Source organism: Nocardia ninae NBRC 108245 (assembly GCF_007990755.1).
GTDB classification, from domain to species: Bacteria; Actinomycetota; Actinomycetes; order Mycobacteriales; family Mycobacteriaceae; genus Nocardia; species Nocardia ninae.
In genome coordinates this window covers 1-57671 of the sequence record NZ_BJXA01000040.1, presented here as the reverse complement: position 1 = coordinate 57671, position 57671 = coordinate 1, and the positions used below count along the sequence as shown (strand labels likewise).

General features: G+C 67.2%; 49 protein-coding genes (1 of these 49 running past the window's edge). 19 read left to right on the top strand and 30 right to left on the bottom strand.

What is annotated here, in order from left to right; all coding sequences use genetic code 11:
• The 5 genes in view from NN4_RS25845 to NN4_RS25825 are tightly spaced (at most 31 nt apart) and all read right to left on the bottom strand, a layout consistent with a single transcriptional unit that may run on beyond the window.
• A protein-coding gene (locus tag NN4_RS25845; protein ID WP_147136498.1) for a thiolase family protein crosses the window boundary here: on the bottom strand, nucleotides 1-1117 show its 5' portion. It extends 65 nt beyond the left edge of the window; only the first 1117 of its 1182 coding nucleotides appear in the window; the start codon lies at nucleotides 1115-1117; its stop codon lies off the left edge, out of view.
• A gap of 31 nt (nucleotides 1118-1148) precedes the next feature.
• Nucleotides 1149-1895: a CoA-transferase subunit beta gene (locus tag NN4_RS25840; protein WP_147136495.1), complete on the bottom strand. Its 747-nt coding sequence runs from the start codon at nucleotides 1893-1895 to the stop codon at nucleotides 1149-1151.
• Nucleotides 1892-2716 (bottom strand): CoA transferase subunit A, encoded by an 825-nt coding sequence (locus tag NN4_RS25835; protein ID WP_147136492.1) that lies wholly within the window; start codon nucleotides 2714-2716, stop codon nucleotides 1892-1894. The genes NN4_RS25840 and NN4_RS25835 overlap by 4 nt, the downstream gene beginning before the upstream one ends.
• Before the next feature lie 30 nt (nucleotides 2717-2746).
• The gene (locus NN4_RS25830; protein ID WP_147136489.1) at nucleotides 2747-3922 is read right to left on the bottom strand and encodes a 4-hydroxybenzoate 3-monooxygenase; all 1176 of its coding nucleotides are present in this window, start codon (nucleotides 3920-3922) and stop codon (nucleotides 2747-2749) included.
• Nucleotides 3919-5148, bottom strand: coding sequence for an MFS transporter (locus tag NN4_RS25825; protein WP_147136486.1), 1230 nt, complete (start codon nucleotides 5146-5148; stop codon nucleotides 3919-3921). The genes NN4_RS25830 and NN4_RS25825 overlap by 4 nt, the downstream gene beginning before the upstream one ends.
• A gap of 102 nt (nucleotides 5149-5250) precedes the next feature.
• Here NN4_RS25825 and NN4_RS25820 point away from each other — a divergent pair, with 102 nt between their 5' ends.
• The 4 genes from NN4_RS25820 to NN4_RS25805 all read left to right on the top strand — a co-directional run bounded on the left by NN4_RS25820 (nucleotide 5251) and on the right by NN4_RS25805 (nucleotide 10020).
• On the top strand, nucleotides 5251-6153 hold the full coding sequence (locus NN4_RS25820) for a LysR family transcriptional regulator (RefSeq protein WP_147136483.1): 903 nt from the start codon (nucleotides 5251-5253) through the stop codon (nucleotides 6151-6153).
• A 159-nt stretch (nucleotides 6154-6312) separates the two neighbouring features.
• Nucleotides 6313-7713 (top strand): cytochrome P450, encoded by a 1401-nt coding sequence (locus NN4_RS25815; RefSeq protein ID WP_147136480.1) that lies wholly within the window; start codon nucleotides 6313-6315, stop codon nucleotides 7711-7713.
• Nucleotides 7710-8951: a sensor histidine kinase gene (locus NN4_RS25810; RefSeq protein WP_147136477.1), complete on the top strand. Its 1242-nt coding sequence runs from the start codon at nucleotides 7710-7712 to the stop codon at nucleotides 8949-8951. The genes NN4_RS25815 and NN4_RS25810 overlap by 4 nt, the downstream gene beginning before the upstream one ends.
• Entirely contained in the window at nucleotides 8941-10020 is a 1080-nt protein-coding gene (locus NN4_RS25805) for a DUF8320 family protein (protein WP_147136474.1), read from the top strand. Before NN4_RS25810 ends, NN4_RS25805 begins: the two co-directional genes overlap by 11 nt.
• A 70-nt stretch (nucleotides 10021-10090) precedes the next feature.
• On the opposite strand, the gene NN4_RS25800 is transcribed toward NN4_RS25805, so the two are convergent.
• From NN4_RS25800 to NN4_RS25765, 8 genes are all read right to left on the bottom strand, one after another.
• The gene (locus NN4_RS25800; RefSeq protein ID WP_147136471.1) at nucleotides 10091-10984 is read right to left on the bottom strand and encodes an alpha/beta hydrolase; all 894 of its coding nucleotides are present in this window, start codon (nucleotides 10982-10984) and stop codon (nucleotides 10091-10093) included.
• 14 nt (nucleotides 10985-10998) lie between these two features.
• Nucleotides 10999-12561 (bottom strand): hypothetical protein, encoded by a 1563-nt coding sequence (locus NN4_RS25795; RefSeq protein WP_147136468.1) that lies wholly within the window; start codon nucleotides 12559-12561, stop codon nucleotides 10999-11001.
• A 196-nt stretch (nucleotides 12562-12757) separates the two neighbouring features.
• Entirely contained in the window at nucleotides 12758-13159 is a 402-nt protein-coding gene (locus NN4_RS25790; protein WP_147136465.1) for a VOC family protein, read from the bottom strand.
• Nucleotides 13160-13229: 70 nt separating this feature from the next.
• Nucleotides 13230-13991: a type 1 glutamine amidotransferase domain-containing protein gene (locus NN4_RS25785; RefSeq protein ID WP_147136462.1), complete on the bottom strand. Its 762-nt coding sequence runs from the start codon at nucleotides 13989-13991 to the stop codon at nucleotides 13230-13232.
• A 28-nt stretch (nucleotides 13992-14019) separates the two neighbouring features.
• On the bottom strand, nucleotides 14020-14565 hold the full coding sequence (locus NN4_RS25780) for a hypothetical protein (RefSeq protein ID WP_147136459.1): 546 nt from the start codon (nucleotides 14563-14565) through the stop codon (nucleotides 14020-14022).
• Nucleotides 14562-15710 carry a hypothetical protein gene (locus tag NN4_RS25775; RefSeq protein WP_186818637.1) on the bottom strand — a complete coding sequence of 383 codons (1149 nt, stop codon included), beginning with the start codon at nucleotides 15708-15710 and terminating at the stop codon, nucleotides 14562-14564. The genes NN4_RS25780 and NN4_RS25775 overlap by 4 nt, the downstream gene beginning before the upstream one ends.
• A gap of 58 nt (nucleotides 15711-15768) precedes the next feature.
• Entirely contained in the window at nucleotides 15769-16197 is a 429-nt protein-coding gene (locus NN4_RS25770; RefSeq protein ID WP_147136456.1) for a FixH family protein, read from the bottom strand.
• Complete coding sequence (locus NN4_RS25765; RefSeq protein WP_246181080.1) at nucleotides 16194-17804, bottom strand: DUF8832 domain-containing protein; 1611 nt, start codon at nucleotides 17802-17804, stop codon at nucleotides 16194-16196. The genes NN4_RS25770 and NN4_RS25765 overlap by 4 nt, the downstream gene beginning before the upstream one ends.
• A gap of 175 nt (nucleotides 17805-17979) precedes the next feature.
• Here NN4_RS25765 and NN4_RS25760 point away from each other — a divergent pair, with 175 nt between their 5' ends.
• Nucleotides 17980-18651 (top strand): GntR family transcriptional regulator, encoded by a 672-nt coding sequence (locus NN4_RS25760; protein WP_147136450.1) that lies wholly within the window; start codon nucleotides 17980-17982, stop codon nucleotides 18649-18651.
• A gap of 31 nt (nucleotides 18652-18682) precedes the next feature.
• A complete protein-coding gene (locus NN4_RS25755) occupies nucleotides 18683-19687 on the top strand; it encodes a 1-aminocyclopropane-1-carboxylate deaminase (protein ID WP_147136448.1) in 1005 nt (334 codons plus the stop codon).
• On the opposite strand, the gene NN4_RS25750 is transcribed toward NN4_RS25755, so the two are convergent.
• From NN4_RS25750 to NN4_RS25740, 3 genes are all read right to left on the bottom strand, one after another.
• Nucleotides 19669-20226, bottom strand: a complete 558-nt coding sequence (locus NN4_RS25750) for a DUF779 domain-containing protein (RefSeq protein ID WP_147136445.1) — start codon at nucleotides 20224-20226, stop codon at nucleotides 19669-19671. The genes NN4_RS25755 and NN4_RS25750 overlap by 19 nt on opposite strands.
• Before the next feature lie 37 nt (nucleotides 20227-20263).
• Nucleotides 20264-21787, bottom strand: coding sequence for an aldehyde dehydrogenase (gene adh, locus NN4_RS25745; protein WP_147136442.1), 1524 nt, complete (start codon nucleotides 21785-21787; stop codon nucleotides 20264-20266).
• A 64-nt stretch (nucleotides 21788-21851) separates the two neighbouring features.
• Entirely contained in the window at nucleotides 21852-23135 is a 1284-nt protein-coding gene (locus NN4_RS25740) for a sigma-54-dependent transcriptional regulator family protein (RefSeq protein WP_246181079.1), read from the bottom strand.
• 108 nt (nucleotides 23136-23243) lie between these two features.
• Here NN4_RS25740 and NN4_RS25735 point away from each other — a divergent pair, with 108 nt between their 5' ends.
• Complete coding sequence (locus NN4_RS25735; RefSeq protein WP_147136437.1) at nucleotides 23244-23996, top strand: SDR family NAD(P)-dependent oxidoreductase; 753 nt, start codon at nucleotides 23244-23246, stop codon at nucleotides 23994-23996.
• A gap of 34 nt (nucleotides 23997-24030) precedes the next feature.
• Here NN4_RS25735 and NN4_RS25730 read toward each other — a convergent pair whose 3' ends face one another.
• The gene (locus NN4_RS25730; protein WP_147136434.1) at nucleotides 24031-25140 is read right to left on the bottom strand and encodes a TerD family protein; all 1110 of its coding nucleotides are present in this window, start codon (nucleotides 25138-25140) and stop codon (nucleotides 24031-24033) included.
• Nucleotides 25141-25330: 190 nt separating this feature from the next.
• Between NN4_RS25730 and NN4_RS25725 the strand changes: the two genes are divergently transcribed.
• From NN4_RS25725 to NN4_RS25705, 5 genes are all read left to right on the top strand, one after another.
• Complete coding sequence (locus NN4_RS25725; protein WP_147136431.1) at nucleotides 25331-25780, top strand: nitroreductase family deazaflavin-dependent oxidoreductase; 450 nt, start codon at nucleotides 25331-25333, stop codon at nucleotides 25778-25780.
• 114 nt (nucleotides 25781-25894) lie between these two features.
• Nucleotides 25895-26749 carry a tryptophan 2,3-dioxygenase gene (locus tag NN4_RS25720; protein ID WP_147136428.1) on the top strand — a complete coding sequence of 285 codons (855 nt, stop codon included), beginning with the start codon at nucleotides 25895-25897 and terminating at the stop codon, nucleotides 26747-26749.
• 4 nt (nucleotides 26750-26753) lie between these two features.
• Nucleotides 26754-27989, top strand: a complete 1236-nt coding sequence (locus tag NN4_RS25715; protein WP_147136425.1) for a kynureninase — start codon at nucleotides 26754-26756, stop codon at nucleotides 27987-27989.
• Nucleotides 27970-28851 carry a PaaX family transcriptional regulator gene (locus tag NN4_RS25710; protein WP_147136422.1) on the top strand — a complete coding sequence of 294 codons (882 nt, stop codon included), beginning with the start codon at nucleotides 27970-27972 and terminating at the stop codon, nucleotides 28849-28851. The genes NN4_RS25715 and NN4_RS25710 overlap by 20 nt, the downstream gene beginning before the upstream one ends.
• Before the next feature lie 162 nt (nucleotides 28852-29013).
• Nucleotides 29014-35301, top strand: coding sequence for a non-ribosomal peptide synthetase (locus NN4_RS25705; protein ID WP_186818636.1), 6288 nt, complete (start codon nucleotides 29014-29016; stop codon nucleotides 35299-35301).
• Here NN4_RS25705 and NN4_RS25700 read toward each other — a convergent pair.
• The 4 genes from NN4_RS25700 to NN4_RS25685 all read right to left on the bottom strand — a co-directional run bounded on the left by NN4_RS25700 (nucleotide 35232) and on the right by NN4_RS25685 (nucleotide 39570).
• The gene (locus tag NN4_RS25700) at nucleotides 35232-36482 is read right to left on the bottom strand and encodes a lipase family protein (RefSeq protein ID WP_246181078.1); all 1251 of its coding nucleotides are present in this window, start codon (nucleotides 36480-36482) and stop codon (nucleotides 35232-35234) included. The genes NN4_RS25705 and NN4_RS25700 overlap by 70 nt on opposite strands.
• Before the next feature lie 268 nt (nucleotides 36483-36750).
• Complete coding sequence (locus NN4_RS25695; protein WP_147136416.1) at nucleotides 36751-37626, bottom strand: 5-oxoprolinase subunit C family protein; 876 nt, start codon at nucleotides 37624-37626, stop codon at nucleotides 36751-36753.
• Nucleotides 37623-38282 (bottom strand): 5-oxoprolinase subunit B family protein, encoded by a 660-nt coding sequence (locus NN4_RS25690; RefSeq protein WP_147136413.1) that lies wholly within the window; start codon nucleotides 38280-38282, stop codon nucleotides 37623-37625. Before NN4_RS25690 ends, NN4_RS25695 begins: the two co-directional genes overlap by 4 nt.
• A gap of 10 nt (nucleotides 38283-38292) precedes the next feature.
• Nucleotides 38293-39570: an MFS transporter gene (locus NN4_RS25685; RefSeq protein ID WP_147136410.1), complete on the bottom strand. Its 1278-nt coding sequence runs from the start codon at nucleotides 39568-39570 to the stop codon at nucleotides 38293-38295.
• Between the two features lie 157 nt (nucleotides 39571-39727).
• Between NN4_RS25685 and NN4_RS25680 the strand changes: the two genes are divergently transcribed.
• The 3 genes from NN4_RS25680 to NN4_RS25670 all read left to right on the top strand — a co-directional run bounded on the left by NN4_RS25680 (nucleotide 39728) and on the right by NN4_RS25670 (nucleotide 41889).
• Nucleotides 39728-40435 carry a GntR family transcriptional regulator gene (locus tag NN4_RS25680; protein ID WP_147136407.1) on the top strand — a complete coding sequence of 236 codons (708 nt, stop codon included), beginning with the start codon at nucleotides 39728-39730 and terminating at the stop codon, nucleotides 40433-40435.
• Nucleotides 40436-40576: 141 nt separating this feature from the next.
• Nucleotides 40577-41050 (top strand): GAF domain-containing protein, encoded by a 474-nt coding sequence (locus NN4_RS25675; protein WP_147136404.1) that lies wholly within the window; start codon nucleotides 40577-40579, stop codon nucleotides 41048-41050.
• A 467-nt stretch (nucleotides 41051-41517) separates the two neighbouring features.
• On the top strand, nucleotides 41518-41889 hold the full coding sequence (locus NN4_RS25670; protein WP_147136401.1) for a helix-turn-helix domain-containing protein: 372 nt from the start codon (nucleotides 41518-41520) through the stop codon (nucleotides 41887-41889).
• 64 nt (nucleotides 41890-41953) lie between these two features.
• Here the strand turns inward: NN4_RS25670 and NN4_RS25665 are convergent, their stop codons facing one another.
• A complete protein-coding gene (locus NN4_RS25665) occupies nucleotides 41954-42607 on the bottom strand; it encodes a maleylpyruvate isomerase family mycothiol-dependent enzyme (protein ID WP_147136398.1) in 654 nt (217 codons plus the stop codon).
• 68 nt (nucleotides 42608-42675) lie between these two features.
• Between NN4_RS25665 and NN4_RS25660 the strand changes: the two genes are divergently transcribed.
• Nucleotides 42676-43590: a MerR family transcriptional regulator gene (locus NN4_RS25660; RefSeq protein ID WP_222595163.1), complete on the top strand. Its 915-nt coding sequence runs from the start codon at nucleotides 42676-42678 to the stop codon at nucleotides 43588-43590.
• A 24-nt stretch (nucleotides 43591-43614) separates the two neighbouring features.
• Here the strand turns inward: NN4_RS25660 and NN4_RS25655 are convergent, their stop codons facing one another.
• The 8 genes from NN4_RS25655 to NN4_RS25620 form a co-directional block, all read right to left on the bottom strand.
• On the bottom strand, nucleotides 43615-45294 hold the full coding sequence (locus NN4_RS25655; protein WP_147136395.1) for a hypothetical protein: 1680 nt from the start codon (nucleotides 45292-45294) through the stop codon (nucleotides 43615-43617).
• A 285-nt stretch (nucleotides 45295-45579) separates the two neighbouring features.
• Nucleotides 45580-46818, bottom strand: a complete 1239-nt coding sequence (locus NN4_RS25650) for an acetyl-CoA acetyltransferase (RefSeq protein WP_147136392.1) — start codon at nucleotides 46816-46818, stop codon at nucleotides 45580-45582.
• Nucleotides 46819-46864: 46 nt separating this feature from the next.
• On the bottom strand, nucleotides 46865-48700 hold the full coding sequence (locus NN4_RS25645) for a class I adenylate-forming enzyme family protein (RefSeq protein ID WP_147136389.1): 1836 nt from the start codon (nucleotides 48698-48700) through the stop codon (nucleotides 46865-46867).
• 11 nt (nucleotides 48701-48711) lie between these two features.
• A complete protein-coding gene (locus tag NN4_RS25640) occupies nucleotides 48712-49896 on the bottom strand; it encodes a thiolase family protein (protein ID WP_147136387.1) in 1185 nt (394 codons plus the stop codon).
• A complete protein-coding gene (locus tag NN4_RS25635; RefSeq protein ID WP_222595162.1) occupies nucleotides 49889-50878 on the bottom strand; it encodes an LLM class F420-dependent oxidoreductase in 990 nt (329 codons plus the stop codon). The genes NN4_RS25640 and NN4_RS25635 overlap by 8 nt, the downstream gene beginning before the upstream one ends.
• Nucleotides 50875-52335, bottom strand: coding sequence for a carotenoid oxygenase family protein (locus tag NN4_RS25630; protein ID WP_147136384.1), 1461 nt, complete (start codon nucleotides 52333-52335; stop codon nucleotides 50875-50877). Before NN4_RS25630 ends, NN4_RS25635 begins: the two co-directional genes overlap by 4 nt.
• 77 nt (nucleotides 52336-52412) lie before the next feature.
• The gene (locus NN4_RS25625) at nucleotides 52413-53399 is read right to left on the bottom strand and encodes a winged helix-turn-helix transcriptional regulator (RefSeq protein ID WP_246181077.1); all 987 of its coding nucleotides are present in this window, start codon (nucleotides 53397-53399) and stop codon (nucleotides 52413-52415) included.
• 144 nt (nucleotides 53400-53543) lie between these two features.
• Nucleotides 53544-53918, bottom strand: a complete 375-nt coding sequence (locus NN4_RS25620) for a DUF4186 domain-containing protein (RefSeq protein WP_147136381.1) — start codon at nucleotides 53916-53918, stop codon at nucleotides 53544-53546.
• A 250-nt stretch (nucleotides 53919-54168) separates the two neighbouring features.
• Here NN4_RS25620 and NN4_RS25615 point away from each other — a divergent pair, with 250 nt between their 5' ends.
• The 3 genes from NN4_RS25615 to NN4_RS25605 all read left to right on the top strand — a co-directional run bounded on the left by NN4_RS25615 (nucleotide 54169) and on the right by NN4_RS25605 (nucleotide 57599).
• Nucleotides 54169-54699 (top strand): YybH family protein, encoded by a 531-nt coding sequence (locus tag NN4_RS25615; protein ID WP_147136378.1) that lies wholly within the window; start codon nucleotides 54169-54171, stop codon nucleotides 54697-54699.
• A gap of 299 nt (nucleotides 54700-54998) precedes the next feature.
• Entirely contained in the window at nucleotides 54999-56252 is a 1254-nt protein-coding gene (gene thrS / locus NN4_RS25610; protein ID WP_147136375.1) for a threonine--tRNA ligase, read from the top strand.
• A 171-nt stretch (nucleotides 56253-56423) separates the two neighbouring features.
• Complete coding sequence (locus NN4_RS25605; RefSeq protein ID WP_147136372.1) at nucleotides 56424-57599, top strand: alpha/beta hydrolase family protein; 1176 nt, start codon at nucleotides 56424-56426, stop codon at nucleotides 57597-57599.
• The last annotated feature ends 72 nt before the right edge of the window (nucleotides 57600-57671 follow it).

Below are 57671 nucleotides of genomic sequence, written 5' to 3'. Positions count from 1 at the left end.
CCCACCGGCTGCCGCGGCGGCGCATCTCGCGGGCAAGCTGGTTGACGATCCTGGCGCCGGATGCACCGAGCGGGTGCCCGAGCGCGATCGCGCCGCCGTTCACATTGACGATCGCCGGATCCAGCTCCGGCCACCCGGCGAGACAGGCGAGGGACTGCGCGGCGAACGCCTCGTTCAGTTCCACCACTGCCACGTCGCCCCAGCCGATTCCCGCTCGCCGCAATGCGATTCGCGCGGCCTCTACCGGACCGATGCCGAACGCATCCGGGTCGACGCCTGCCGCGCCGCGACCGGCGATGCGGGCGAGTGGCGCGCAACCGATCCGATCGGCGAGTGCCTCGTCACCGAGCAGCAGGGCGCACGCGCCGTCGCTCAGCGGCGAGGCATTGCCCGCGGTCACCGTCCCGTTCGTGCGGAACGATGGCCGCAGGCGCGCCAAAGTGTCCACCGTGGTGTCCGGGCGCACCGGTTCGTCCCGGCTGAGCTCGATGTCCGGCACGGCCGCGACGTGGTCGTCGTAGAATCCGTTTTTCCAGGCCTGCGCGGCGAGTTGGTGGCTGCGCGTGGCGAATTCGTCCTGTGCCGCGCGATCGATGCCGAAGAGATCGGCGAGCAGTTCGGTGCCCTCACCCAGCGATATTGTCCACCGAGCGGGCATTTCCGGATTGACCAGGCGCCAGCCCAGCGTGGTCGAATGCAGCGTGGCATCGCCTGCGGGAAATCCTTTGGGCGGCTTGGTCATCACCCACGGTGCGCGGCTCATCGACTCGACGCCGCCGACCACGAGGACGGCTGCGTCCCCGGTCTCGATCATGCGGGAGGCGTGCAGTACCGCGTCCAAACTCGAGCCGCACAAACGGTTCACGGTGGCGCCGGGCACCGAGGTCGGCCAGCCCGCGAGCAGCGCCGCCATCCGCGCGACGTTGCGGTTGTCCTCACCCGCCTGGTTGGCGGCGCCGAACAGCACGTCGTCCACCGTCGCCGGGTCCAGTCGCGTGCGCTCGGCCAGTACGCGCAGGACGTGCGCGGCGAGGTCGTCGGGGCGGATGCCGGCGAGCGCACCGCCGTAGCGGCCGAAGGGGGTTCGCACGCCGTCGTAGAGAAATGCCGCGTTCATGACTGTGCCTCGCGAACAGGTGCCATCTCGCTCATGACGCCGCCTGCAAGGCGTGCAGAGCCGCGAGTTCGGCGGCGGTCGGCGGCTCGGTGACCGCCAGGTCGGCGGCGACCTTCAGTTCCCAACCCGTGGCCGCACGGACCTGTTCGACGGTCACCCCGGGGTGCACGGCGGTCAGCACCAGCTCGCCGTTCTCGTCGGGCCGCATGATGCCCAGATCCGTGATCACCCGGGTCGGTCCGGCCCCGCGCAGCCCGAGCCGCGCGCGCTCGGCACCGCCACGCCCGTGCCCGAACGAGGTGACGAAATCGACTCGCTCGACAAAGGATTGGCGCGATTGCCGCACCACGACGAACACCTCACCGCACGACGCGGCGATCTCCGGCGCGCCACCCGCTCCGGGCAACCGCACCTTCGGCTTCCGGTACTCGCCGATGACGGTGGTGTTGATATTGCCGAAGCGATCCAGCTGCGCCGCGCCGAGGAACCCGATATCGATGCGTCCCGGCTGCAACCAGTAGTTGAACACCTCCGGCACGCTGATCACCGCGTCGGCGGTTTCGGCGAGGATGCCGTCACCGATCGAGGCGGGCAGTCGGCCCGGCTTGGATCCCAGCGTGCCGGACTCGTAGATGAGCACCAGGTCCGGCGCGTGGGTGGTACGCGCCAGATTCGCGGCGGTGGACGGCAGGCCGATGCCGACGAAACACCGCTTGCCACCGCTCAGGGCCCGCGCGGCCACGACGGTCATCGTCTCGTCGGAGGTCGAGCTTCTCATGCCACGCTCCCTGCGATGTCGGCGAATACGTGCTGCTCCAGCCAGTCGGTGAATCGTTGTCGGTCACGGCTGATCGCGTCCCACGCGGCGTAATAGGCGTTGTCCCGTTCGGAATACCCGTGCGCGTAGGAAGGATTCGCGCCGCCGGGGACCTCGGCCACCATGGTCACCGCCCAGGCGGGCAGCACTATCGCACCGGGCACCGGGGTGAGCTCGTCGACGATCTCTTCGACGGTGACCAGGCTGCGGCGCGCGGCGAGCACGGCCTCCTTCTGCACCCCGAGCAGACCCCACAGCTGCACGTTTCCGGCCCGGTCCGCACGCTGGGCGTGAATCACGGTGACGTCCGGATTGAGCGCGGGCACTGCGGTCAGCCGCGCACCGGTGAACGGGCAGGTGATCGGCTTGATGGTCTCGGTCACCGTCGGCAGATCCGTGCCGACGTAACCACGCAGCACCGCGAAGGGCAGTCCAGAAGCGCCCGCGACATAGCGGTTGGCCATGCCCGCGTGACTGTGCTCCTCGATCGCCAGCGCGCGCGGCCAGGCATGCTCGACCGCGTCCCGAAACCGGTGCAGCGAACCGACTCCGGGGTTGCCGCCCCAGGAGAACACCAGCTTGGCCGCGCACCCGGCGCCGATCAGCTGGTCGTACACGATGTCCGGGGTCATCCGCACCAGGGTCAGCTCGCGTCTGCGCTGCCGGATGATCTCCTGCCCGGCTGCGACCGGGATCAGGTGCGTAAAGCCTTCCAGGGCAACGGTGTCGCCGTCGTGGACGAGTTCGGCTACCGCGTCCGCCAAGGACGAAATCCGGGCCACAATCACTCCTTACGTTCGTCGGGTCTGTTTCTACTGCTGCCAGCCGGTGTAGGACTCGGCGAAATACGCTGCGCCATAACGTGACTCGGCGATCAGCGACAGCTCACCGCGCTGTCGCTCGATATCGAAGGGGGACGCGCCGCCGACCGCGTGCAGCATCGTGGTCGCCCAGTACGAGAAGTGCTGCGCCCGCCATACCCGCCGCACGGCGCGTTCGGTATACCGGTCGAGTACGTCGGCGTCACCGGTGCCGTAGAAGTCGCCGATCACCTCGGCCAGCACGGCCACGTCGGCGAGCGCCAGGTTCAGCCCTTTCGCGCCGGTCGGCGGCACGGTGTGCGCGGCGTCGCCGGCCAGCAGCAGCCGGTCGTGGCGCAGCGGCGCGGTGACGAAGGAGCGGAACGGCAGAACCATCTTCGCACTGATCGGGCCTTCCCGAAGCGCGAAACCATTGCCGTTGACGCGGCGGCGCATCTCGGTCCAGATCCGGTCGTCGTCCCAGTCCTGCGGGCGCTCGTCGGGCGCGCACTGGAAGTACATGCGCTGCATCGTCGGTGTGCGCTGGCTGATCAGCGCGAAGCCGAACTCCGAACGGGTGTAGACCAATTCGTCGTGCGAGGGCGGCGCCTCGGTCAGGAAGCCGAACCAGGCGAACGGATATTCACGGAACCACTCACCGCGTGCGCCGGGCGGGAAGGCGTGGCGGCACATCGATCGGGAGCCGTCCGCACCGACGAGCAGGTCGGCCTCGATGCGCACGCGGCCACCGTCCGGTTCGGTGCACGTCACCGTCGGGCGTTCGCCGGTGATGTCGACGGCGGTATCTGCCACGCCGTAGCGCACATCTCCCCCGTCGACCGCACGCCGCCTGGCCAGATCCAGGAACACCTCGGTTTGCGGGTACAGCCAGACTGATTCACCGATCAGCTCCTGGAAGTCGATGCGGTGGTTCTCCCCGTCGAAACGCAACACCACACCGTCGTGCCGGTGGCCCTCGGTGACCACGCGGTCGGACACTCCCGAATCCACCAGCAGCCGAACAGAACCCGCCTCGAGAATGCCCGCCCGGATCGTGCCCGCGATCTGCTCGTACGTGCGGATATCGACGACGACGGACTCGATCCCCGCGCGGTGCAGCAGATGCGAGAGCAGCAGGCCTGCCGGACCGGCGCCGACGATCGCTACCTGGGTGCGGGTGGTCCTCATGCCGGACGTGCTCCTTCGTCGAGCAACGGGGCCGGCTCCGGCACGAGTCCATCGACGGTGGTGCGCGGCACAGCGGCCATGGCGAGCAGGCCGATCCCCGCGACCGCCGCGAAAAGGTAGAAGCCCCAGGGGTTTGCGGAACCGAGGACGATGAGCCAGCCGGTGACGGTTGGTCCGAAGATCGCGCCGAGGCGGCCGACGCCCGCGGCGAAACCCATTGCCGTGGCTCTGATCTCGGCGGGGTACGCCTGAGCCACATAGGCGTAGATGAGCACCTGCGCGGAGAAGACGAAGACTCCGGTGACCAGCACCAGCGCGTTGAGCAGCACCGTGCTGGAAATCTTGATGCTGAGCAGCGCGAGGAAAACGGCCGCCGCACCGAACCACACCAACACCGTTGGTTTGATGCCACGCCGGTCAGCGAGCGTTCCTGCGGTGAGCAGGCCGATCACCGCGCCGATGTTCAACATCAACAGCACCGTCAACGAGGTCGACATGTTGTACCCGGCATCACGCATCAACTTCGGCAGCCAAGTGTTCAACCCGTAGACAAGCAGCAGCCCCATGAACGATCCGACCCAAACCCCCAGCGTCGCACGCAGATACAACGGCTTCAGCAACACCGCGGGCCGTACCCGGGTGGGCGCGTCCTTGGCCGCGAGGAACGCCGCGGACTCCGGCAATTTCGCCCAGATCACCGGCAGCAGCACGAAACCGGCCAGGCCACCGCCGTAGAACAGTGGCTGCCAATGCGGGATGACCCGCAGCGCGAGCAGTGCGGTGAGCACCGCCCCGGTGTGGTAGCCGGTCATGGTGATCGTGCTGGCGAAGGCCCGGCGCGCAGGCGGCATGTGTTCGGCCATGAAGGTCAGTGCGGTCGGCAGGCACGCGCCGAGCCCCACCCCGGCGATCAGCCGGAACGCGGCGAAGACACTGACCGATCCGGCCAGCGGAACAACGGCGGTGAACAGGGAGAACACCGCGATCGAGCTGATCAGCATGCGGCGGCGGCCGTAGCGATCGGCGATCGGTCCGGAGGCCGTCGCGCCGATGGCCACGCCGACCAGCGAAATGGTCGCGGCGAAAGTCGCACTGGCCGCGGTGAATCCGACGTGGTGCTGGTCGATAAGGGTGGGAATGACGGCGCCGAGCACGACTAGGTCGTAGCCCTCCAGCAGCACGATCAGCCAGCAGAGCACCGCCGGCCAGGAGAACAACTTCTTCATGGTGACTTCGTTTCTGGTGTGCAGTTGTGACTGCCATCACGCTACGATCGGCCGCATCAGAAATCCAATAGATGTTTTTTCACATCTGTATAGAGGAGATCTATGGCGGCCGAGTTCGATCTGAACCTCATCCGGACCTTCGTGCTGCTCTACGAGACGCGAAGCGTGACGGCGGCGGCGGACGTCCTCGGCGTCACCCAGCCCACCGTCAGCTACGGGTTGGGCAAGCTGCGCAGGCGACTCGGCGACGAGTTGTTCGTGCGCGGTCCCGGCGGTCTGGTGCCGAGTTCGGAGGCCGAGCGGCTCTATCCGCCGCTGCGCACCGCCATCGAGCAGCTCGATGTGACCATCGGCGCCGCAACACAATTCGATGCGTCGGGACCGGTCAGTTTCTCCCTCGGCCTCTCCGATCTCGGCGAGGTGAACACACTGCCGCTGGTGCTCGCGGAACTCGCGGACCGCGCACCCGCCGCGACCTTGCAGGTGCACGCGTTCGACATCGACACCGCCACAGACGAACTCACCCGCGGCCGGGTCGACGCGATCGTGGCCAGCCCGGTGCTGGATTCGGTTCGGCTGCACCGGCTTCCGCTGTTCACCGAGGGGTATGCGGGCATGGTCGCGGTCGATCATCCACGCCTGCGCGGTGATTCGGCGACCGAGGACGAGCTGCGCGGCGAACGGCACATCGTCGTCGACGGAACCACGGGTCATCCCGCACCCCGGCAAGCGTTGCGTACCTATGGACTGGAGAGCCAAATCGCCGTCCGCGTCACCCGTTTCGCTACTTTGCCGTATGCCGTGCAGGACACCGACCTGGTCGCCATCGTGCCGCAACGCGTCGCTCGCGCCTTGGCCCGAACCCATCGCGTGCGGACTTTCGCGTTGCCGTGGGCCATCGAACCCGCCGAGATCGCCGCCTACACCCGCCGGACGCCCGGCCGCAGCCCCGCCCAGGCGTGGTTCCTCGAGGTGATCCGAGCAGCGCTGCAAGATCTGCCGTGAACCGCGGACCCTAGTTCTGCGGGCATGACTACGCATCGCGCGGCACATTACGATCCCCGGACAGGCAGACTGCTCGTCAGACGTCCCATAATTGAATACGGGGGCGGCGGGGCTGACGAATCGCTCTGACTTCGATGACGACCATGGGAGGAATCGTCAGTGAACGATGATCGGGCGGGAAAATTCGAGCAATTGGATCATGGGCGCAGCGGGGTGCTCGGGTTGGGGACGACCCTGCGCTGGTTCCGGGATCCGCTGGCCGTGATGGGTCGGCTCGCCGACCGGCAGGGACCGGTAGCCGGGTTTCGGATCGGGATGTTTCCAGCGGTACTGGTGACCGGTCCCGAGGAGATCCACGAGGTCCTGGTGTCGCGGGCCCAGGAATTCCGGCGGGCCAGGGCGGTGACCGGCACACTATGGCCCGCGCTGCGCGAGGGGTTGATCATCTCCGAGGGCGAGGTGCACCGCACGCAGCGGGCAATGGTCGCGCCGTTGTTCACCGCGCGGCGGGTGCCGAAATACGTCGACGTGATGGCGACCCGCATGCAGGCGCATCTGCGGCGGTGGCAGGCGGCGGGCGAAGTCGAACTGCTCGCCGGGGTGCAGGCGATGATGCACGATGTCGTCGCCGGGCTGCTGATCGATGAGCCACTCGACGAGCACGTGGACGTGGTCGACGCGGCGACCAGGATCTTCGACTGGGAGATGCGGGCGATGTCGCGGCCGATCGTCGCGCCGTTGAACATTCCGACGAAGCGCAATCGCGACTTCATCTCCGATCTCGCCCTGGTGCGCGACTGGGCCGCCCGAATGATCGACGCGCGCCGCAGGCATCCCGAACGGCACGACGACATCGTGACCGCGCTGCTCGCCCAGCGGGACCGCGACGGCGCGCCGATGAGCGAGGATCGGCTCGTCGACGAGGTGATCAACCTGTGGGCGGCGGCGCACGAGACCAGCGCCGACGCGATGTTCTGGACCGCGTACGCGCTGTCTCGGCATCCCGGCATCGCCCGGCGGGCCACGGACGAGGCCGACCGGGTACTCGACGGGGCGACGCCCACCGCTGAGGATCTGCAACAGCTCCCTTACTGTCTGCAGGTGTTCAAGGAATCGATGCGGCTGTATCCGCCGTCGCCCGCGTTCCTGCGCGAGGCCGCGCAGGAGACGCGGATCAGTGACTACGCGATCGCCGAGGGCACGATCGTGTTCGTCGCCCCCTACGTGATGCACCGTTCGGCGCGGCAGTACCCCGATCCCTTGACCTTCGACCCCGATCGGTTCGCCCAGGAATCGGCGCGACCGTGGGAACGACTGTCCTACTTGCCTTTCGGGGCCGGCGAACACGTCTGCATCGGTTCGGCCCTCGCGTTGCTCGAGGGGCAGATCTTCACCGCGCTGCTGCTCAGCGGCGGCACGCTGCAACGGATCGACGGCGACGTCGGGATGAAGCTGACGATCAACCTGCGCCCGAAGCGCGAGGCCCGCGCGGTCTACACGCCGAGACGCCGAGTATCGACCCGCCAGCTGTCCGGGATCGAGGTCGGCGAATCTCGATGACTTCGCCGTCATTGTCCGACCGCGTCGCGGGGGCGGTGTCGCGCCGATTCTGTCGGCGGTCCTCGTCCACCCGGGCCGCGACCGAGCAGATCGAACGCATTCTCGCCTTCGCGCTCGGCGTCGGTGTCTGGATCTTCGGTGTCGGTGACGCCGCCGAGATCGCCAGGCAGTCGCGGCACTTCCCGACCTGGTGGACCGTGCTGGCCATGTGTGGTGTGTACGGCACTGCGCTGCTGATGGCGGGGCTCGCGTTGCGCGCCCCGCTCACTGCCGTGCGAGCCCTCGCGGCAACGCACGCAACGGTTTTCGCCGTGGCCGTCGCGTTGTCCGGATTCGCCGTGGCGCCGGGGCAGATCACCGACGACGTGGCCTGGATCTATCGACTGGTCCCGCTCGGCGGGGTCGCCGCCACGCTGGCCTGGCGGGTGCCGGTGGTCTCGATCTACGTCGTCGGCGTCGGCACGCTCGCCGCGTCGTCCACCGGACAGGCCACCGGCGATCTCAGCTGGACCGAGTTCGGGCTCACCTCGATGCGGATCCTCGGCATCACCGTCACCTTCGTCTACATCACGGAGATGGCGCGCCGGGCGGCCCGGCTGCTCGATCAGGAGCGGGCGCGCGCCCACCAGCAGGCCTCGCGCGCGGCAGCGGACGAGGCACGCGCCAGCGAGCGGGCCCGCTTCGCCGGCGTGATCCACGACAAGGTGCTCGCCACGCTGCTCGACACCTCCCGCGGTGGTTGCCCCAGCATGCTTGCGCGGCAAGCCAATCAAGCCCTCGGCCAATTCGCCGCCATCGGGCGGGTCAGCGACCTGTGCACCGATCTCGAGGCGATCGACACGATCACGCGCGAAGCGGTCGGGGCCACCGATGCCGAACTGCGCGTGCAGGTTCGGCACGACTGCAACTCGGCCGATCTGCGCATCGACTCCGCCACCGTCACCGCGCTCGCCCAGGCCGCCGCCGAAGCTGTTCGTAACAGCGTGCGGCATGCCGACGTGCCCGGGCGTACTGTCGCAAGACAATTGCGGATCGAGGCGCGCGCGTCCGGACTCACCGTCGTCGTCGGCGACGACGGTGCCGGATTCGACCCGGCGCTCGTCGCGGCCAATCGGCTCGGGCTCACCGTGAGCATCGTGCAGCGGATGCGCGAAGCCGGTGGTCGCGCCATCATCGAGTCGCAGCCCGGTGCAGGCACGCGGATCATCCTGGAGTGGAATGACCCCGATGACACCTGACAGCAGCGGCGACCTGAGCAGACTGCTCAGCGCGCACCGCTCCACCATGGTGACCATCATCGCCGTGGTGCTGGCCACCGACGCCGCCGTGATGATCCGCTCGGTCCGCCGAGCCGAGCTGCCCATCTCGGTGACCCTGGTCGCCGCCGCGATCGTCATCGTCGCCGCCACCGTCGTCGTCGTGCTGGACACCGGTAAACCGATCCACACCTACGCGGCCGTCTTCGTGGCCTCCGCCGGCGCCGTCGCCACCCTGATCGCCAGCGACCAGGTGACCGCCGAACTCAACGCGAACACCAGCGTCTGGACCGCTTACACCGGCGGCAGCGCGCTCGCCATGCTCGTCCTGCGCGGCCGAAACATCCTGGCCTGGACGGGAACCGCGGCCACCTGGCTCGCCGTCGTGCTCGCTTCGGACGGCAACCCGACCGTCTACGTGCAGGCGATCGTGCCCCTCGTCAACGTCGCCATCGCCGCCGCGTTCGCCGCCATCATGCGCCCCACCCTGCGTTCCCTGCACGAACTCGAAATCGAGTCCACCGCCCGCGCCGCCAAACAAGCCAGGCTCGACGCCCAGAACGCCGAACGCAAACGCCAACTCGACCGCCTGGACCGCCGCGCCCGCCCCATGCTCGAACGCATCGCCGCCGCCGTCCCCTTCCAGCCCGACGAGCGCGAAGAATGCCGCCTGCTCGAGGCCGAACTCCGCGACGAACTCCGCGCCCCCACGCTCTCCACCCCCGAACTCCTCGCCGCCGCCCGCGCCGCCCGCGCCCGCGGTGTCGAAGTCATGCTCCTCGACGACGGCGGACTCGAATCCACCCCCGCCGCCCTCAGCACCCGAGTCCGCGAAGTAGCCACCCGCGAACTCGACAACACCACCCACGGACAAGTAACCGTCCGCGTACTTCCCCCAGGTCGCCACAACCTGGCCACCGTCCTGGTGGACGAGAAATGCGGCAACCGCCGCACCGAAATCGACAGCGCCGGAACAGTAACCGTCACCCTCGACCGAGCAGTCCGCTCGGACGAAGCCAATGACCAACCCCCAGTCCGCAAGTCATCCTGACCTGCAATACCGACACCTGGGAAATGCTGCGCCAGGCCGGATCCCGCCATCGACCTGGATCGAGACACCGCTAAGGTGCGACCTGGCTCGACAACCAATCGAATATCGCCGCACACAGGCGCTGGAACTGCGGATCGTGGTCCTGCATCCACTCGGTATGTCCCGCATTAGGCATCCAATAGGTCGTCGCCGGACCGCCGTACGCCGCCACTACCGCTTCGGCTTGCTCCTTCGGATGCAGACCATTGCTCGTGCCATGGGCGATGAACAACGGAAGGGTGGCCGACGCGACGATCGGCATGACGGACCATCTGATGAGCGACTCGGCGAACTCGAAAGAAGTCACCGAGGTGTCGTAACCGGGTATCCCTTCCAGGGATTCGGTCACATACTCCTGGGTCTGCTCGTCCAACGGATAGATCTCGAACGGCGCGACCAGCTCGGCCTGTCCGCTGCGCGCGCGACGCAGACGCTCATTATTGATCCACTGCCGGAAGTTGTGCAGCCCCTGCTGTCCGCGATGCGAGGTATGGAAATCGAGCCCGTCGTACAGGCCGTTGACACAGATGATCCCCTTGACACCGGGCAACTCGCGCACCGCATCCAGCACGAGTCCGGCGCCCATGGCCCAGCCGAGCAGAAACACATTGTCGCGGTCCACATGCCAGGATGCGGAGGACGCGGTCACGGCGCAACGGATATCACGGACCAATTCCTCCAGGAGGACGCGGTTTCGAGTACCACCGCTCTCACCGTGCCCTCGGTAGTCGAAGCCGTAACACGCGAACCCGCGCGTGGTGAGGTATCGGGCGAATCTCTCGGGGTGGATTCGATACAAGCCGAGAAATCCCGAACACGCAATGACCAGAGGAAGGCCGCCCTGACCCGTACGCCCCTGCGGCAGATACAACCGTCCGTCCAATTGCGCTCCGTCGCTGTAGAAACGCAATTCCAGGCTTTCCATACATCTCCTCGGAACTAGAGTCTCGGCCAGTTGGGTGCGCCGAGAAGAATTGCCAACGTGATGCTCAGGTATGCCGCCATGGCGCAGAAGTAGCCGTAGATGGCCTCGCCCGCCTCTGCCGGAGATCCGACGATCGTCCCGCTCTTTTCGCGCTGCTCTGCGCGGCCGCCGAAGCTCGTCCACAGCAGAATAACGGCGAACAAGACCGAGGAGACGATAAGAAACGCGATGACATCCGATGCTCTACCGCTCGGTCGGGCGTAAGTGACGATCACGCACGAGCCGAGCCCGAGTGCGGTGACCGCCAACGATTCTGAGATCGGAAACAGTCGCAGCCGCAAGTGCGCCGACCCGTCACGGTCCGCGCGAAGCGACGCGAGCTCCGCCATGGATATCTGCGAGCTCGCCACCGAACTCTGCATCGAGCTCAGTTCGGCGAATTTACTCCAGCGCAGCCGCATGAGCTCGGCTGCGGTTCGATGACCGTCCAGCCTCGTCGCCAAGAAGCCGTACGTGACGGCGAAGAAGGCGGCCAACGCCTGCACGATCGAGTAATAATCGGCGATCCCACGACCACGTATCGTCAGCACGGCACAGGCGGAGAAGACGATCGTGATCATCAGAATCGCCACATTCCTGGATGGTTCGATCATGAGCATCAGCATTGCGTTGGCGGACAACACGATAGCGCCCCCGATGAAGATGTCCGGCGTGATAGGCGCCCCCTGCGCCATCGCGGCCAACAGGGCGGACAGCAGGGGCGCGAGCATCCAGGGGATCGTGATGAACGGATTCTCCGACCGCATCACACCCATATGGAAGAAGATCCCCGACACCGCCCACAGCGCACCGGCGAGGGTGAGACTCGCCATCGCTTCGGCAGGCAGTTGCAGGTGTGGGGGCGCCACCAGCAACGCAGGCACGAGTAACACGAGCGACGCTATCGTGGCGATGCCGCCGCGCAACGCCTGCCACAGCGGCTGCTGTTCCCATTCGGCGCCGATCGCCTGCAGGAACCGCTGGTGTGTGACGACAACCGCGCCTTGCGCAATTGCTGCGCCACCCGCGTATGCCAGCGAAAGCGCCGAATCCCCGTGTGTATGTGCCGCAAGCACGATCACCATCACGCCCAGCAGCGCCAGCGTCGCCTGCGACAACTGCAAGCCACCGACGACCCGCAGCCTCGGCATGAATCGGACCAGCAGTGTCGTGGCCACGACGGGCCAACTATTCATGATCAGAGTCGCGGCCGCCGGGTTCCCTTGCGACAGCGCGAGCAGGAACAGCAGATTGCTGGCTCCGATGAGAAGACCGTCGAGAACGACCATGCGCCGCAGTCGACGGTCTCGCATCACCACTCGCACCAGGCGCACAGCTTCCCGTATCCGCGGGGACCGAAACGAGAGCACGATCGCGGCAGCGACAAGGCACTTCGCAAGATTCAGAATTGTGTTGGCAGCGATCTGCGACGCCAGATCAGTATCCTTCAATTGGGTCAGCAGCGTCGGTATGAACGCCCACGCGAGCGCCGCTGCCGTGACCAGCCCCAAGCCGGACAGACCCGGGCTGTAGCGCACCCGATATCTGGACAGTGCCCGACCGATCGCGGTTTCGGGGTGCTCGCCACCGCCCATACTCGCCCCCTGCCGTCCCACCACTGGCCTTCGACAACTATGCCATCGTGCGCACTGCCGGGCCGGGAAACGATTGGGTTCAGTGCCGCCGAACAGGCTGCGCACCCAAGACGTCGCGCGTCATTCGGCCGGCTACCGATTACTCAGTGCCGCGGGGGCGGTGGGCTCGGATATCGACGGGTCGTCCGTCGGGATCGCGGGCCGTCATGGTCCATTGGGTGGGTAGGGTCTCGATCTCTCCGACGGACCAACCGGCGGTCAGGATTCGTTCGCGGACTTCGCACAGCAGGTCGTGGGTTCCTACGCGCAGTCCCCATCCTGCTCGGCCCAGGGGGTCGACATCTGGGGTTGCGGGGGTGGGGGTTTCGACGAGCATCAGGTGGTCCGCTCCGCCGACATCGATGACCGCGATGCGTGGATCGTCGGGGGTGGCGGGGCGTTCGAAGGCGAGTCTGGCTCCGAGCATCTCGTAGTAGCTCACGAGCTGGTCGAGGTTGGAGGTGGCGAGGGTCAGGTGGTTGATTCCGAGCAGTTCTTGCATGACGAACCGAGCGTAGTGCGACTGTTGGGCGGGATCTAGCCCTCGCTATTCAGGGCCGCCGCACGAGCACTCAGGGGGTGGCGTTTCGGTTCTCCAGCACCAGTTCTCGGTACTCGGCGGCGAAACGGTGGCAGTCGCCGGGCCAGCGGGCGGAGATGTAGTTGCGGTCGCGAACGGTGAAGCCGCGGTTGGGGTGGGATGCGGTGTCGCGGCGCGGGAGCAGCGGACCGGGTTCGAATTGGCGCGGATCGCGTAGGGCAGCAGTGACTTCCGCTTGGACGGTTCGGGGATAGGTGCGGTAGTAGGTGCCGAGGCGCAGGCGGGTCAGGTTCCAAGCGGAGAGTTCTAAAGTTGCTGTGACAGCGGTGGTTCGGCGGTCGTAGAGCACGGAGCGGCCGGTTTCGGGGTCGGTGGCGCGGGCGGCCAGCAATACGCCGTGGCAGACGGCGGCTACGGGTTTGTCGGCGAGTAGCGCGCGGCCGAAAATACCTTGGGCGGTGGAGGATTCGAGCATCGATTTCATGCCAGGTGCGTGGCCGCCGGGGACGACGACGCCGGAGATTTCGTCATCGATTACGTCGGAGTAAGCGAGGGGTGATTGGAAGTCGGGATCCTCGCGCATCCGGTCGTAGTCGTGTAGCGCGTCCGGCCGGGTCATCAGGAGTGGAGACAGGATCGAGAAGCCCTGTTCGACGAGGCGATCGTCGGCGAGGGCGACTCGACCTTCGGGAGTGGCGAAGCGGACGGGCACGCCTGCGTCTCGCAGGGCCGCCCACGGCACCGCGGATTCGGTGGGGTCGTAGTCGCGGGCGGGCAGGAGAAACAGGATCATCTACGAATGGTAGCGGTGCATTTGCCGGTTAGAGGTTCAATGGCTGACGGCCCGGTCGGGTGCGGCGCCAGGCGACCGCGAGGAAGGCGATGAGGCCGAGCAGAGGCAGGGTGGCGATGGTCCAGCTGAGCGGCAGGGGCGGGCCGGGCTGGTCGAGGACGTGGATGCCGTCGAGGGTCCCTTCACCGTGGCCGAGCGGTCCGTCGAGCAGGAAGGTGATGCGGTAGTCGCCAGGGTCATCGATGGCCATGATGTCCAAGCCCCAGGAATCGCGTTTGCGCGGGTGGCGGACGAATGGGGCGTTGCGTTTCCACGACTGGAACGCGGGGCCTGCCATCCGGAACGCGCCGGTCTTGTCGGCGATACCGCCTTCGGGCATGAAGGTGAAGTCGAGCGACTTCATCGCGCGGATGGGCCAGGTGGAGAAGCCGACGGTCATGGCGTAGGGGCCGACCTGGACTCGCTCGGTGTGCACGATGTCGACGGGGGCGTATGCGGAGGCGGGGGCGATCGCGACCAACGACAGGGTGATCGCGGCGAGCACGGTGAGGGCTAGTTTGCGCAGCGCGATCATCGGGCGACCTCCGTGGCGGGCGCGGGCAGCATGCGGACGAAACGGCCGGCGAGGAAACCGGCGAGCAGGCCGAGCGGTATCGCGACGACCGTGGACAGCACGACGTCGTTGAGGGCGAGGCGGGCGAAGAAATGCGTGAACTGCAACTGCAGCGGGAAGGTCACGCCGACCACGAGCCCGGTCACCAGACCGGCCGCCAGCACGATCTTGTTCGGGTCGAGACCACGGGTGCGGGCCAGCCAGAACAGGCCCTCCACGGCGACGGCCGCGACGATCAGGAACATCGGCATGATGGCGGGCAGGGACGGCGGCCGGGAACCGAGGCCGTCGCGCAGTGGCAGCCCGATCGACGAGGCATAGACCTCCGCGGCCCACGGCGAGAACCACCACAGGGCCGCCTGGATCGCGCCGAGGGCGAGCGCGATGGCGATGGCGGCACCGGGCCGGGCCAGCGCCGCCGCGCCGAGGACGAGCAGCATCGGCCCGAACAACAGGACACCGAGAATGGTCGAGTCGACGGGCAGTTCCAGATTGTCCAGCGCCTGGGTGAGGATGGGCGCGAAGGTGATCATGATCGGGATTGCCAGCACGATGCCGACCTGACCCCAGCGGTGGTCGCGGTGCGACGCGAAGACCATGATGCTGCCGATCATGGTGAGCGTGATCGACAAGAACAGCGCCACGTGCGACGGCGTGTTCAGCACCGCGTCGAAGCCGTAGATCGCATGCCACTGCATGTCGAGCAAACCGTAGAGCAGGAACAACGCGGCGCCCGCCCCGGCAACCATGTACCCCAGCGGGGCCGTGAGGTTACTGCCGAACACTCGGATGGGCGTGCCACCCAGCGCGGGCACCGGCCGTCCGGCCCGTTGGGCGGACGTGGCGATGAAAACCATGGCGAGGCTGGCGAATCCGGAGATCGCGCTGCCGGAATAGAGGAACAGGTGCGGCAGCGTGAAGAAGGTGTCGGGCCCGACGTCGTTGTGCCACTGGATATCCCAGCTCAGGCCGATCAAGGTGACGGCGGTGCCGAGCAGCACGCCCCATGAGCCGACGCGAGCCGCGGTGCTGTTGTCGGACGTGGCGGTGTGCGCCGTGGGCGTGCTCCCGTCTTCGATCGTGTCGGACGGTGCTGAGATATCCATGACGAGCGGTCCCTCCTCGGTGCTCTTGCGATTCGTGCTGATGCGTGCGTCTTTCGGCTCAGCCGCCGACCCACAGGGGCAAGGTGACTTGGTCTATCCCGTGGTGCGCGTCGATGAACAAGCGCAGCTCCCATGGGCCGGTCATCATCAGCGACACCGATGCGGCACGGAAATGCCCGGACCCGGTGGCGGCGGCCGCAACCGGCGCTCCGGCGTGGCCCATCAGCGGCTGGATCGCTTGCACCTGGACCGCCGCATGGTCTATCACCGCCCCGGTGCGATCGGTGACGGTGACGTCCACGGCGGTGTCGCCGAGACGGAGGCTGTCGATGGTGACGGTGACGAGGTGTTGCGGCGTACCGGCTTTCAGCACGACCGGATCGGACGAGCTCGGCCACGCCAGCCATCCGATGGTGGCGATGACGACCACGGCGGCTACTGCCGCGACGATACGAAGCGAACGAGAACCCGTGGACGACGCGCTCATCGACGCGCCCCCGCCGCGACATCGAGCACCACAGGAACGGTGAGCACCGTGTAGTTCCGTTCGACCTGGATCCAGAGCCGGTACCGGCCCGCGACCGGGAATGTGAAGGTGAACGGCACGTCGGGCCCGAACGCGGCGACCGTTTCGTCGGGCGGACTCTCGCCGTTGGCGGGCGGCATGAGCATCACTCCGCGGCCCGCGCCGGGCATTCCCGACATGTCGTGCGCACCGTTCATCCCTGGCATGTCGTGCCCACCACTCATCCCCGGCATATCTTGCATCGACGTCGGCCCCATCGAGTGGGCATGCCCCCAGACGGGCGAGTTCTGCACGGCCGCAGCGATATCCAAGCTGCCCTCCGGCACCGGACCCGCCATGACCAGGTGTCCGACCATGCCGAGCCATGGTTGCAGATCGGAAGTATCACCGACTTCGGCGGTGATGGTCGTGGGTTTCCCGGCCACCGCCTCGGTTGTCCGGACGTTGATGGCACTGCCATCGAGAACCATCGACGCGGACTTGTCCGACCCGCCGAGATGCAACGGAGCGCTGGGCGGCCGGGACGCAACGTCACTCGGCACGACCTCGACTCCAGTTGCCGCACGGGCCATTTGGACGCCCCCACCACGACGAGCCAACTCCGCCGACAATGCATAACGGCCAGGCTCCGACGCGTTCAGATGAACCTGATAGCGACCGGGGCCGGTCCGGATCGGATGTAAGTGCGAGAGTCCACCATTCGGGCCGACCACCAGCAGATGCACGAACGCGCTGTCGTGCACGACGATGTCGTCCGCCAACGCTCCGGTGGCCGCATCGATCAGCACCAGATCGAAGTCGCTCCCTCGCCCGGCTACCGCCGAACCCGCCACCGTGAGCACCACCGGCGGCCGGGAGAAGTCCGAGATCATCGGCTGACCAACCGAATACGGATCGGTGACATTGTCCACGGTGGGGTCGAGCTGACTGCCCGGTTGCGGCGGCAACGGCAACGACACCGACAGCAGGGCGGCCGTCACCGACACGGCAACCCCGGCCACCATCCCACCGGCAGGCAGCAACGCCCACGCAGTGCGCCGCGCCCGCATCGCGACCAACACCGAGACCGGAAGCAGCACACCGGCTACCAGAAACCCTCCGTACACCAGCCGCTCCGGCGGCGAAGTGGCCTGCGCGGGCACGACGAACGGAATCCGCGCCACCCGCACGCCGTCACCGATCGCGAGTTCCCAAGGGCCGGGCCGATCCATGTCCAGGGTCGCCGAATACATGCCCGGCGTGCCGCCGAGTTCGACAACCGCCTCCGCAGTGGGGGCGCCAGGAGCAGGCAGGTCCGGCACGGCGCCCATCGGCGTCGCCGCGAGTGTGAGCTGCCCTGCGGCCGTGCCCGCATGCGTGACGACATCCACCCGCAGCGGCCCCGGCACGCTCGTCACCCGGCGCAGCACGACCGTGAGCTCCCGGTCGCCGAGCGACTGCGCGACCGAGATATCCCCACCTCCGGACGCGGAATCAGCGGATGCGGGCGCCATTCCAGCCGACACGAGCAGAGCCAGCAACCCCGCGACGAGCAAGGCGCGACAGCGAACGGCACGGGCGACAGTCACTCGCGCCATGCTATGGCCGCGAACCGGCGAGATCATCACCTCCTGAGGGGATCCCGCCTCCCCCATCGGGTTGATGCCGTCATGGGGGATGTCCCGGAGAATGCCCCGCGCTACCCGCCGCGCAATCCGACTGGCGCTCTTGACAACCCGACCTCCGTAGAATGCAATATATTGCATGCCGGTTCCGCACAGCGAAGGTCTCGTCGCCAGGTCATTGCTTCGCGAGAACGCCTACCGCGCGATCCGGGACGCGATCGTCGACGGCACCCTCGCGCCCGGCGAGCGCCTCAACGACAACGACCTGGTGAAATGGCTCGGCGTCAGCCGCACACCGGTGCGGGAGGCGCTGATGCGCCTGGAGCAGGCAGGATTGGTGCAGACCAAGCCCGGCCGCTACACCATCGTCAGCCCGCTCGACGTCCGCGCGGTCCGCGCCGCCCAGTCCGTCACCACCGCCATGCACGAACTCGCCGTCCGCGAGGCCCTGCCCAACCTGTCCACCGACGAACTGGGGGCCATGCGCGAGGCCAACGCGCGCTTCGCGGAAGCCCTGCGCCGCAACGACGTCGACGCCGCGATCAGCGCCGACGACGACTTCCATCGCATCCCGGTCACCGCGAGCGCCAACGACGCCATCCGCAGCGTCCTCGAACAGTTCACCCCGGTACTGCGCCGGGTGGAGCGCCTGCGATTCTCCTCACTGAGCGGCCGCAGTTCGGTAGCCCAGCACGACCGCATCATCGCGCTGTGCGAGGCAGGCGATGTCGAAGGCGCGGTGGCAGGCACCCGGGCGAACTGGCAGACGCTGGTACCACTGCTCGAAAACCTCACTGCCGGAACGCAATAAGCAGACCGGCTGCACCCCCTAGGAATCATCGATGTCTCTCGACACCTTCGAGCGCTATCCCCTGCTGTTCGGACCGAGCCCGATCCACCCGCTGGACCGGCTCAGCGATCATCTCGGCGGCGCGCGGATCTGGGCCAAACGCGAGGACTGCAACAGCGGTCTTGCCTTCGGCGGCAACAAGACTCGCAAGCTGGAGTATCTGGTGCACGACGCGCTGAGCAAAGGCGCCGACACCCTGGTCAGCATCGGCGGCGTGCAGTCCAATCACACGCGGCAGGTGGCCGCGGTCGCCGCCAAAGCCGGCTTGAAGGCAGTCCTGGTGCAGGAGAGCTGGGTCGACTGGCCCGACGCGGTCAACGACAAGGTCGGCAATATCCTGCTGTCCCGCATCATGGGTGCCGACGTGCGGCTGGTCCGGGCGGGTTTCGGAATCGGTTTCAAGGACAGCTGGCACCAGGCCCTCGACGACGTCCGGGCCGCGGGCGGCACCCCGTACGCGATTCCGGCGGGCGCGTCCGACCATCCGCTGGGCGGCCTGGGCTTCGCCGAGTGGGCCTACGAGGTGCAGCGGCAAGAGCGTGAACTGGGCGTCTTCTTCGACACGATCGTGGTGTGCAGCGTTACCGGCAGCACCCAGGCGGGCATGATCGCGGGCTTCGCCGGTCAGGACCGGCCCCGGCGCGTGCTCGGCATCGACGCCTCGGCAAAGCTCGCGGAGACGCACGCGCAGGTGGCCAAGATCGCCCGCAGCACAGCCGAACTCATCGGCCTCTGCCGCGAGCTACGCGACGACGAGATCACCGTCCTGGACGGCTGGGCCGGTGACCGCTACGGCATCCCGGTGCAATCCACCCTGGACGCCATCCGGCTCACCGGCAGCCTCGAAGGCATGATCATCGACCCGGTCTACGAGGGCAAGTCGATGGCCGGTCTCCTCGACCTCGTGCAAAACGGTGAAATCCCCAGGGATTCCACCGTCTTGTACGCCCACCTCGGCGGCCAGCCCGCTCTCAACGCCTACAGCGGCGTCTTCTGACCGGACGGGGTCGGTGGCGCGGGCACCGGGCATGCGTCCGCTGCTTCGGCCACCACCTGCGCGGCGTCCGGAACCGGCGGACGGGCCCCGGCGGCATACTCGGCACCCACGAGGGGTGGCGCCGAGTCGAGAGCTTCGTTCTCCGCCGCCGTGAAAGCCCGTGCCCTGCTGAGGAATCGCCAGCCTTCCGGCGCCTCCAGGCTGAAGCCACCGCCCCGTCCGGGCACCACGTCGATGACAAGTTGAGTGTGCTTCCACGTTTCGAACTGCGAGCCGGAGATCCACACCGGCACCGCGTCGAGGTCGGCGGCGGGCAGGCTCGCAGGCACCTCCCCCACCGCCAGCCGCAGATCGAGGAGGCCGACCAGTACGTCGCGATCGCCGACGATGAACTCCCCCAACGGATAACACATCGGCGACGAGCCGTCGCAGCAGCCGCCGGACTGGTGCATCATCAGCGCGCCGTGCACATCGCGGAGGCGGCGCAACAGCGCCGCCGCCCCCACCGTCGCGACCAAACGGGGCGGGGCGGCACTCACCGCGGCGCCCTTTCCCGCGCTGCCCGCTCGCTCGACATCAGAAGAATCCCATGGCTTTCGGCGCGTAGCTGACCAGCAAGTTCTTGGTCTGCTGGTAGTGGTCGAGCATCATCTTGTGGTTCTCCCGGCCGATACCGGACTGCTTGTACCCGCCGAACGCCGCGTGCGCCGGGTACTGGTGGTAGGTGTTGGTCCACACCCGCCCGGCCTGGATGTCGCGGCCCGCCCGGTAGGCGGTGCCACCGTCCCGCGACCACACGCCGACGCCGAGGCCGTACAGGGTGTCGTTGGCGATCGAGATGGCGTCGTCGTAGTCGGTGAACGAGGTCACCGACACCACCGGGCCGAAGATCTCCTCCTGGAAGATCCGCATCGCGTTGCGGCCGGTGAAGATCGTCGGCTGCACGTAGTAGCCGCCGTTCAGGTCGCCGCCGAGCATCGCGCGTTCACCGCCGGTAATCAGCTGTGCGCCTTCACCTTTGCCGATCTCGATGTAGGACAGCACCTTCTCGAGCTGATCGTTGGACGCCTGCGCGCCGATCATCGTCTCGGTATCGAGCGGATCACCTTGGCGCACTGCCTTTGTCCGCAGCGCGGCGAGGTCGAGGAAGCGATCGAAGATGTCGGCCTGGATCAGCGAGCGCGACGGGCACGTACACACCTCGCCCTGGTTGAGCGCGAACATCGTGAAGCCTTCCAGGGCCTTGTCCAGGAAGTCGTCGTCGGCGCTCAGCACGTCGGAGAAGAAGATGTTCGGACTCTTGCCGCCCAGTTCGAGGGTCACCGGGATCAGGTTCTGCGACGCGTACTGCATGATCAGCCTGCCGGTGGTCGTCTCACCGGTGAACGCGATCTTCGCGATCCGGTTGCTCGAGGCGAGCGGCTTGCCCGCTTCGAAGCCGAAGCCGTTCACGATATTGACCACGCCGGGCGGCAGCAGATCGCCGATGATGTCCCACAGGAACAGGATCGAGGCCGGGGTCTGCTCGGCGGGCTTGAGCACCACGGCGTTGCCCGCGGCCAGCGCGGGCGCCAGCTTCCAGGTCGCCATGAGGATCGGGAAGTTCCACGGAATGATCTGCCCGACCACGCCGAGCGGCTCGTGGAAGTGGTAGGCGACGGTCTCGCTGTCGATCTCCGACAGCGAACCTTCTTGGGCGCGAATGGCTCCGGCGAAGTAGCGGAAGTGGTCGACGGCGAGCGGGATGTCGGCGGCCAGCGCCTCCCTGATCGGCTTGCCGTTGTCCCAGGTCTCCGCGATGGCGATCGCGTCGAGGTGCTCCTCGATCCGATCCGCGATCTTGTTCAGGATCACCGCGCGTTCGGCAGGCGAGGTCTTGCCCCAGGCCGGGGCGGCGGCATGCGCGGCGTCGAGCGCGAGCTCGATGTCCTCCGCAGTGGAACGTGCTACCTCGCAGAAGGTTTCACCGGTGATCGGGGTGGGGTTCTCGAAGTACTGTCCCTTGACCGGCGCAACCCACTGGCCGCCGATCCAGTTGTCGTAGCGAGGCTGGAAGCTCACCGGGGACTCCGGCGAACCAGGACGGGCGTATACGGTCATCGAAAACTCCTAGCGTTCACGGCGGTCCCCCTGTGATCCACGACACTAGAGTTCCAACGTTGCATCATCGTTGGGAACGGCCGAGCTCGCGATCCAGCATGGCGAGCTGCGCCGCGACTTGGGCATACAGCGAGGAATCCGGTTCGAGCGAGGCGAGATAGGCCGACCACGCGCCGCGGTCCTCGCGACCGTCGACCGACGAGATCCACCAGCCGAGAATCGCCGGGTCCCTGGAGGTCAGCACGGCGGCCCGCATCCGCGCCCGCAGTGATTCGCGCACCCGGCCGACACCGGGCGCGCGCGAGGCGGGCAGCAGCTGGCCGCGGTAGCGCGCCACGGCCGCGCCGATGTCGCCACGGCGCAGGCTGCGCCGCAGTTCGCCCACGTCCGAATCGAGCTCGGTGAGTAGCCGGTACGGGCGCGAGCCCAGTGCGGTGCCGCCGAGAATCCGGCGCAGGCGCGAGATCTCGGCGCGCACGGTGACCGCGTCGAGATCCCGCTCGTCGAGCAGCACCGCGATGTGCTCGGTGCCGAGGCCCTCCGGATGTTCCATCAGCAGGAGCAAAATCTCCGAATGCCTGCGCGACAACGGGATTCGCTCGTTGCCGAACAGCAGCGCCGGGTTGCTGCCCAGCAGTTCGACCCGCGGTGTCGTGCGGATCGTGATCGGGTGGGCCCGCAGTTCCGATTCCGCGACGGCCACGGTCGCCCTGATCAGCGAAAGCACTTCCGGCGCAGCGACACGCGGGCCGCCGGTGATGTCGATCGCGCCGAGGATCCGGCCGGTCGCCGGGTCATGGACCGGCCCGGCCGCGCAACTCCACGGATGCACCATTCTGCTGTAGTGCTCGGCACCGAAGATCTGCACGCAATGATCAAGAGCCAGAGCCGTTCCCGGAGCATTGGTGCCGACAGCGGCTTCGCTCCAGTCCGCGCCGTCAACGAAGTTCATGTCCGCGGCCCGGTCTCTGGCCGCCGAATCGCCCTCCACCCACAGCAATCGGCCGTGCGCGTCGCTCAGCGCGATCAGCAGCCCGGTATCCCTGGCGTCCTCGACCAGCAAGGTCTGCACGACCGGGCGCACCGACGACATGGGATGGCTGCGCCGGTAGCGCTCCAATTCGGTTCCGGTCAGCGAGGTCCGGCCGATCTGGCGGTCCGGGTCGATGCCGTTGCCGCGGCTGCGCACCCAGGAAGCCTCGACCACCTGCCGCACCGACCCGGGCGCCTCACCCCGCTCGACGAACGACTCGTGCGCCGCCGACACATCCGTGCTCACCTGCTCCGCGTCCTCGTCCGGACGCAACGCCACCCACGGATTCACCCGAATATCCGCACCGCCGGCCACGTACTCCATCCTCCTCGGCAAATCCACCCCGATCAATGCGCCGCCGGGCCCAGCTCGACGCTACCGACCGTGCGATGACTTTCGCAGCGTCGCACCGTCTGTATTCGCATGCGACTCGATAAGAAGAATGCAGTGGTGTACGGAGCGGCGGGCAAGATGGGCGCGGCGGTGGCGCGAGCGTTCGCCCGAGAAGGGGCCCACGTGTTCTTGGCCGGGCGGACGCAGCAGACGCTCGACGCGGTGGCCGAGGAAATTATCGAGCAGGGTGGGCGGGCGACCGTCACTCCGGTTGACGTATTCGATCGAGCTGCGGTCGAGGCGCATGCCGATCGCGTCGTCGAGGAGGGTGGGACGCTCGATATCTCTTTCAATGCGGTGGGGATGGACGCGGTTCAGGACGTCGCGCTTGTCGACCTGGAGCCGGCGGATTTCCTGGCCCCGATCATGGCGTCGGCCCAATCGCATTTCATCACCACGACGGCGGCCGCGCGGCGGATGACGGCGCAGGGCTCGGGCGTCATCGTGCTGCTGTCCGCCACGGCGGCCGGTGAATCCCGGCACCGGATGGGCGGATTCAATATCGCCTGCGCGGGCATCGAAGCACTGAATCGCAGCCTGGCGGGCGAGGTCGGGCCTTACGGAGTACGCGTGGTGTGCATCCGTTCCAACTTCGCACCGGAGACCGTGCCGGGGCTGTCCGACTCCGATGAGGCGATTCAACCCTTGATCCGCGATACCCGGCTCGGTCGGCTGCCCCGGCTGACCGAGGTCGCCGAGACTGCGGTGTATGCCGCCTCCGACGGCGCGGGTGCGATGACCGGCGCGGTGCTCAACCTTTCGTGCGGCGCGCTCGTCGACTGAGCTGCCCGACCGGCTCCGTGACTCGTGCGTCGGCTCAGAGGAACGGGGCCACTTGCTCGGCCGCCTCGACCGGGTGACCTGCTTGGATGGGGGCGCCGAGCGCTCGGAATTTCCAGACGTCGGCTTCTCGCTGGACTTTCGCGACCACCATGCCGGTGTGCTTGCCGCCGACGCGCAGGCTGCCGCCGGTGAGTTCGATGTCGGTGGTGCCGTCGACCAAGCGCCAGAAGGCATTGCGCACTCGCTCGAATGTGTGTCCGGCGTAGGAGGTTACGACGAAAACGACGGTCGAGGCCTCGGGGGAGAGCCGGGTGAGGTCGACGTCGATCATTTCGTTGTCGCCTCTACCGGCGCCGGTGAGATTGTCGCCCTGGTGTCGGACCGATCCGTCCTTCGAGGACAGGTGGCCGTAAAAGGCGGCGTCCAGGAGTTCGCGGCCGGAAAAGACCAATGCCGAGGCGTCGAGATCGATATCGACTTCCCGCAATCCGAATCGTCCCGGCTCACGTACCGGGTCCCAGCCCAATGCCATCTTCACATGGGACAATTCGGCGCCGCCCGGATTGCGTAGCGCCAATTCCTGTGCGGTGGCGAGCGCACTTGCCATTTCCGGATCGGGCAGTGGCCGCATCGGCTTCGGCGTGCGGCCCACCGCGACACCGTGCGCGGACACCAGAGCTGCGAAACCGCTGCGGTAACCGTGCCCGAGGGGACGCAGCCGCCAGGGGTTACCCCGGTCCAAGTCGAAGGCGACAACGGTGGATTCCGCACCCAGTCCATCGATGACGTATTCGCACAGCCGATTGCCCGCGGTGTCATCGATCCGCAGTTCAGGCGCCGGATAAGTGCCCAGGCTGTCCTGCTGATCATCGAGCGCGACGACAACGCGGACATTCTCGATCCCCGGGGGCACCGCGCGCAGATCTAGCGCCAACGCGCCTGGTTGGCCGCCTTCCCCGGGCACCAGCCGCACACCCTCCCCCAGCGGCTGGTTGTAGAAGACGAGATCCGCGTCCGTCCGAACCATGCCGTTCGCGGTGAGCAGCAATGCCGACAGATCGACCGCCGCGCCGTGTCGCACCGAAACAACAATGTGCTCGGCTTCGAGCACATTTACCTGCCCCCGAGCCAGTTGCACGGTCATTCACCACACCCTACAAAAACAATCGTGGAATGCCGGGAACGGCGCGCGCCGATTATGGCGCTCGAGAAAGTCCGCGAAAATGCCCATAACTTTTACCTGCCGCGCAGCACGCGCCAGTATTGTCATGACATCGAATCTCCATGAACCGAAATCCACCGCTCGCGGACCTGGCCGCACCTAGGCTGGTTCCATGTCGATAACACATCAGGTGGAACGAATCTTCGCGGGCCTCAACGCATCTCTGTATCGAGTCAGTGGCGGCAAGCTCGGCGGCCGGCTGGGCAAGGCGCCGATCCTGCTGCTCACCACCGTCGGACGCAAGTCCGGCCAGCGCCGCACCTCACCGCTGCTCTACCGGCAAGAAGGCGACCGCTACCTCATCGCCGGATCCCATCGCGGCACTCCGACCCATCCCGACTGGGTGCTGAACCTGCGCGCGAACCCCGACGCGGAGGTCCAGATCAACAGCAAGACCATCCCCGTCACTGCGACCGAGCTCTCGCCCGCCGAGCGCGACGCCGCATGGCCGGGCCTCGACGCCATGTACCCCAGTTTCGCGGACTACCGCAGCAAAACCGACCGCACCATCCCGATCTTCGCGCTCGTACCGCGTTCGGACGGCAGCGCCGGACCGCGTTAGCCCTCGGCGCACCCCAGCTGCCGAGCCGCTCCCCAGTTGTGACACATAACTAGCGAACGTCACGATCGTGTCATAGTGTGGAGGAAGGCTACACCCGACCGATGGGGATTTCGCATGACCGTCGAGCACAACACCCGCGCACTCGAACACGACATCGTGACCGACTTCAGCTCGCGCCTGAGCTACGGCGGCTACCTCGACCTGAACACCTTGCTCAGCGCCCAGCATCCGGTCAGCAAGCCCGAGCACCACGACGAGTTGCTGTTCATCATCCAGCACCAGACCACCGAGCTGTGGCTCAAACTGGTGCTGCACGAAACCCGCGCCGCGCGTGCGGCTTTCGATGCCGACGACATCGGCGTCGCGCTGAAATGCATTGCGCGCGTGAAACATATACAGAAGACGCTCACCGAGCAATGGTCGGTGCTCGCGACTCTGACGCCCACCGAGTACGCCCAGTTCCGCGACTTTCTCGGCAATTCGTCGGGCTTTCAGTCGTATCAGTACCGGGCCGTGGAGTTCATTCTGGGCAACAAGAACGCCTCGATGCTGAAGGTCTTCGAAGCAGATCCGGTCGCGCACAAGGAGTTACAGACACTGCTGTACGAACCGAGCCTCTACGACGCGTTCTGGCGCCACGCCGCGCGCAGCGGACTCGACGTGCCGCACTCCACGCTGGACCGGGACGTGACGAAGGCCTACGTGCTCGACCCCGAGCTGCTCCCTCTGGTGAAGTCCATTTACGAAGCGCCGGAACAACATTGGTCGGTCTATGAGACCTTCGAGGAGCTGGTCGACCTCGAGGAGAACTTCCAGCTGTGGCGGTTCCGGCACCTGCGCACGGTGCTGCGCACCATCGGCATGAAGCGCGGCACAGGCGGATCCAGCGGGGTCGGCTTCTTGCAGCGCGCGCTCGACCTCACCTTCTTCCCCGAACTGTTCGCTGTACGCACGGAGATCGGACGCTGACCGCATGACCTCGCCCGCACAAGATTTCGCCATGCGCGCGAAAGCTCTCGACGACGCCGATCCGCTGCGCGACTACCCGAGCCGATTCCTCGGCAGCGACAACCCGGAGATCATCGCCTACCTCGACGGCAACTCCCTCGGCCGTCCGCTCCGGGCGACCGCCGACCGCCTCACCTCCTTCGTCACCGACGCGTGGGGCGGACGCCTGATCCGCGGCTGGGACGAACAATGGTTCGACCTGCCACTCACCATCGGCGACCGGATCGGTGCGGCGGTGCTCGGCGCCGCCGCGGGCCAGACCACGATCGGCGACTCGACCACGGTGCTGCTGTACAAGATCGCTCGCGGCGCGCTCGCGTGTCGAGGACAGCGCACCGAGATCGTGCTAGACCGCGACAACTTCCCCACCGACCGCTACCTGCTGGAGGCGATCGCCACCGAGCTCGGCCTGACGCTGCGCTGGATCGAGCCGGAGTTCACCGGCGGCGTCACCGCCCAGCAGGTGGCCGACGCCGTCTCCGACCGCACCGCGCTCGTCGTGCTCAGCCACGTCGCCTACCGGTCCGGCTATCTGCTCGACGCGCCCGCCATCAGTACCGTCGTGCACGACGCCGGCGCCGTGCTGCTGCTCGACCTGTGTCATTCGGCGGGCGCGGTCGAGCTCGAACTCGATTCCTGGGCCGTCGATTACGCGGTCGGCTGCACCTACAAGTATCTGAACGGTGGACCAGGCGCGCCCGCCTTCGGCTACGTCAACGCCGCGCACCTCGACGATTTCACGCAGCCGATCTGGGGCTGGATGGGTCGCGAGAGTCCGTTCGAGATGGCGCAGGGTTACGTTCCCGCGCAGGGCATCCGGCGGGTCATCAGCGGGACCCCCGCGATCGTCGGCATGCTGCCGATCCAGGACACCCTGGACCTGATCGAGGAGGTGGGGATGGCGGCCGTGCGGTCGAAGTCGATTGCCCTCACCGAATTCGCGCTCGAACTGGTGCGGGCCTGGTTGCTACCGCTGGGCGTTGCGGTATCGTCGCCCACCGACCCCGCCCGTCGTGGTGGCCACGTGACGATCGACCACCCACAGTTCAAGGAGCTCACCGCGCGACTCTGGCAACGCGGCGTCATCCCCGATTTCCGTCCGCCGCAGGGCATTCGGATCGGCCTGAGCCCGCTCAGCACCACCTACACCGAGGTTCTCGCCGGGATCTCGGCGATCCGCGATGAACTCACCGCGCGCTGACCTCGCGGGCGCGGTCCTCGACGATATCGATTCGAGGCCGGGCAGCGCGACCTCGCTCGCCCGGACCGTGCTCGGCGCGTACGTCCGCGACCTCGGCGGCTGGCTCGCCATCGCCGACTTCAGCGCGCTGCTGGCCGGACTCGGTGTGCCCGAGCAGAGCACCCGGACCGCCGTCACCCGACTCAAGAGCAAGGGCGTGCTCGACGCCGAGTCACGCGACGGCCGCAGCGGATACCGCATCACCGCCGCGGCCGAGGCGATGTACTCGCGCGGCGATCCGCGCATCTTCGGCTTCCGGCAGATGGCCGACGGCGACGCCTGGCACCTGATCTCGTTCGGCATCCCGGAATCCCAGCGCGCCGCACGACATCAGCTGCGCCGCAGGTTGTCCTCGATCGGCTGCGGCACCGTGTCGGCCGGCCTGTGGATCTGCCCGGAGTATCTGGCGGCCGAGGCGGCCACGATCGTCACGGCATTGGCGCTCGACGACTACGTGACCTCGTTTCGCGCCACCGACCTGACGGTGCCCGGCACGCTGCGCGCCGCGGCCGCGCAATGGTGGGATCTGCCCGCCCTCGCCGAGCGGCACCGCGCGTTCCTCGACCACCACGGCGATATTCTCGCTCTCGACAATCTGACCGACCGTCAAGCCTTCGAATACTTCGTCCCGCTGCTCGACGAATGGCGCATCATCCCCTACCTCGATCCGGGCCTCCCGGCGGCGATGTTGCCCGCCGACTGGCCAGGACCGGCCAGTGTGCGGCTGTTCGCCGAGGCGCAACAGCGCTGCCTTGCACCGAGCCGACGCTGGGTACGGTCGAGCATCGAGGCCAGAAACAAACCCGGAATATTGATCCATTGATTTCCGAAATCACTTGGCACCCAATGCCGTAAAGTGTGGCTCCGCGCCGGGCAAATCGGGCTGAGCACGCGCGCGAACAGGTGTTATTCCATTCGGTGGTGGACCGCAGTGCGGCGTTATACCATCAGGCCCCTTTGTCACTTCGTATGGCGGGACCAGAGCTTGACCAGTGGTATTCAGCGGACCCCCTCGTCCGCTCGTCGTGAACGTTCCCGCCGGAGCTCCTCGACACACTCCCCCACCCTCGCCGCACTGCTCGCCTCGGCCGTGGAACGCAATCCCGACGGTGTCGCGGCGGTGTGCGGCGACAGCTCGATCACCTACCGTCAACTCGACGCCCGCTCCTCGCAGCTGGCGCGGACGCTGCTCGCGCTGGGCGTCGGGCCGGAAACCATGGTGGCGGTGGCGCTGCCCCGATCGATCAACTCGGTCCTCGCGGTGTGGGCGGTCGCGAAGACCGGCGCCGCGTTCGTGCCGATCGATCCAGGCTTGCCGGGCAAGCGCATCCAGTTCCAAGTGGGCGACTGCGGCGCCGACATCGGGCTGACGAACTGCGAAAACGCGCCCGCACTGCCCGCAGGCGTGCGCTGGCTCGCGATCGATGACCCGGAGCTGGTCACGCGGACCGCCGCGGCATCGGCGAATCCTATTTCTTACCTCGATCGCCCTACGCTGCTTCGGGTTTCGAACGTGGCGTACCTGATCTATACCTCCGGCTCGACGGGCCGGCCGAAGGGCGTCGCGGTCACCCACGCCGGTCTCGCGGCGTTCTGCGCCGAGCAGATCACCAGGTACACACTCACTTCGGCCGCGCGCACACTGCATTTCGCGTCACCGAGCTTCGACGCCTCGGTGCTCGAGCTGCTGCTCGCCATCGGCGCCGCCGCCACCATGGTGATCGCGCCGCCGACGGTCTACGGCGGCGCCGAGCTGGCCAGTCTCATCGCGCGCCACGAGGTCAGCCATGCCTTTCTGACCCCGTCGGCGCTGGCCTCGCTCGAACCGACCGGGCTCGACACGCTGCGGGTGGTGATCGTCGGCGGCGAAACCTGCCCCGCACCACTGGTGTACCGCTGGTCGGCGCCCGGACGCCGATTCTTCAACGGCTACGGTCCGACCGAAACCACCATCATGGTGTCGATCAGTGCGGCGCTGGCCCCGGACCTGCCGGTCACCATCGGCTCGGGACTGCCGGGGATCAGCTGCCGGGTGCTCGACAAGCGACTACGCCCGGTCGGTGTCGGTACCGCGGGCGAACTGTATGTCTCCGGGCCCGGCCTGGCCCGCGGGTACCACGATCGATCCGGCCTGACGGCACAGCGTTTCGTGGCCGACCCGCACGGGCTACCCGGCACTCGGATGTACCGCACCGGTGACATCGTCCGCCGCGGCACCGGCGGCGACCTCGAATATCTGGGCCGCAGCGACGATCAGGTCAAGGTCCGCGGCTTCCGCATCGAGCTCGGCGAGATCGAATCGGTACTGGCGAGCAGGCCCGGGGTGCGCGCGGCGGTGACCGTCGATCGCAAGACCGCGGCGGGTGAGACGACGCTGGCGGCCTACGTGCAAGCGGAACCCGGCCATGCGCTCGATGACGCCGAACTGGCGAGCGCATTGGCTCGGCAGTTGCCGCACTACATGCTGCCCACCACGATTGCCGTCGTCGACCGAATTCCCTTGACACCCACCGGAAAAGCGGACCGGGTGGCGTTGCGTGCCCGCGCTGTCGATCAGCTCGCATGCCGCGCACTGTCGGGCCCCGGTGAGGAACTGGTCGCCGAGGTCTTCGCTCGGGTACTGGGCCACGATCAGCTGGGCGCGGACTCGGATTTCTTTGCCTCGGGCGGCAATTCGCTGCTCGCCACCCAGGTCGCCGCACGGCTGAGCGAGATGTGGCAGGCGCGGATCCCGACCCGACTGTTGTTCGACCATCCGACCGTGGCGGCGCTGGCGAAAGCCATTCAGGCGCAGCGGTTCGACGAGAGCCGACCGGCGCTGCTGGCCCGGCCGCGGCCCGAACGGGTGCCGCTGTCCCCGTCGCAGCTGCGGTTCTGGCTGCGTAACCGGTTCGATCCGGAATCGGCCGTGGACAATATCGGCTTCGCCTTCAGCATGTCCGGCGACCTAGATGTCGCGGCCTTGCGCGCCGCGTTCATCGATACTGTTGCGCGCCACGAGATCCTGCGCACGAGGTATCCGGCCGACAGCACCGGGCCGCGTCAGCACGCGCTCGAAGCGGGCAGTGGTGTCGCCGATTTCGCCGTCGAGGAGCTGGCGACGGCGACACCCGACGAGCTGGCCGAACGGGTGCACGCCATTCTGTGGCGCGGCTTCGACGTGTCGATCGAAGTGCCGCTGCGGGTTCGACTGCTCCGGACCGCCGACGAACACGTGCTGGTGTGCGCGGTGCACCATATCTGCGCCGACGGCTCCTCGCTGGCCCCGCTGGCTCGCGATATCGCCGTCGCCTACACCGCGCGCGCCGCGGGCACCGCGCCGGCGTGGCGTCCGCTCGATATCCAATACGCCGACTACGCACTGTGGCAGCAGGAGTTGCTCGGCTCCCGCGACGACCCGGATTCGCTGCTGTCCCGGCAACTTTCCTACTGGACGACCGAACTGGCCGGGCTCCCGGACGAACTCGATCTGCCGAGCGACCGGCCGCGACCGAGCACCGCGTCGTTGCGCGGCGCGGCCACCCAGCGGCCGGTGCCCGCCACCCTGCACAGTGCGTTGCTCGCCGTGGCCCGCGAGCACAAGGCGACTTTGTTCATGGTGATGCGGACGGCCTTGGCCGTGCTGCTGTCGCGGCTGTCCGGCAGCACCGACATCGCCATCGGGGTGCCGATGACCAACCGGGCCGAGGCCGCCCTGGACGATCTCGTCGGCATGTTCGTCAATACGACGGTGTCGCGGACCAGGATCGATCCCGGCGAGAGCTTCGCCGCGCTGCTCGACCGGACCAGGGATCGGGACTTGGCGAACTTCGCCCATTCCGAGGTGCCGTTCGAGCACGTCGTCGACGCGGTCAACCCGGTGCGGTCGCCGGGGCGGCATCCGCTGTATCAGGTCGGTTTCGCGTTCCAGAACTTCGGGAAGGCCAGCCTCGAACTGCCCGGCCTGACCTTCGCCGGGCTCGATGTCGACACGCGCACGGCGAAGACCGATCTGCATATCGCGGTGGTCGACGATCATGGTGCCGACCGCACGCCGGGGCAGATCATCATCCGGTTCGGTTATGCCACCGATCTTTTCGACGAACCGACGGTGCTGCGGTTCCTCGACGCCTATATCCGGGTGCTGCATCAAGTGGCCGCCGATCCGATCGCCGCGGTCGGTGACATCGATATGGTGCATCCGGACGAGCGGCGGCGGATCGAATCGTGGTCGGCCGGTGGTGCTCACGCGGTCGCGCCCGAGACCCTCGGCGCGGCACTGCAACGCAGGGCCGCGGCCACGCCGGATGCCGTCGCCGTGGTGTGCGGTTCGGCGACGCTGACCTATGGGCAATTGCAAACCCGAAGTAATCGGTTGGCGCGGTGGCTGATCGGGCAGGGTGTCGGGCCGGAAGCCGTTGTCGCGGTGGCTATGCGGCGTTCCCTCGATCAGGTTGTCGCACTGTGCGCGATCGCCGAAGCGGGCGGCGCCTGGGTGCCGATCGATCCGGATCATCCCGCCGAGCGGATCGGCTATGTGCTGGATTCCGCTGCGCCGCACTGCGTGTTGACCACCAGCGGGGACGCGTTCACGGTTACGGCGGCGCACGCCGTCGACACCTTGGATCTGACCGGATTGGACTCAACGCCCGTCCGTGACGACGAACGGCGGATGCCGTTGCGTGGTGACCATCCCGCGTATGTCATCTATACCTCCGGCTCGACCGGGCGCCCGAAAGGTGTGGTGGTCAGTCACGAGGCGATCGTCAATCAGCTCGACTGGATGCAGCATCAGTACGAGGTCGACGCCGCCGACACCTATTTGCAGAAGACGCCGGCAACGTTCGACGTGTCGTTGTGGGGGTACTTCCTGCCGCTGCGGGCCGGCGCGCGAATGGTGCTGGCCGGCCCTGACGATCATCGGGATCCGACGGCGCTGTGCGGGCTGATCGCCGCGCACCGGGTCACGCTCACCGATTTCGTGCCGACCATGCTGACGGCGTTCGCCGGACATGCCACCGCCGGCGAAGTGTCTTCGCTGCGTGCGGTTTTCGTTATCGGTGAGGCCTTGGCGCCGGAGACCGCACGAGCGTTCGCGGCGATCAGCAGCGCCGAGGTGCACAACCTGTACGGGCCGACCGAGGCGGCGGTGAGCATCACCCAGCATCACGTCGACGCGGCCGAGCCTGCGGCCACGGTGCCGATCGGTGTGCCGGAGTGGAATTCGCGGGTGTTCGTTCTCGATACGCGGCTGCGGCCGGTGCCGGTCGGCGCGGTCGGTGAACTGTATTTGGCCGGAGTCCAGTTGGCGCGCGGCTATAAAGGTGCGCCTGGACTCACCGCCGGACGCTTCGTCGCGAATCCGGCCGAGCCGGGTGTACGGATGTACCGGACCGGGGATCTCGTGCGCTGGAACTCGCACGGCAACCTGGACTACTTGGGGCGCAGCGACTTCCAGGTGAAGGTCCGCGGGCATCGCATCGAACTCGGCGATATCGAGACCGCGTTGCTCGCCGACCCTGGCGTCGGGCAGGCGGCGGTCGCGGTGAAACCGTCCGGCGGTGGCGTCCGGCTGGTCGGCTATGTCGTCGCGGCAGCCGACTCGGAGGTCGACCCAAATGCATTGCGACAGTCGCTCTCTCGCATGCTTCCTGCCTACATGGTGCCGTCGGCGGTGCTGCTGCTCGATGCGCTGCCGGTAAATACCAGCGGCAAACTCGACCGGGCGGCACTCCCCCTGCCGGTTTTCGCGGCACGCGACGGCGTCGCCCCGTCGACGCCGCTGGAGATCGAGATCGCCGAGGTATTCGCCGAGGTGCTGGCGGTCTCCCCCATCGGGGTGACCGACGACTTCTTCGAGCTCGGCGGTTCCTCGCTGATGGCTTTCACCCTGCATCAACGGCTTTCGGCCCGACTGGCGCGCGACGTGCCAATGTCGGCACTGCTCACTACCCCCACGGTGGGCGGCCTCGCCGCGCACCTCACCGGGACGGCCGCGCAGACTCGGGTGCCGACCCCGACAGAGGACGCCGTACTCGACGACGACATCACCGTCCACGACGATCTCGCCCCGCACACCGGGACACCGCGCGTGGTGTTGCTGACCGGCGCGACCGGCTTCCTGGGAGCGCATCTGCTCCGAGATCTTTTGGAGCACACCGACACACAGGTGTGGTGTCTGGTGCGCGCCGAAACCGCGGGCCAGGGTGCCGATCGAATCCGGCAGGTACTACAGCGCTACCGGCTGTGGGACGAGGCCGCCGAGGACCGAATCGTCGCGGTGCCCGGTGATCTCGCCGCGCCACGATTAGGGCTCTCCGACAGCGAGTACGACCATCTCGCTCAGACCGTCGACGTGATCCTGCACAACGGTGCCCGCGTGAACCACATCGATCCGTACGCACGACTGCGCGCGGCCAACGTCGAGGGCACCCGCGACGTGCTCCGGCTGGCGACGACACACCGGCTCAAACCGGTACATTTCGTCTCCACGCTGGGCACCACTGTCGCCAAGACAGCGACACCCCGCCTCATCGTGGAAACCACCCGACTGCGGGCAGACCGGCTCGCCGAGAACGGCTATGTCCTGTCCAAGTGGGCCGCAGAGGAACTGGTGTGGCAAGCGGGCGACCGCGGGGTACCGATCGGCATCTACCGCCCCGGAACCATCTGCGGCGACCCGCAAGCCGGCCTGAACAGTGCCGATGATTCGTTCTGGAACATGATCCGCGCCGCCGCGATCCTCGGGCAGGCACCGGATGTCAGCGATGCGGCCGTCTCGCTGAGCCCGGCGACCTACGTGTCCCGCGCCATCGTGGAACTCACCACCCACCCTCGCGCAGAGACCGTGTACCACCTGGTCAACAAGACCCCGGTGGCCGTGAAAACCATCTTCGCCCGCCTTCGCCGCCACGGACTACCGGTGACCACCGCCCCACTGGACACGGTGCGGGCCGCCCTCACCGCCGAATCCCACCGGCGCAACGCCGCCGGTGACGATTCACTCGTCCGCGCCGAACTGCTCAGCTCGAACTACCTCGGCCTCGCCCGCCTCGACTGGAGCGATGCCCACACCCGCTCCGCCCTCGACGGCACCGGCATCACCTGTCCACCGATCACCGAGGCCGCCCTCGACGCCTACATCAGCGAGTTCATCGCCTCCGGTTTTTTGCCGTCCGGCGCTGCACAGGGTTTACCCGCACCTGACCCGATTCTCGGTGCCGGTCAGCAGGTGGTCGGCCCGGGGTCGGCGCCCGCGAGGACCGCGGTGAGCCAGAGCAGTGATGGTTCGTAGCCGATGAGTTCGGCCGAGATGTGTTCGGAGGCAGGGACTCTGAAGAAGCGGAGGTTGGCGCCGGCTGCGCAGTAGCGTTGTACGACGGGTTCGATGGCGGCGATGGGGATGATCGGGTCGGTGGTGGAGTGCCACATGGCGATCGGGACGTCGGGGGTGTCGCCGTAGCCGAGACTGTCTCGGTGCAGGACGTTTTGGATGTCGGGGTCCAGGAACGCTTTCGGGTCTTTGAGGTAGTTCTTCAGTGGGCGCCATGCGCCGGTGGCGGCCGCGGTGTAGAGGCAGCGGTGTTCGATGTCGTGGACCATGGTCATGCCGTCGGCGGTGAGGAACTTGTCGAGGGGCAGCAGGTCGGGGAATTCCCTGGACAGTCCGATCAGCCAGATCCAGCCGACGAAATCGGCCTGCCCGGCGATACCGGGCCCTGCGTCCATGGCGAACAGGGTCATGGCGTGTTTGTCGCCGGGCACACCGCCCTGGGCGCTGCCCTTGATCGGCAGTTCGGGGGCGTAGCCGCGGTGCAGTTCGGCCGCCCAGCCGGTGGCGCTGCCGCCGCCGGAGTATCCCCAGAGTCCGATCGGCGAGTCGGCCAAACCAAGGCCAGCGCGCCGGGTCGCGCGGACACCGTCGAGCACCATGTGGCCCTCGCTCGGCGCCAGGGCGGTGCTGGTCTTGCCGTTGAAGTCGGGGATTGTCACCGCCATGCCTTCGCCGAGGAACTGCAGCAACAGCTGGGTTTCCTTCATGGTTCCCGCGCGCACGGTGTGTGAAGGGTTGCACGCCGGGTCCAGACCGTCGATCGCCTCCTGATAGGAGATGACCGGGCGCGGGCTGGGGCCGAGCCAGGGGATCCCCGGGACCATGACGGTGGTGGCGGTGACGATCGGGCGGTCCCGGCTGTCGGTGCTGCGGTAGAGGATCTGTTCGGTGTGCACCGGCGGCCACGGCACGCCGAGCAGATAACTGGTGACCACGCGCTTGCGGATCACGTCACCGTTGGCGTAGCGGTCGAGATCGTCCGGGTCGTCGTACCAGTGATCGTCCGCGGGCATCGGAACGGGGATGAACCGGTAGATGTCGGTTTCACTCGGCAGTGGCGGCAGCTGGTTCTCGTCGGGGCGGACCGGCCAGGTGGCTTGCGGTCCGGTGCTCGGCGAATCCGTTTCGGCGGTTGCCGTCACGGCAACGGCAAGGGAAACAGTGAGCGCGAAACCTACTGCGAATATGGCACGACGAACTTGGATCACAATCGGGGTACCTCTCGGGCGAAGCTGACATCGAAGCCAGAGGCCGCTGCACACAGCGGCCGCCAACCGGGACACCATCGAGCGCCCGACGGACCGAACGAGGTCTCAGTTCACACGACCGCTAGCAGAGGTGTCACTACGCAACCGGCCAGGGTTTGCCGGCTACCCCTGTGCAATCTGCATAAGTCCTGACGATGCGAAGTCAGTCAGGGTGCGCCGGGCGAAATTGCAGCTGTTGCCCTGGTCGCAGCTGTGCGAGCAGGTCGACGTCGGCTGTGATCACGGTTCCGACGACCGGATATCCGCCGGTGATGGGGTGATCGGCGAGGAAGACGACCGGTTCACCGCTCGGTTGCACCTGGATCGCGCCGAGGGGTACTCCTTCGGTCGGCAGCTCCTTGTCGTTGATCCGGGTCAGTGGCGCTCCGTCGCCGACCCTGGCCAGCCGCACACCTACGCGGTCGGCGCGGTCGGTCATCTGCCAGCGGCCGGTGAACAGCGACTGCGGGTCGGTGAACCAGTCGTCCCGCGGGCCGAGCAGCACCCGGACGGTGACCAGGCCGGAGTCGATCGGGGGCACCGGCGCCACCTCGATATTCGGCCACGGGAAGTTCTCCGTCGGACCCACGCTGAGCTGGGCACCCTCGGCCAGCGGCTCGGGGCCGAGTCCGGCAAGCGTGTCTCTACTGCGCGAGCCGAGCACCGGATCGACGGCGATACCGCCGCGCACCGCGACATACACGCGCAACCCGGCGGTGGCCGTGCCGAGCTTCAGTCGCTGCCCGGTGCGCAACGCGAGAACGGACGCGTGCGCCTGGGCGACACCGTCCACGACGATCGGCGCGTCGGCACCGGTAACCGCGAGCAGCACCGGCGCCTCGGCCATGAGTTCCAGTCCGCCGAGCAAGGTTTCGATGCCCGCGGCGTCCTCGGGGTTGCCGACCAGCCGATTCGCCAGCTTCAGCGAACCTCGATCGGCCGCGCCGGATACGCCGACGCCGATGGAGAACCAGCCGGGCCTGCCGAGGTCCTGGATGGTGCTCAGCAAACCTGCATCGAGGATGCGTACCACGGTCATTCGCCGGCCTCCTCGGTGAAACGGACCCGGGTGCCCGGGCGCAGCAGGGACGGCTCGGCCCGGTCGAGGTCCCACATCCGGACGTCGGTGGTGCCGATGAGCTGCCAGCCGCCGGGCGAACGCCGCGGGTAGACGGCGCTGTATCCGTCGGCCAGCGCCACCGAGCCGGCAGGGACCGACGTCCGGGACTCGGACCGGCGCGGTACCGCCAACCCGGACTCGGTGGACTCGAGATAACCGAACCCCGGAGCGAATCCGATGAACGAGCACCGCCACACCGTGCGGGTGTGCGCGGCGATCAGCGCGCGGACCGAGATACCCAGCTGTGCCGCAACGCTTTCCAGGTCCGGCCCGTCATAGCGGACCGGGATGGTGCGCACGTCGTCCGGTAACGCCTCGGCCGAGCCCGCCCCCTGGATACTCCGAAACAGCTGCCGCAGTTGCTCTTCGACGGCCCGGCTGTCCGCCGCATCGGTCATGGTGACCAGGACGGTCTGCGCGGCGGGCAGCACATCGTGCACACCGCCGGGCAATTCGCGGCGGAGCAGGTCGATGAACGCGACCAGATCGGCGTGCTCGTCGGGCGCGACGAGCATCGACCGGTCCCCCGCGGGCAGGATCCGCAGCGGCGCCCTCGGCACGGTGATCGCGGACATCGACCCTCCTTCAGGCTAATTCGCGGCCGCGGGTTTCCGGCAGGCCGAACAGCGCGATGACCGCGAGAACATATCCGAAGGCGCCGAACATCATCGCGCCGGCCAGCCCCAGCGTGGTAGAGGCCAAAAAGCCGACCACGGTGGGGAATACGGCGCCGACACCACGACCGAAGTTGTAGGTGAAGCCCTGCCCGGTACCACGGGACGCGGTCGGGTACAGCTCGGACAGGAACGACCCGAAGCTGGAGAAGATGGCCGCGGTACAGAAGCCCAGCGGGAAGCCGAGGATCAGCACCATGGTGTTCGCCCCCTCCGGCACCTGGATGTAGGAAACCATGAAGGCGACCGACAACACGGCGAAGAGCTGGATGGTGCGTTTGCGGCCGATCCGGTCGGCGAGGATGCCGCCGGTGACATACCCGAGGAACGCACCGCCGATCAGCAGGAACAGATAACCGCCGGTACCAACGACATTCAAGTCGCGGGTCTTCTTCAGGAAGGTCGGCAGCCAGGTGGCGAGGGTGTAGTAACCGCCCTGGACACCGGTGGCCAGCAAGGAGGCGAACAACGTCGTCCGGAGCAGGTCGCGCCGGAAGATCGACACGAACGATCCCGCCCGATTACCCGCCGATTCCCGGCGCTGGGTGACCGTCTCGGAGTCGGTCAGATTGCGGCGCACCCAGATGATCAGCAATGCGGGCAGCGCACCGGTCCAGAACAGCACCCGCCAGGCGAGGTCTTCGCTGACGAACTGGAAGACGAGGGTGTAGACCAGGACCGCCAAGCCCCAGCCGACGGCCCACGCGCTTTGCACGTAGGCCACCGTGCGGCCTCGATACTTGGTCTGCGCGTACTCGGCGACCAGGATCGCGCCCGCGGCCCATTCACCGCCGAAGCCGAGACCCTGGAATGCCCGGAAGACCAGCAGCGTCTCGAAATTGGGTGCGAAACCGCACAGCACGGTGAACAGGGTGTAGGTGGCGACGGTGAGTTGCAGCGTGCGCACTCGCCCGATCTTGTCGGCCAGCACGCCCGCCAGCGCGCCACCGAGCGCGGACACCAGCAGGGTGACCGTGGTCAGCAGGCCCGCCTGGCCCGAGCTGATGACGAAGTACGACGAGATGGCACCGAGCGCCAGCGGCAGCACCTGGAAGTCGTAGGCGTCCAAGCCATATCCGCCGAACGCGCCGAGGAAGGCCTTCTTGCCTTTGGCGCTCAACGTTCGGAACCAGTCGAAGGGTTGTGACTTTTCGGCCGGATCCACCGGGAGGTCTGTGGAAAGGCTCATGGCTGCCTCGCAATGCTCGAGCTCAGGAGAGCGACGTACGTCACAGCAGACTACGGATCGTTGAACGATTCTGCAATCCTAAGGTGGGATCGTCGGCTGGCGGTTCGATCACTGGGTTATGCTCGAACAGCAAAGCCACTGGTCCGCGGAGGTTTGGATGACGACACCGGTAGATCGGCCCGATCCCGTCTACACGGCACTGTCCGAACACAAGGGCCTGCTCGCCCGCTCCAGTCGCAGTTCGCAGACCGCCGACATCGTGCGGGCCAGCATCCTGGACGGGTCGCTGCGGCCGGGCACCCGGCTGTCCGAGCCGGATATCTGTGCGGCACTGGGTGTTTCGCGCAATACGCTGCGTGAGGCGTTCCGCTCGCTGATCGAGGAACGGCTGGTCACCCACGAGCTCAATCGTGGTGCGTTCGTACGCATCCCGACTCCGGCCGATGTCGCGGAGCTCTACCAGTGCCGCCGGGTGATCGAGGGTGCCGCGGTGCACGGTTTCGATCCCGCGGGCTCGCCGCCGACCGACCTCGCCGCCGCGCTCGCCCACGCGGATGCCTGTGCCGCGAAACAGGATTGGACCGGCGTCGGCACGGCCGACATCGACTTCCACAAGGCGATCGCCGCGCTCAACCGCAGCAGGCGGCTGGACGAGATGATGTCCAGCGTGTGGAACGAGCTGCGTCTGGTCTTCCATGTGATGGCCGATCCGCTGACCTTCCACGAGCCCTACCTGGCCCGCAATCACGAGATCTACGAGGCGATGGTCGGCGGTCGAACCGCCGAGGCCGAGCAGATGCTGGCCGATTACCTCAGCGACGCAGAGTCACACATTCGCGCGGCGTACACCCAGATTGTCGCCTGAGCTCCAGAGCATCTGCGGCGGATTCCGATGAGTTCCGCCGCGCCGGTTTCCGGCACCGTGAGCGCAATCCTGGTCACCGGGGCGCCGGCCGAGGACAGTGGGACGACTTGTCCCGTGTGTCTCGTGCCAGGAGAGGTCCTCATGTCCGACAGCAGTGCGCAATTCCGGCCGATCGAATCGCTGCTCGCGCAGACCGCAACCGAGTTGGGGGTGCGGTCGGTGTTGGTAATGCGGTCGACGTCGACACATATGGCGGTGGAGGCGACGGCCGGCGCGGCGGAGGTGCATTACACGGTGGGCGCCGAAGGTAAGAAAGGCTCGGCCTTCCCGGAGGCGCACGAGCTGTACTGCGAGCGAGTGGTCGACAACGACACCGAACTGTTCGTGCGTGATTCGCGCACCGACCCGGACTTCGCGGGGAACGAGGACGAAGTGGAGTTCGGCTTGGTCAACTACCTCGGGTTGGCCGTGCACAACCCGGACGGCAGCGTGTACGGCACCGTGTGCGTGCTCGACGACCAGGTCCGCGACTACACATCCGAGGAACGAGCCCGGCTCGAAGAACTGCGCGCGGCGGCCGAACACGCCCTTGCCACGCGGCCCGCGGCGCTCTGAGCTGCGACGGGACACGCGCAGAAAATCTGCAGTCGCCACTGTAGACATTCCCGCGCCGCTGTTATATGGTTCATCCCGTCAGCAGAGAAGAAAGTCGCATTGGCCGGGTAGAGGATGAACTTCCCGGAATGAGATGAAGTGACTGAATACCCTCCCCTCCGGGTGGCTGACGACAGCGCCACCGGAGGGGAGGGACGTACACCACGAAAGGTAGGGAGCGGTGCCCGGTTCCGACGCGCTCTCAGCGTTCGGACGGCATAGCGCGTATCGCAGCGCAAGCGGGCATCGCGGTTCCATGGATTGGAGGTGGTCGACAGTCCTAACGATGCGATCCCCACACCCCACCCTGCAGCACGGGATGTGGAAAGACGAAGCCGGTCACGATGACCGGCATGGTGAATAAACCCCCTCTGGGCCCCGGCGCTCCACGCGCCGGGGCCCAATTCTTGTTTCGCAGATAGGTATTCATGCAACAGACCCACGCCGACTCGGCAACCGACAACCCCGGCGCCAAACTGGACGACGACGACTATCCCGCCTACAGCATGGGCAGTGCCGCGGACGCCCTCGGCGTCACCCAGGCCTTCCTGCGCGCACTCGACGCCGCCGAACTCCTGACCCCCCAACGCTCCGACGGCGGCCACCGCCGCTACTCCCGCTACCAACTGCGCATCGCCGCCAGGGTCCGCGAATTGGTCGACCAGGGCACCGCGCTCGACGCGGCCTGCCGCATCATCATTCTCGAAGACCAGCTCGCCGAAGCACAGCGCATCAACTCGGAACTGCGCCGGAATAACGGACAGCACGCGGCCGGCACCGGTCGCGATATCGCGCATTAGCCATTGCGCTCAACAGGTTCGAAGAGCTGATGCGCGGACAGGGGCGGTGGTCGACGCCCCCGGTTCATGCCCCGTTCGCGGTCAAGGTGGCGACACCCGGGCCAGTCAGCAGTGCGGCTGCCGCGGCACGGCCTGTCGCTAGCAGGAGCAGCGCGCCTGCGGTTCCCTGGACGAGTTCACCAGTGCCCGTGGACCACTCGATGTCGGTCGCGACGAGGCGATAGCCCGACAGTCGCTCTTCGATGCCGAACCGGTCGGCCGTTTCCCATACCCGATTCAACGCCGACCGGGCTGGTACGGACGGCGTCTCGTGGACGATGCCGAGCGGGATGGCGATATCTTGGGCATGCACGAGCACATCCAGCAGGCGGTCGGCCGGGACTGTGCCGATCGGGACGAAGCGGGACGGTGCGGTGGCGCGGAGTTCCGCGAGCAACTGACGGGTGCCGACGCGATCGGCGTAGCGAATGGCACTGTCCCGCAAGCCCCGATGCACATTGCCGCGGGCACGGATCAGATTGACCACTATCCAGCCGAGATTCGCGCGTGTCGACAGCACCAGATGTGCGACGACATCGCGAATTCGCCATCCCGCACACAGGGATCCGTGGTCCCAGTCGGATGCGGCGCGGTCGGCGAGCAAGTCGGCCACACGCGCGCGTTCGGCGGCGACGGCGTGCCAGATCTGCTCGGTCGTCATGGATTCGGGGTGGTTCATCGGTCGGTCCCTCTCACTCGAAGTTCCATTACGGTAGGAACTCCACCCGAGGGGAGGTTCAAGTCGATGTGACCGAGGACACCTACCTTGCCGCGATGAGTATCGGCGAGTTGGCGCGCCGCACCGGGGTGCCCGTGCGGACGATCCGGTTCTATTGCGACAGCGGGATTCTGGAGTATCGCCGGACCGGCGGCGGGCATCGGATATTCGACTCCCCCGCCGCAGTGGACCGGCTGCTGCTGGTGCGCCGGTTACGTGCGCTGGATCTGCCACTGCCCGCGATTGTCGGCGTGCTCGACGGTGCCGAATCGCTCGGTGCGGTCGCGGCGGCCGAACGCGTCACCCTCGATGCCGAGCTCGACGCGCTCCGGTGGCGCAGAGCGGCCCTGTTCGCTCTCGAATGCGCGCCGCCCGGCGAACACGCACGTCGACTGGAACTGCTTGCCGCGGTACACGACCGGAGCTCGATCATCGATAGCGCCGTCGCATTCTGGCGGCCCATTCTCGGTCCGCTGCCCCGCGAGCAGTTCGATTCGTTCATCGACATGAATCTGCCGACGCTGCCGAGCGATCCCGCACCGCATCGGTTGGTCGTCTACGCCGAGCTGACCGCGCTCGCCACCGATCCGCGCGTCAAAACGGCGATGACGCAGCAGATCTGGCGATCGGAGCGCGGGAAGATCGATGACCGCAGGCAGTTGGCGACGGCCGTCGCCGACGTCTGCGAGATCGTGGCCCCGCTGGTCGCCAACGGCGAAAGGCCGCGTCCGGGAGCGGAGCTCGACCAGTACGTGCACGCCCACGCGGCAGCTCGCCGTGACCGAGACACTCCCCGGTTCCGGCGTGCACTGCTCACCGGCACAGCAGACTCCGATCCCCGGCTGCACCGCTACTGGCACCTTACCGCCGAGATCACCGGCACGGCGGCGACGGCAGGCGCCATTCACTACTGGCTGTCGGACGCGCTGCGGCAAACGATCTAGCGCTCCAACGGTTTCCTCGGCCGATCAGCGGTCGCGTCCCGCCGCGGGGGTGGACGTCTTGCGGCTGGTGCGGGCGCGGCGCCGGGCGGCCTGGAGTTCGGCGAGCTCCTGTTCGAGGATCTCGGCGATACGGAATTGGCCGGTGTCGTGGATTTCCGGGGTGGGGATGGCGGGCGCGTCTTTGCCGGGCTTGGTATCGGCTGGGGTGGTGAGCTTTTCGTCGGCCGGGGCGGCCGGTCGCTTGACGGCGGCGGTCGGCGCGGTCGCGGACGGGCGTTCCGCCGACTTCACGGTGAGTTTGTCGGGGGTGGCGGCGGGCTTGCTCGGCTTCGCCGGCGTCGCGATGGTCTTCGACGGAGCGGGCTGCTGTGCGGCGGCCTTGGTCGGGGTGGCCGACTTCTGGCTAGGGGCCGCGGCGGCGGGCTTGGTCGCCGTGCTGGAGCCGTTGACCGGGGTGGCGGGCTTGCTGTCGGTGTCGCGCTTTTCGCCGTTCACGGGGGTGGCGGGCTTGCTCTTCGCGGCGGGCTCTTCGGGCGCCGGGGTCGGCACCGTGGGCTTGCGGTCGGAAGTGCTGGGTGCGGAGCCGTTTTCGGACTTCGCCGCAGGGCGGATGTCCTTGGTGTCGGCGAGGTCGCTGCCGAGGGTCGCGGCGGCCACCACCTTTGCCGAGGGCGGCGGGGTGGCGGAACGGAACGCCGAGCGGACGGGAGCGGCGGGCTCGGGTGTTGCCGCGTCGTCCTCGTCGGTGACCACGACGGTTTCGATCTCGGGTTCCACGGCATCACCGGTTGGTCCGGCGCCCAGTTCCGCGAGCGGGTCCGGTTCGGCCTCGACGGTCAGTTCGGCGATGGAGTTGGACGCCATCACCTCCGCCGCCGAGCGGCGCAGCCGGTAGCTGGCGATCGCGGGCAGCGTGCGGCGGATCTGCTCGGCCGGGTCGGGCAGATCCCGGACCTGGTCAGTGGCGCGGTGGATGGCGAGCCCGTAGCGAGCGCTCGCGGCGTCGTGGATGAGCAGCGCGACACCGATCATCACCGGCGCGACGGCGTGCACGGCGGCGTCGTACCAGTGCTCCGCACGCAGATACGGGTAGGTGTTCAGGGTGACGGTCAGCGACAGCAGCGCGACCTCGGCGGCGACGACCTGCTTGCGGTTGTCGACGACACCCCACTCGGCCACCTTGTTGGTGCCGATCATGATGATGATCAGGCAGACGCTGATCATCGCTTCCAGCAGGTAGCTGAACCAGTACAGCGGGTCGCCGGGGCCGCCGGGCGCGATGTTGTGCTGGACGTTCACCGCGGACCACAGCATGCCCGCGCCGACGACACCGGCCAGCGCACGCAGCGACCAGGCCCGATGCCGGTACAGCGAGGCGAGTTTGGCATGCGGGCTCGACTCACGGCGCTGCGCAGCAATTGCCTTGCGGGCCACCAGTAGATCTCGCATGTCGGCCTTCTCGATCGCTTCGGTGGTCTGCCTGGCGCGGTCGGCCGCCGATGCGGCGGCTTGAGCCTCTTTCCAGCGCTGGCCACGGTCTTGCCCGCGAATCTTCTCGGCTAGCTCGCGTTCGGCCAGCAGCTCTTCCTCGGAGAGCGCTTCGGTCAACGCGGGATCGAATTGGTATGCCAGCCGGCCGCGGGCCTTCTCGACCCGCCTCGCCAGCTGTGTGACCTCGTCCTCAATGGGATGCTGGATGGTCATTTCGGCTCCAGGAGGAGATTCGATGGCAGACAAGTGATCACGCGTGGGAAGGCTACATCGCATTCGCCCGCGACGCACCGTTGCCAGCGAAAACCGTCGATTTGCCGGGTGAATGCGGCGTGCCGCCGCGGTGTTTCCCGGATGATCATAGAACAGGCACGACGATTCGCAACCGCTGTGTTGCCGGCGATCGACCAGGTGGCAGCCGTGCGGCGGCGGTCACTGCGCGCCGAGTGTCTTTGCACCGTCGGCGAATACGACGAGATCAGGAAAGGGCCGACTTCACTATGACCGGTTCGTCCGGCTCTCCACAATGAAACTCGCTGCGGTGGTGGCGCTCCCACCGATGTTGAGGGTGGCGAACCGACGGGCATCCGGCACTTGATAGGCTCCTGCCTGCCCGGTGACCTGTTTATAGGCATCGAGCACCATTCGTACACCCGTCGCTCCCACGGGATGGCCACCGCCGATCAATCCGCCACCAGGATTGACCGGTATCCGGCCGTCACGCGTTATATCGCCGCCTGCCACGGCTTTCCAGCTCTCCCCAGGGCCGGTGATGCCGAGGTGGTCTATCGCCATGTACTCGGACATGGAGAAGCAGTCGTGCACCTCCACCCCGTCCACCGCGTCGATATCGGGCAGGCCGGCACGGCCGAGTGCGTCGAGCATTGTCCGGCGCACATGGGGAAAGACGTAGGGGTCGTCGGCGCTGGCTCGTATCTTTTGCGCCAGTGGCAGGCCCGCGGTGCGATGTCCCCAACCACTGATCACTGCGCGACCCTCGGGCCGTAAGTCGCTGCGCCGCGCCAGGAATCGATCCGAGACCAGGACCACGGCGGCCGCACCGTCGGTCATCTGACTGCAATCCTGGCGGCGGAGTCGACCGGCCACCGGCGGGTTCGCGGTGTCGTCGGTGCCGAAGCTGTCCGGGGTGAAGGTCCAATTCCTGGTCTGTGCCAGCGGGTTGGTGCGGGCGTTGGCGATATTGAGTTCGCTGATCGCGCGCAGGTGGGTGTCGTCGAGGCCGTAGCGGCGGTCGTATTCGTCGGCCAGCTCGGCGAACATGGTGGGCCACACGAACTTCGTGTCCTGCGCCTCGTGACCGACCCAGGCGGCGGCACCGAGGTAGCCTGCCGCCACGTCACCGGGCACGGTCTTCTCCAGCTCCGCACCGATCACCAGGGCGCAGTCGTAGCGACCGGATTCGAGGTCGGTCATTGCGGCCAGCAGCGCCATACTGCCGGAGGCGCAGGCTGCTTCGTGCCTGCCCGCCGGTACGCCCCACAGTTCGGGGATGACCGTGGCGGGCATACCGCCGAGCTGCCCCTGGCCGGTGAACAACTGCCCGAACGCGTTACCGACGTGGATCACGCCGATCTCGTCCGGTGCGATGTTCGTGGTCGTGAGGGCTTGGCCGACTACGGTTCCCACCAGTGCGTCGAAGCCCTTGCCGTCGCGGTGCCAGTTGACGGCGAAATCGGTTTGGCTGCCGCCTAGCAGGTGAATGGTGCTGGTGGACATGGGAACTCCTGTATGTCTCGGCTGAACGGTGCTTGTTTGATCTCGTTCAAAGCTGGTCGCCGGTCAATGTCGATCGAAGCTCGCGGCGCAGCAGCTTGCCGACCGGGTTGCGAGGCAAGGTCTCGACGATCTCCAGTCGTTCGGGCAATTTGAAGGAGGCCACCTCGCGGGCGCGTAGGTGCTCGGTCAAAACGTCCAGCGTCACGGTCGCGTCGGGCGCGGGAACTACGAACGCGCAACACTTTTCGCCGAGCACCTGGTCCGGGTAGCCGACCACGGCGACGTCGGCTACGCCGGGCGCGTCGGCAAGGAGGCCCTCGATCTCGGCCGGGGCGATGTTCATGCCGCCGCGGATGATGATCTCCTTGATCCGGTCCACGAAACGCAGGTATCGGCCGTCTGGGCCGCACAGCTCGAATACGTCTCCGCTGCAGAGGAATCCGTCGTCGTCGAACGGTTCGGCCGAGGCGGTGCCGGGCAGGTAGCCGCCGAACACGGCGGGGCCCGCGAGCCGGAGTTCGCCGGTCCCACCGACTTCGGTGACCGTCGCGCCGGTGCCGACGTCGACGAGCTTCACCGCCGTCCGGTCGGCGAGACGGGAAGCCCACTGCACGCCGGGCGCGCCGTAGCGCGGCAGGTACTGCGCGCGGATCTCCGGATCGGGGAAGTCGACGGGCGCGCCGAGCAGGCATACGCCTTCGTTGGAACCGAAGAAGTTGAGCACCTCGATGCCCAGCTCGTCCTGCCAGCCGCGCACCACGCTCGGTGGCAGCGGTGCGCCACCGGACCCGACTCGCCGCAGTGACGACAGGTCGGCCGAGGCACGCAGAGTTTCGTTGTGCAGCAGCATCGTCAACAGTGCGGGCGGCATGCTGGTGTGCGTCACCCGGTGCCGCGCGATCTGTCCGAGGAAGACCGGTAGGTCCAGCGGGTGGTGCTGCACCAGGTGTCCGCCGGTGAGCAGCCACGGCAGGAAGGATGCGGCGAAGCCCGCCATGTTGACCATGGGGAACGGGTTGAGCAGCACCGACTCCGGAGTTAGGTGCAGCCCGTCCTGCACACCCCAGGCCATGGCGAGCCAGTCGCCGTGGCAGCGGGGAATTCCCTTGGGTGCGGCTTCTGTTCCGCTGGTCCAGCAGATGGTTACGCGGTCGTTCACCGAAACCGTCAGTCCGCTGACGTAGCGCCGTAGCCGCTCCCGATCGGCGGTGTCGGCGGGTTCGTCCAGCAGGACCGCACCGTCCGGCACGCCAGGTCCGAAGGCGAAGAGGGCGCCCTCGTTGCCCACCACTTCCATTGCCTCGCAGGCGAGTTCGCGCCCGGACAGCTGACCCGCCGTAATGATCGCCGTCGCGTCGGCGGCGGAAACAATGCCGGACAGTTCATGACGACGATAGGAAGCTGGCATGGGTGTCGCGACCGCGCCGAGCCGCCACAGCGCGAAATAGGTGGCCGTCAACGCGATCGAATTCGGCAACAGAACCGCGACGGTGTCCCCTTGCCGAATGCCGTTGCGGTACAGCACCGCCGCGAGATCGAGGATGTGCTCGTCGAGTTCGCGCCAGGACAGCGTTCGCGGTTCCGCACCGGTCAACGCGGCGAGGTTGGCGGGATCGGTGACGGCAGGTGCGTCCGGTGCCGCCTCGATCCGACGCTGCAAAAGCTCCGGCAGCGTGTCGGGCTGCCACCACCCTCGATCGAGATACTGGCGCACCCGGTCTTCGGGGTGGCAGGTACGGACATTCGCCCTTGCGGCAATGGAACCACCTGCGACAGTGGAGTTTGCGGAGGCAACGGAGCTTGCGGGGGCAATGGAGTTGATCGCAGTGGTGGTGGAGTCGGCGCCAGCGACATCTGCTGCGGGGATGGGTGATTCAGCCATGGGGTGTTCCTTCATTCGAGACGCCGCAGCACCACCGCGGAGCCCAGCCCGAGGGCTGCGGGGATGGTGATCAGCGCGTGTTCGCCGCCCGTGCGCGTCAGTGCGTCGAGGGCTTGGACGATCAGGTTGCCGCCGGTCGCGCCGAGGGGGTGGCCGACGGCGAGTGCGCCACCGGTCGGGTTGACCAGGTCTTCGTCGAGATCGAGCTCTCTGGCGAGCAGAATCGGTGTGACGGCGAAGGATTCGTTGGCCTCCACCACGTCCAGGTCGGCGGCGGTGAGGCCTGCGCGCGCGAGTGCTGTCCGTGCCGCGGCGGCCGGGGCGGTCAGCAGTGGTGAGCGCACGGCGGTCTGTGCGGTGCCGACGATCCTCGCGATCGGCCGCCGACCGAGCAGCCGTGCCGCGCGGACGCTTCCCACGACCACCGCGGACGCACCGTCGGCGAGCTGTGGCGCGGTCGCGATCGTGTGCAGGCCGGCTGCCGGGCGCGGAGAATCGGGCAGGCGGCGGGCTACCCGCTCCCAGGCCGGGTCGTCTCCGAACAGGGCTGGTAGTGCGGCGAAAGCGGCGATGCTCGCGTCCGGCCGAGCACCCTCGTCCGCGTCGAGCAGCACGGTGCCGCCCTTGCGTACCGGCACTATGGACGCGGAAGTCGATGCGGCGGTTGCTTTCTGGTGCGAGCGCACCGCGTAGGCGTCGAGTTCGGCGCGGGTGATGCCGTAGGAGGCGGCGGTGAGGTCGGCGGACACGCCTATGGTCACGAAGCCGGTGCGTTCACCGAGGTCGGTGTCGGTGGCGATGGCCGGACGATCCGACAGCATCGGTACCCGGGACATCGACTCCACCCCGCCCGCGACGATGACGTCCGCATAGCCCGCGGCGACCCGGGCAGCGGCGCTCTCGATGGCGTCGAGTCCGGAACAGCACAGCCGCGAGACGACGCCGCCGGGCACTCGGTCCGGCCAGCCGGCCCACAGGGCCGCGGCACGGGCCAGGTTTCCGCCCTGCTCCCCTACCGTCGTGCTGATTCCCACCAGGATGTCGTCGACGGAATCCACACTGAGCGAGCGACTTTCGAGGGCGCTGAGCAGTTGTCCGAACAGCTCGTACGGCGGAATCTCGGCGAGCGTGCCGCCTGCTTTACGAACTCGCGCCCGGGGCAGCCGGACGGCGTCGTAAATGTAGGAGTCATTCATGGTCGATCCTCGCGAGAGTTTCGAGCGTGTGGTGACCGGCGGGATCCTCGGCCGAAGTGGTAGGCACGACGACGATCTCGTCGGCACCCGCGCGGCGATACGCGTCGAGGCGGCCGCCCAATGCGGCAGCATCGCCGAACATGCCTACGGCAGCGGGCAATTCGTCGGGCACAGCGGCCAGGACATCGCGCGGGTGTGCACCACTGTGCGCCAGCCGTACCACCTCACCGAAGCCCGCCTCCTCGAACATGGCGTCATATCCGGGCGCCCGCAGATAGCCCACGACACCGCGGCGCACGGTGGCGCGCATGTCGGCGGTCGGGTCCGCGGCGGCGGTGACCCACACCGAGATCGCTGGACTCGGTAGGCCCGCGGCGGCGGCGGCCGCTCGCACCAGTTCGGTACAACGCGACACCTGTTCCGGCGTAACCAGATTCAGCACCACACTATCGGCGGTACGGGCGGCGGCAGCCAGCGCACGAGCGCCGAAGGCGGCCACGGCGATCGAGGAGTGCGGCGGCGCGAGCCGGAGCCGGTAGCCCTTGATGCGCTCCACCGCTCCTTCGAATTCGACCTTCTCACCCGCGAGCAACCCGCGCAGGATGCGCGCCGAGTCCTCCAGATGTACTGCGGTACGGCTTCTTTCGCGGCCATGCCAGCCGCTCACGACCACGGTGCTCGAACTTCCTATAGCGACATCGACAGAACGACCGCTGAGCGCGGCCACACTCGCCACACCCATCGCAACCGTGGCAGGACTGCGGACATCGACAGCAAAAGGGCCGAGACACAGGGGGATTCGTGCGGGCGCCATACCGATAGCGGTGGCCAGCGCGAAGGCATCGAAGGTCGCCATCTCCCCGATCCACAGCCGGTGGTAACCGAACTTCTCGGCTGCTTCGGCGACGGCCAGGGCATCCAGCGGATCGCGGTCCTGCCAGTACGGCAGGCTCACGCTCAACCGGTGCCGGTCGGCGCTCACTCGGCCGTTTGCGCGGCGGCGCGCATCCGGTCACCGCTGACCCAGGTGGCGTGGAAACCGAGGGGCACGCGAGTCGGCAAGCCCAGGCGGCACAGTGGACCCACGGCGAGGTCGGCGGCGTCGTAGATCCATACCTCCGACAGCTGGGTGTGGCTGTTGAAGGCGAACATGGTCAGCCAGGCGTCGTCCTCGTCGCGCGCGTCCGGTCGGGGCACCACGGCGAGCTCGCTGCCGAAGATGCCGTCGCCGAACGGCTGGGTCTGCTTGGCGCCGGTGCGCAGGTCGTACTTGATCACCGCGTCGAAGAGCATGGTGCTGTCCACCGACAGCCGCATCTGATACGACCAGCGGCCGCGTTGCCCGGTGCTGCCCTGGTCGATGGCCGGGAACTCGGTGTTGACGTCGTCCATCACCTCTTCGAGGGTGGCGCCGGTGCGTAAGTTGAAGCGGTACTTGTGCAATTTCGCCTCGGGCCGCAGGTAGGCGAGCAGTTGTGCGAGGGGGTTCGCGCGATCGGATACCGGGCTCGGCTTCGAGACCCGGCACACCACCATGACGATCTCGTCGCCGTCCTCCCACGCGTTGACCGTGTGATAGATGTAGCCGGGCGCGGCCTCGAACCAGCGCACCTGCGTGCCGTCGCCGCGGCGGGGCAGCACCGCGAAACGGCTGGGCAGCGTGCGGTCGAAGAACAGCTTGAACCGGCCCGCCGCGGCGGCCCTCGGGTCGTTGTAGAGCGGCAGGTCCATCAGGATCGAGTAGTTCTCGGTGATCGCCATGTCGTGCGGCAGCCGCGGTCCTGGCAGCTCGAGCCCGGTGTAGTGGGTGACCGTGCCGGACGGGTCTGCGACGCCGTAGCGCAGGTACGGCGAGTGGATGCCGTAGTCGAAGAAGATGAACTCCTCGGTGCGCTCGTCGACCTTGGCGTGCGCGGAGACCTCGCCGGGCAGCGTGCCGCCGAAGGTGTCGACGCCGCGGGTCTCCAGGCTGATCGGGTCCAGCGCATAGGGTTTGCCCGCGCGGTACCACAGCGAGAGCAGGTTGCCGTGGTGGAAGACGACGTCGGTGTTGGCGGAGTTGCGCTCCCTGCGGTCGCCCGGCGGGTTGTCGTCCCACGGCTCGATCACCCCGCGCCACAACGCCGTTCCCGCCGCGCGCTCGGCCTCGAACTCGGTGGTGCGGATGTAGCGATTGCGATAGGTGGCCTTGCCGTTCTCGAAGTGCACCGCGTGCAACATGCCGTCGCCGTCGAACCAGTGGTAGCGACCGATGGGTGCGAACTGCGGGTTGGGGCCGTTGCGCACGTAGACGCCGTCGAGGTCGGCGGGGAGTTCGCCGTGCAGGACGGCGAGGTCGGTCGCGGTGATCTCGGCGGCGGTCGGCGCGTACATGCCTTCCAGATACGGATTGGTCAGTGCTTGCGCGGCCGGCGCGATGAGTTCTTCCTTGAGCGTCACGATGCTTTACCCTCCACTACAGTTAATGAAGTGATACGCGTCTCAAAGGAGAGTGTCAAGAGTGCCTGGTGGGCAGGTCAGGCGAGGCGGTCGAGGACGGCCTGCGAGACCGGTTCGAACCGGACGTCGGTGCGTTCGAGCCGGGCGTCGCAGCCGCGGCAGCGCAGCGCGGGCACCAAGTCCGAACCGCACGCGCGGTGCCGGATACGCAAGCCCGGTTCGGGCGCCTCGGGATGCGCCCGCGCCGACCAGGCCAGCAGGAAAGCGAAGATCGGGAACAGTGCGCGCCCACGCGGAGTCAGCCGATATTCGCGGCCCGCGCCTTCGCCGGATCGGTACAGGATCTCGGCTTCGCACAGGCGAGTGAGCCGCTCGGTCAACGTGGTCGGTGACATGTTCATGGCCGTACGGAAGTCGCCGAATCGGCGCATGCCGGCTAACGCCAGACCGGTCACGGTGGCGCTCCATCGATCGCCGATCGCGGCCATGACCTCGTCGAATTGCATATCGCTCCGCGCGGAAACGGGGGCGCGGGCGCGGCGCCTGCCGCTGGAGGTGAAGCGCCCCAACGCATCGTCGCCGAGCTCGACATCGGTGTCGCGCGGCGTCACCGTGCGCCCGCAGGTTCGGCACATCAGCACCGGCGGTCCCCGGTGACCGCACGCGTCGTGCACCAAGTCGGGGTGCAGCGCGCCCTCGGCGGTCCATTCGCGCTGCCAGCCCCAGATGGAGACGAGGATTTCCCAAGTCGCGCGGCCCAGTTCGGTCAGCAGATAGTCGAATCTGTCCGAGGCCCCGACCTGCGGGGTGCGGATGAAAACACCCGCGTCGACGAGGGCCGCGAGCCGCGCGGTGAGTACGGCAGGCGGGGATCCGGTGCGCTCGATCCACTGGTTGAACCGGCTGGTGCGGTTGACGAAGGCGTGGCGCAGGATCGTCAGCGTCAAGCGGTCGCCGAGCAAGTCGAAGGTCGCCGCGACAGGGTGCGGGACGGGTCGCCCGGAGTCGATCGGCTCATCCGCCATTCGCCCCTGCACCTCCACATTTCCGTCGAAAATTCGCACTTCATTAACTGTAGTAGAGCCTATTGCTGGCAGCGAATGCACAAACGAGCGAATCGCGGTGTACCCGCCGGCGAAGCCCCTGCCGAAGGGCGACCCACACGCGCGCCGTCGCCCGGACCGGCCGACCGCTGTCCTGCGCGCCAGTCACGGAGGCGGTTGGTTGGGTGCGTACTGCTTCACGATCCACCGGCAGATCGCTTCCACGACGTAAGCCCGCTCGGCGTCGTCCAGCGCGTGCCCGGCCGGAATACCGTGCCAGCGCGCAAGACAGGTGCGGCAGCACGTCGCGGTGGCGTGCTGGGCGACGAAGACGGGATGTCCGCGATAGGGCGTCTGCCGACCATCGTTGAGCGGTTCGGCCGGGGCCAGCCTGCGGGCGATCAGGTCCTCGGCGTGCTTGCGAACAGTGTTGATCCCACGCAGGTCGACCACCGCGCGGTCCCGTCCGCGCAACCGGAACTTCGCACGAAAATGGTGCTGGCCGATCCGGTCCAGTCGGTCGTCGAGTTCGTCCGTCATAGGTCTGAGATCTTCGAGCGCCGCCCAGAACCGACCAGCGTCGCCCTGATAGTCACGAAACAGACGCTATCAGTCGAGACCACCACCAGCCTGAGGCCATCCGCACCAGAACCGCAGCCCCCTGCTCGACGGTGAGAAGACCGGCACACAGCGCCTCACATTTTCGCTGGCTGCATCGTCGGATTACCGAAAGCACAAGGTCGGCTGCCGGGTGACCGGCTTGCGGCCGGCAATCCCGAACGGAGACACGATGACCTCGAATGAAGCTCAGATCAGGGCGTTCCTGGAGCGCCGCACCGATGCGCAGCGGTCGAGGGACATCGATCTGCTCATATCGTTCTATTCACCCGACATCATCTACTACGACGCCGTAGCACCCTTGCGTTTCACCGGGGCCGATGAGGTGCGTCGCAATTTCTTGCGGTGGTTCGACGGGTACGTCGGCCCCATCGGCTTGGAAACGCACGACCTGACCATAGTCGCCACCGATGACACAGCCTTCGCCAACATGCTTCATCTGGACTCGGGAAAGCGCCGAGGCGGGATCGAGTTGCCGATATGGGTGCGAGAGACGGTCTGTCTGCGACGGTTGAATGGCACCTGGGCCATTACGCACGAACACATCTCGCTTCCGATCAACCCGGCGAACTTTCAAATCTGGTTCGCCTCCGAGAAGGATGCGCCTGCGCGGGGCGGTGGCCGTTCGATATTCGGGCTGGTCGCAAGCAGCTTGCGTACACGTCTCGGCTTGCGGCGTGGGGCGATGAAAAAGCCGGCGTGACACCTCCATCCGCTGCTTCAACACCTCACCCCCGACGCCCTCCGTCGAGCGGCCGTGGTGAAACGCAGTGTGGCCGAACGGGAGCCGGTCGATCGAGAAGAGTCATCGGCCGCGGTTCGGTCTGTCCGCGGCAACGTGCGGTCTTGCTGTAGGAGCCGATTATGCGTTGTCGCGAAACAGCAGGCGGGTGTAGCGTGCTGGGCATGCAGCGCGCTCAATTCACGACGACGCCGGACGACGTCCCGGCGCGCTGAACTACGTTCTGATCAAAGCCCCGGGCGGATGCCCGGGGCTTTTCCGTGCGCTCATCCGCCCTTTCGCAGGAGGAGACCCGCATGCACGACCACCGAAAATTGGGCCGGGAACTCGGCCTGTTCGATACCGACCCGTTGATCGGGGCCGGGCTGCCGTACTGGTTACCCGCCGGCGCGATCGTGCGCCACAGCCTCGAGGAGTACATCCGCACCGTGGAACGACAGGCGGGTTATCAGCATGTGTACTCGCCGGTCCTGGGCAAACGTGAACTGTATGAAATCTCCGGGCACTGGGCGCATTACCGCGACGACATGTACCCGGCAATGGACCTCGGTGGTGAGCAGATGGTGCTACGCCCCAGCCTGTGCCCGCATCACGCGCTGATGTATCGGGCACGCTCGCACAGTTACCGTGAGCTCCCGCTGCGAATGGCTGAGCTCGGCGCGATGTACCGTTCCGAATTATCCGGTGTGCTCGGTGGTTTGACTCGGGTCCGCTGCATCCAGCTCAACGATGCGCACATCTTCTGCACTCTCGATCAGGTTGCCGAGGAGGTCGCCGGCGCGCTGGCGTTGATCGGCTCGGCGTACCGGGCGATGGGGATCAGCACCGAGCGCTACCGACTGTCGCTTCCCGGCGCGAGCGGGAAATATGTTGCGGCGCCGGATATGTGGCAGCAAGCGAGCAAGATCCTGTGCGAGGTACTCGACCGATCCGGCGTGCCCTACGAAGCCGTCGAAGGTGAGGCCGCGTTCTACGGCCCGAAAATAGATGTCCAGGTGAGCGATCACGCCGGTCGCGAATCGACTCTGTCCACCATTCAGGTCGACTTCTACCAGCCCGAGCAGTTCGATCTGAGCTACACCGGCGCCGATGGCGCGAAGCATCGGCCGGTCATGGTGCACCGCAGCATCATCGGCAGTGTCGAGCGTGCCGTTGCCCACCTGATCGAGCAGCATGGCGGCGCCTTTCCCGCCTGGCTTGCCCCACTGCAGGTAGCGGTATTGCCGATACACGAGGCTGAGAGGTCCGCGGCTATCGATCTTCGTGATCGTTGCCTCGCAGCCGGTTTACGCGTGCAACTGATAGACGCGGAAGCAGGAAGCCTGGCCGCCCGGGTGCGCGAAACCCGGCTCGTGCCATACCAGCTCATCCTCGGCCCCGCCGAGACCAGCAACGGCGAAGTGGCCGTCCGGCTGCGAGATGGACGCCGTTTGCCTGCCCAACCGATGCACGCCGCAGTGGCACGTATTCGCGCATTGATCGAAAGCCGCGACACCAGGTTGTGGTCCGAGTAACCCCCCGGGCGCCGGTGGCCGACGAGAACCCACCGGCATCTCGGACTCTTCACCGCGCCAGTTACGTCCGCTGCGGCTCCGCGTGTTCAACGACCTTGTAATGTTCCATGCAGAAACACTTCGTAGGGGGTCGTCATCCATTCGAATACGCTGCGCTGGTGTGCCATTGCGTTGACCACGGTATCGATCGCGGTAGCGGCGAACACCGGCCATGCGACCGCGGCTCCAGAAGCGAAGCCGCTGGTGACGGTCGCGCTGCCCGAGCCCACCGGTGACCTGCCTGTCGGCGTCACCGACGTGCACCTGATCGATCGCGGTCGCCCAGACCCTTGGAACCACGATCGTCCACGGGAACTGATGGTCCAGATTTGGTATCCGGCAATGGATTCCGACCCCATATCCACCGCGCCGTGGACAACGCCTGGTGGTCTGGAACTGCTGACGAGTGATCTCACGGGGCAGGGCATTCCTTCGGGCGACTGGGCCCTCGGGCCGAGCCACAGCCGCGAGGACGCGCCCGTTCGCGCAGCTGACGGCCCGTTCCCGATCCTGCTGTTCTCGCCCGGGATGGACGACCCGGCCGGACTGAACACCGCCCAGGCCGAAGATCTCGCCAGCCACGGCTACATCGTCGCGACGATCAACCACACCTATGAAGCCTTCGCCGTGCAGTTCCCCGACGGGCGCACCGAACGGACCGTCGTACCGCTGGACTCGCCACCGGAGGTACTGAGCGACGTTCTTCTGCCGGTCCGCGTAGCCGACACCCGATTCGTAGTCGACCAGCTTGCCGATATCGCGTCCGGACATTCTGCGAGTGGTGACCACCGCGGAACTGTGGACCTGGCCGGCATTCTCGATCTGTCGAAGATCGGAATGTTCGGCCATTCCCTCGGTGGCGCCACCACCGCCCAAACGATGCACGATGACCCGCGCATCCGCGCAGGGGTGAATTTGGACGGTCCCCTGCTGGGGTCCGTCGTCGCCGACGGCCTGGACCGGCCACTGCTGATGCTTGGCAACGACAACCCGCGCTGGCTCAACCGGGAAAACTGGGAACCCCTGTGGCCCAACAACATCGGCGTAAAGCTTCCACTGCGTCTCTCGGGCACCGAACACATGTCCTTCAACGACGTACAAGTCGTTCTGCCCCAGCTCTGCGCTGCCGGGCTGTTGCCGGCAGCCACCACCGAATCAACCGTCGGTAGCGTCGACCCGGACCGGTCGATCGCGCTCCAACGCACCTACCTGAGCACGTACTTCGATCTGGCATTCGGCCGAACCGACGGCGATATCGCCGAAGCACTCGGACGCCTCGCGCAACCCGGGGTCTATCCGCACCCCTGACCACGCCCGCTGCGCAGGGCGTCCGCGCCCTGCCTCAGCAGGGTGTGCGCATCATGCGTCGGCGTAGACGGG

What these genes read in the sequence shown, in the direction of transcription:
- NN4_RS25685 (WP_147136410.1), bottom strand. Translation starts at nt 39,570, where the DNA reads ATGAGCCTTTCCACAGACCTCCCGGTGGATCCGGCCGAAAAGTCACAA.
- NN4_RS25690 (WP_147136413.1), bottom strand. Translation starts at nt 38,282, where the DNA reads ATGTCCGCGATCACCGTGCCGAGGGCGCCGCTGCGGATCCTGCCCGCG.
- NN4_RS25760 (WP_147136450.1), top strand. Translation starts at nt 17,980, where the DNA reads ATGCCGGTTCCGCACAGCGAAGGTCTCGTCGCCAGGTCATTGCTTCGC.
- NN4_RS25810 (WP_147136477.1), top strand. Translation starts at nt 7,710, where the DNA reads ATGACTTCGCCGTCATTGTCCGACCGCGTCGCGGGGGCGGTGTCGCGC.
- NN4_RS25840 (WP_147136495.1), bottom strand. Translation starts at nt 1,895, where the DNA reads ATGAGAAGCTCGACCTCCGACGAGACGATGACCGTCGTGGCCGCGCGG.
- NN4_RS25715 (WP_147136425.1), top strand. Translation starts at nt 26,754, where the DNA reads ATGACCTCGCCCGCACAAGATTTCGCCATGCGCGCGAAAGCTCTCGAC.
- NN4_RS25710 (WP_147136422.1), top strand. Translation starts at nt 27,970, where the DNA reads ATGAACTCACCGCGCGCTGACCTCGCGGGCGCGGTCCTCGACGATATC.
- NN4_RS25785 (WP_147136462.1), bottom strand. Translation starts at nt 13,991, where the DNA reads ATGATCCTGTTTCTCCTGCCCGCCCGCGACTACGACCCCACCGAATCC.
- NN4_RS25640 (WP_147136387.1), bottom strand. Translation starts at nt 49,896, where the DNA reads ATGAATGACTCCTACATTTACGACGCCGTCCGGCTGCCCCGGGCGCGA.
- adh (WP_147136442.1), bottom strand. Translation starts at nt 21,787, where the DNA reads ATGACCGTATACGCCCGTCCTGGTTCGCCGGAGTCCCCGGTGAGCTTC.
- NN4_RS25620 (WP_147136381.1), bottom strand. Translation starts at nt 53,918, where the DNA reads ATGACGGACGAACTCGACGACCGACTGGACCGGATCGGCCAGCACCAT.
- NN4_RS25680 (WP_147136407.1), top strand. Translation starts at nt 39,728, where the DNA reads ATGACGACACCGGTAGATCGGCCCGATCCCGTCTACACGGCACTGTCC.
- NN4_RS25665 (WP_147136398.1), bottom strand. Translation starts at nt 42,607, where the DNA reads ATGAACCACCCCGAATCCATGACGACCGAGCAGATCTGGCACGCCGTC.
- NN4_RS25615 (WP_147136378.1), top strand. Translation starts at nt 54,169, where the DNA reads ATGACCTCGAATGAAGCTCAGATCAGGGCGTTCCTGGAGCGCCGCACC.
- NN4_RS25730 (WP_147136434.1), bottom strand. Translation starts at nt 25,140, where the DNA reads ATGACCGTGCAACTGGCTCGGGGGCAGGTAAATGTGCTCGAAGCCGAG.
- NN4_RS25805 (WP_147136474.1), top strand. Translation starts at nt 8,941, where the DNA reads ATGACACCTGACAGCAGCGGCGACCTGAGCAGACTGCTCAGCGCGCAC.
- NN4_RS25720 (WP_147136428.1), top strand. Translation starts at nt 25,895, where the DNA reads ATGACCGTCGAGCACAACACCCGCGCACTCGAACACGACATCGTGACC.
- NN4_RS25735 (WP_147136437.1), top strand. Translation starts at nt 23,244, where the DNA reads ATGCGACTCGATAAGAAGAATGCAGTGGTGTACGGAGCGGCGGGCAAG.
- NN4_RS25820 (WP_147136483.1), top strand. Translation starts at nt 5,251, where the DNA reads ATGGCGGCCGAGTTCGATCTGAACCTCATCCGGACCTTCGTGCTGCTC.
- NN4_RS25830 (WP_147136489.1), bottom strand. Translation starts at nt 3,922, where the DNA reads ATGAGGACCACCCGCACCCAGGTAGCGATCGTCGGCGCCGGTCCGGCA.
- NN4_RS25770 (WP_147136456.1), bottom strand. Translation starts at nt 16,197, where the DNA reads ATGAGCGCGTCGTCCACGGGTTCTCGTTCGCTTCGTATCGTCGCGGCA.
- NN4_RS25675 (WP_147136404.1), top strand. Translation starts at nt 40,577, where the DNA reads ATGTCCGACAGCAGTGCGCAATTCCGGCCGATCGAATCGCTGCTCGCG.
- NN4_RS25650 (WP_147136392.1), bottom strand. Translation starts at nt 46,818, where the DNA reads ATGTCCACCAGCACCATTCACCTGCTAGGCGGCAGCCAAACCGATTTC.
- NN4_RS25755 (WP_147136448.1), top strand. Translation starts at nt 18,683, where the DNA reads ATGTCTCTCGACACCTTCGAGCGCTATCCCCTGCTGTTCGGACCGAGC.
- NN4_RS25670 (WP_147136401.1), top strand. Translation starts at nt 41,518, where the DNA reads ATGCAACAGACCCACGCCGACTCGGCAACCGACAACCCCGGCGCCAAA.
- NN4_RS25725 (WP_147136431.1), top strand. Translation starts at nt 25,331, where the DNA reads ATGTCGATAACACATCAGGTGGAACGAATCTTCGCGGGCCTCAACGCA.
- NN4_RS25780 (WP_147136459.1), bottom strand. Translation starts at nt 14,565, where the DNA reads ATGATCGCGCTGCGCAAACTAGCCCTCACCGTGCTCGCCGCGATCACC.
- NN4_RS25645 (WP_147136389.1), bottom strand. Translation starts at nt 48,700, where the DNA reads ATGGCTGAATCACCCATCCCCGCAGCAGATGTCGCTGGCGCCGACTCC.
- NN4_RS25790 (WP_147136465.1), bottom strand. Translation starts at nt 13,159, where the DNA reads ATGCAAGAACTGCTCGGAATCAACCACCTGACCCTCGCCACCTCCAAC.
- NN4_RS25695 (WP_147136416.1), bottom strand. Translation starts at nt 37,626, where the DNA reads ATGACCGTGGTACGCATCCTCGATGCAGGTTTGCTGAGCACCATCCAG.
- NN4_RS25825 (WP_147136486.1), bottom strand. Translation starts at nt 5,148, where the DNA reads ATGAAGAAGTTGTTCTCCTGGCCGGCGGTGCTCTGCTGGCTGATCGTG.
- NN4_RS25655 (WP_147136395.1), bottom strand. Translation starts at nt 45,294, where the DNA reads ATGACCATCCAGCATCCCATTGAGGACGAGGTCACACAGCTGGCGAGG.
- NN4_RS25775 (WP_186818637.1), bottom strand. Translation starts at nt 15,710, where the DNA reads ATGGATATCTCAGCACCGTCCGACACGATCGAAGACGGGAGCACGCCC.
- NN4_RS25800 (WP_147136471.1), bottom strand. Translation starts at nt 10,984, where the DNA reads ATGGAAAGCCTGGAATTGCGTTTCTACAGCGACGGAGCGCAATTGGAC.